The organism is Pseudomonas sp. L13 (genome assembly GCF_009935965.1).
Lineage (GTDB): Bacteria > Pseudomonadota > Gammaproteobacteria > Pseudomonadales > Pseudomonadaceae > Aquipseudomonas > Aquipseudomonas lactis.
On the sequence record NZ_QODJ01000040.1, the window covers coordinates 1 to 57235 of the forward strand.

Consider the following 57235-nt stretch of genomic DNA (forward strand, 5'->3'; position numbering starts at 1 on the left):
CACGCGTTCTTAAACCTTACGATGAACCAGTTTGATGCGCGACAGCGCTATGTCGGAGACTTAGTGGGGCCTCCCACCTTTGCACTGCCCGCATTCAAATAGAACTTCTAGACCCAGCCCCGCCTCATAACTGACAAGCCCACCGCCCCGGCCACTCCATGGACCTCGTCATCGCCCGCCCCGAAGGCCTCTACTGCCCTGCCGGTGATTTTTACATCGACCCCTGGCGCCCAGTGGAACGCGCAGTCATCACCCACGCCCACGGCGACCACGCCCGTACCGGCAATCAACACTACCTGGCCGCCGCCCCCGGCGAAGGTATCCTGCGCTGGCGCCTGGGCCAGGACATCAACCTGCAAACCCTGGCCTACGGCGAACGGCTGGTGCATCACGGCGTGACCTTGAGTTTTCATCCGGCCGGGCATGTACTGGGTTCGGCCCAGGTACGCCTGGAATACCAGGGCGAAGTCTGGGTGGCGTCCGGCGACTACAAGGTCGAACCCGATGGCACCTGCGCGCCCTTCGAACCGGTGCGCTGCCACACCTTTATCACCGAATCCACCTTCGGCCTGCCGATTTACCGCTGGCAGCCCCAGGCGCAGATTTTTGCCGGGATCAATGACTGGTGGCAGGCCAATATCGCCAGCAGCAAAGCCAGCGTGTTGTTCTGCTACTCCTTCGGCAAGGCTCAACGCATTCTCCATGGGCTGGACGCCAGCATCGGCCCGATCCTCAGCCACGGCGCCGTCGAGCCGTTGAACCGTGTGTACCGCGAAGCGGGTATCTACATCCCCGAGACCCTGTATGCCGGCGACTTCAAAAAAACCGACCCACTGCTGCGCCAAGCCCTGATCATCGCTCCACCCTCTGCCGGAGGCAGTACTTGGATGCGCCGTTTTGGCGACTACAGCGACGCCTTCGCCAGCGGCTGGATGCGCCTGCGCGGTGCACGGCGGCGGCGCGGTGTGGACCGTGGCTTCGTGCTCTCGGACCACGCCGACTGGCCTGGCTTGTTATGGGCCATCGAACAAACCGGCGCGCAACGGGTGATGGTCACCCATGGTTCGGTGGGCGTGTTGGTGCGTCACCTGCGGGAAAAGGGCTTGGATGCCCAAGGCTTCAGCACCGAATACGGCGATGACGAAGAAGAGGTCACGGCATGAAAGCCTTCGCCGAGCTGTATGCCGACCTCGACGCCACGACCTCCAGCAATGCCAAGCTCGCCGCCCTGCAAGCCTACTTCCTGCAGGCGCCGCCGGCCGATGCGGCCTGGGCCGTGTACTTTCTTAGTGGTGGGCGGCCACGCCAACTGGTGCCCACACGTCTGCTACGGGACATGGCCACCGAAGCGGCCGGGATCGAACCCTGGCTGTTCGAAGAGAGCTACCAGTCGGTGGGTGACCTGGCCGAAACCATCTCCCTGCTCCTGCCAGAATCCACCCACACCTCCGAAGACGGCCTGGCCGTATGGCTGGAAGAAAAACTCCTGCCCCTGCGCGGCCTGCCGCCCATGGACCTGGCAGACCGGCTGCCGGCGTTGTGGGCGCAACTGGACCAACCGAGCCTGATGGTGTGCATCAAATTGATCACCGGCAGCTTCCGGGTCGGCGTGTCCAAACTACTGGTGACCCGCGCCCTCGCTGCCATGGCCGACCTCGACAGCAAGCGCGTGGCGCAGCGGTTGGTGGGCTACACCGACCTGTCGAACCGTCCGACAGCCGAAGGGTACCTCAAGCTGATCGCCGCCGAATCATCCGACGAGCACGCGCAACGTGGCGGGCAACCCTATCCGTTTTTTCTGGCTCACGGGCTGGCGCAACCGGTGGAGCAATTCGACACCCTGCTCGGCCCGCCCACCGACTGGCAGGTGGAATGGAAGTTTGATGGCATTCGCGCACAACTGGTCAAGCGCGAGGGGCGCCTGTGGGTCTGGTCTCGCGGTGAAGAGTTGCTGACTGAACGTTTCCCCGAACTTCATAGCCTGGTCAGTGGCCTGCTCGACGGTACGGTGATCGATGGCGAAATCGTGGTGTGGAAAGACTCGGTGCAACCCTTCGCGCTGCTGCAACAGCGCATTGGCCGCAAGACCCTTAGTAAAAAAGTGCTAGAGGATGCGCCAGTGGCGGTGCTCGCCTACGACCTGCTGGAGTATCAGGGCGACGACTGGCGCAACCACACCCAGGCCGAACGTCGCACCCAATTGGAACAGGTGATCGCGGCGTGCAACCAACCGGTGTTATTGCCCTCGCCGTTGCTGGAGGGCCAAACCTGGGCAGCCTTGGCCGAGCAGCGCGAAGCCTCTCGCAGCCTGGGGGTGGAAGGCATGATGCTCAAGGATCGCAAGGGCCTCTACGGCGTGGGCCGCACCAAGGACATGGGCCTGTGGTGGAAGTGGAAGGTCGACCCCTTCAGCGTCGACGCCGTGTTGATCTACGCCCAGCGCGGCCATGGCCGGCGTGCCAGCCTCTACAGCGACTACACCTTCGCCGTATGGGACGGCCCGCCGGGCAGCGAGCGCACCCTGGTGCCATTCGCCAAGGCGTATTCCGGGCTGACCGACGAGGAAATGCGCAAGGTCGACGCCATTGTGCGTAAAACCACCGTGGAGAAATTTGGCCCAGTCAGCAGCGTGACACCGAGCATGGTGTTTGAGCTGGGTTTCGAAGGGATTGCCCTGTCCAAACGGCACAAGAGCGGAATTGCGGTGCGGTTTCCGCGGATGCTGCGCTGGCGCCAGGATAAGGCGGTGGAAGAAGCGGACAACCTGGCCACGCTACAAGACTTGCTAGCCTGATGTAGCCCCTTGTGGGAGCTGGCTTGCCTGCGATGACGGTGAGTCAGCACCCCATGTAACAACTGACCCACCGCTATCGCAGGCAAGCCAGCTCCCACCTTTTGATCAGCGACAGTTCCACAATGGTGCACTGGAAATTCCATGCCCATTTTTGGGCGCCGCCTACACTTGGAACTGCCTTATCCCACCTTTTAAAAAGCCAATCCGGAACTATGGTGCAGAAATTGCTACTTGTGATGGGTCTGACACCGTTCAGTAACAGTCCTAATCGCGCCACAAGCGCTTATCTTGGTTTTCAGGGATTACCTAATGAAAAAAGCATTGCTGACCCTTTCTGCACTGGCTCTGTGCATGGCTGCTGGTGTTGCTACGGCCAAGGAATACAAGGAATTGCGTTTTGGTGTCGACCCTTCCTACGCACCATTCGAATCCAAGGCCGCCGACGGCAGCCTGGTGGGCTTCGATATCGACCTGGGCAATGCGATCTGCGCGGAGCTGAAGGTCAAGTGCAAGTGGGTCGAAAGTGACTTCGACGGCATGATCCCGGGCCTGAAAGCCAATAAATTCGATGGCGTGATTTCGTCGATGACCGTGACCCCAGTGCGCGAGAAGGCCATCGACTTCTCCTCCGAGCTGTTCTCCGGCCCGACTTCGCTAGTGTTCAAAAAAGGCGCAGGCTATTCGACGCCAGAATCCCTCAAAGGTAAATCCGTGGGTTACGAGCAAGGCACCATCCAGGAAGCCTACGCCAAGGCCGTACTGGATAAAGCCGGGGTGACCACCAAGGCTTACGCCAACCAGGACCAGGTGTACGCCGACCTGACCTCCGGGCGCCTCGACGCTTCCGTGCAGGACATGCTGCAAGCCGAACTGGGCTTTCTCAAGTCGCCAGCCGGTGCCGGCTATGAAGTGAGCGCCGCGATCGACGACCCGCTGCTGCCGTCGAAAACCGCCGTCGGTATCAAAAAAGGTAACACTGAACTCAAGGCGCTTTTGGATAAAGGTATCAAAGCGTTACACGATGATGGCACCTACGCCACTATCCAGAAGAAACACTTTGGCGATCTGAACCTGTACAGCGGCAAATAATGCCCGGGGCGCCCTGCTTCGGGTGGGGCGCTTTTTTATCGCCATAGGTCCTGATTTATGTTCGAAGATCTGTTGCAAACCCTCGGGCTGAGCGCATTCAGCCTGAAGGGTTTCGGCCCGCTGTTGCTGCAAGGCACCTGGATGACCATCAAGTTGTCGGTGCTGTCCCTGGCCGTCAGCGTAGTGCTGGGCCTGCTTGGCGCCAGTGCCAAACTGTCCAGCCTGGCCATTGTGCGTATCCCCGCCCAGCTCTACACCACCCTGATTCGCGGGGTGCCGGACCTGGTGCTGATGCTGTTGATTTTCTACAGCCTGCAAACCTGGCTCAGCGGCTTTACCGACTTTATGGAATGGGAATACATCGAGATCGACCCATTCAGCGCCGGGGTGATCACCCTGGGCTTTATCTACGGGGCGTATTTCACCGAAACCTTTCGCGGCGCGATCCTCGCTGTGCCCCGCGGCCAACTCGAAGCCGCCACCGCCTACGGGCTCAAGCGCGGGCAGCGGTTTCGCTACGTGACCTTCCCGCAGATGATGCGCTTTGCACTGCCGGGCATCGGCAATAACTGGATGGTGATGCTCAAGGCCACCGCACTGGTGTCGCTCATCGGCCTGGCAGACTTGGTGAAAGCCGCTCAGGATGCCGGCAAGAGCACCTATCAACTGTTTTATTTCCTGGTGCTGGCGGCGCTGATCTACCTGTTGATCACCAGCGCCTCCAACTTTGTCTTGCGCCGACTTGAACGTCGCTATTCCGCAGGCGCCCGGGAGGCCGTGCGATGATCGAACTATTGCAAGAATACTGGCGCCCCTTTCTTTACAGCGACGGCCAGCACATCACCGGCCTGGCCATGACCTTGTGGTTGCTCAGTGGCTCACTGGTTATCGGCTTTCTGGTGTCGATCCCGCTGTCCATCGCCCGCGTATCGCGCAAGCGCCTGGTGCGTTGGCCCGTGCAGTTCTACACCTACCTGTTTCGCGGTACGCCGCTCTATATCCAATTGCTGATCTGCTACACCGGCATCTACAGCCTTGCCGCCGTGCGGGCACAACCGGTGCTGGATGCGTTCTTTCGCGATGCGATGAACTGCACCCTCCTGGCCTTCGCCCTCAACACCTGCGCCTACACCACGGAGATTTTCGCCGGGGCGATCCGCAGCATGGCCCACGGCGAAGTCGAGGCAGCCAAGGCTTACGGCCTCAGCGGCTGGAAGCTGTACGCCTATGTGATCATGCCTTCGGCGTTGCGACGCTCGTTGCCCTACTACAGCAACGAAGTGATCTTGATGCTGCACTCGACCACGGTGGCCTTTACCGCAACGATCCCGGATATCCTCAAGGTTGCGCGGGATGCCAACTCCGCCACCTTCATGACCTTCCAGTCATTCGGCATTGCCGCACTGATCTATCTGACGGTGACCTTCGCCCTGGTCGGCCTGTTTCGCCTGGCGGAGCGTCGTTGGCTGGCCTTTCTCGGGCCGAGCCACTAAGGAGTTTGCATGCGCCACCAGCTACATGACCTGATAGCGCCGGTGCCCGGCACAGCGCGGCAGGTCCACAGTTTTCACTTCGGCCCGCAGCAGCCCGAAGGCAAGGTGTACATCCAGTCCTCTCTGCATGCCGATGAATTGCCGGGCATGCTGGTGGCCTGGCATTTGAAGGCGCGCCTGGCAGAGCTTGAAGCGGCCGGGCGCTTGCGCAGCGAAATCGTGCTGGTGCCAGTCGCCAACCCGGTGGGCCTGGAACAGGTGTTGATGGACATCCCTTTGGGCCGCTACGAACTGGAAAGCGGGCAGAACTTCAATCGCCTGTTCGTCGATCTCAGCGAAGACGTCGGCAACCAGGTCGAAGACCTGCTGGGCGATGATCCCCAGCGCAATGCCCAATTGATCCGCAGCGCACTGTCCCACGCCCTGGCCGCGCACACCGCCCAGACCCAGTTGCACTCCCAACGCCTGGTGCTGCAACGCCTGGCCTGTGATGCCGACGTGGTGCTGGACCTGCATTGCGACTTCGAAGCCGTGGCGCACCTGTACACCACGCCCGACGCCTGGCCGCAGGTAGAACCCTTGGCGCGCTACCTGGGTTCGGAGGCCAACCTGCTGGCTACCGATTCCGGCGGGCAGTCTTTTGACGAATGTTTCACCTTGGTGTGGTGGCAGTTGCAGCAACGCTTCGGCGAACGCTACCCGATCCCCATGGGCAGCTTGTCGGTGACCATCGAATTGCGTGGCCAGGGCGATGTCAACCACGGCCTCGCCGCGCTGGACTGCCAGGCCATCATTGATTATTTGATCCACTTCGGCGCCATTCACGGCGATGCAGCTCCCTTGCCTGCCCTGGCCTACCCGGCTACGCCGCTGGCGGCGGTGGAGCCGGTGACCACCCCGGTGGGTGGCTTGCTGGTATTCAATGCCCTGCCAGGCGAATACCTGGAAGCCGGGCAATGGGTCGCCGACATCATCGACCCCATTACGGACCGCGTAACGCCTGTGCACTGCCAGCACGCCGGGCTGCTTTACGCCCGTTCGCTACGCCGCATGGCCACGGCTGGCATGGTGATCTGCCATGTCGCCGGCACACAGGCCTACCGCAGTGGTTATCTACTTTCGCCTTGAGGATGCACGCCCCATGTACAAACTGACCGTTGAAGGCCTGCACAAAAGCTATGGCGACAATCAAGTGCTCAAAGGTGTCTCGCTCAAGGCCAAGACCGGTGATGTGATCAGCCTGATCGGCGCCAGTGGCTCAGGCAAGAGTACTTTCCTGCGCTGTATCAACTTTTTGGAAACCCCCAACGATGGCGCCATGACCCTGGACGGCCAAGCGATCCGCATGGTCAGCGATCGCCATGGCATGCGCGTGGCCGACGACGCCGAGCTGCAACGCCTGCGCACACGGCTGGCGATGGTGTTCCAGCACTTCAACTTGTGGAGCCACATGAGCGTGCTGGAAAACATCACCATGGCCCCGCGCCGCGTGCTGGGTTGCAGCAAGAAGGACGCCGAAGACCGCGCCCGCCGCTACCTGGACAAAGTCGGGCTGCCAGCGCGAGTGGCTGATCAATACCCGGCGTTCCTCTCAGGTGGCCAGCAGCAGCGCGTCGCCATCGCCCGCGCCCTGGCGATGGAGCCGGAGGTGATGCTGTTCGATGAACCCACATCAGCCCTGGACCCGGAGCTGGTGGGCGAAGTGTTGAAGGTGATCCAAGGCCTGGCCGAAGAAGGCCGCACCATGATCATGGTGACCCACGAGATGAGCTTTGCGCGCAAGGTCTCAAGCCAGGTGCTGTTCCTGCACCAAGGCCTGGTGGAGGAGCAAGGCCTGCCAGAGGATGTGCTGGGCAATCCAAAGAGCGAACGCCTGCAACAATTTTTGAGCGGCAACTTGAAGTAGGAGCGAGCTTGCTCGCGAAAATCGTCAACGATAACGCCGGCAACCTGGAGAAACGCGGTGCCTGGGCCTTTTTCGCGGGCAAGCCCGCTCCTACAGTTGAACATCAGCGGTGCTTGAAGGGTCTTTGAACTAACCCCTCCAGAGCGTCCGCTGCCGCATGGCAAAAACCCCCGACTTCGCCAAGCAATGGTTTGCCACCCAAGGCTGGAAGCCATTCGCCTTTCAGAAAGAGGTATGGGCCGCGGTCAAGGCCGGCCAGTCGGGGTTACTGCATGCCAGCACCGGGGCGGGTAAAACCTATGCCCTGTGGTTTGCCGCCCTCAACCGTTTCGCCATCACCCGCCCGCCTGCCACAGGCAAACGCAAACCGCCTGCCGAGCCGCTGACCGTGCTGTGGATCACGCCGATGCGCGCCTTGGCCGCCGACTCCGCACGCGCCCTGCAAGCCCCACTGGAGGCGTTGCAGATTCCCTGGAGCGTGGGCCTGCGCACCGGTGACACCAGCAGCAGTGAACGCGCACGCCAGACCCGTCGCCAACCCACCGCCCTGGTCACCACCCCGGAAAGCCTGACGTTGATGCTGGCCCGTGCCGACAGTGAGACCAGCCTGGCGCACCTGCGCATGGTCATCGTGGATGAATGGCATGAACTGATCGGCAATAAGCGCGGTGTGCAGTTGCAACTGGCGCTGGCACGCTTGCGGCGCTGGCATCCGCAATTGATGGTGTGGGGCATTTCAGCGACCTTAGGTAATCAGGCCCACGCACTTGAGGTTCTGGTGCCACAGGGTGGCGGGGTCAATGTGCAGGGGCAAACGGCGAAAGCGCTGAAGGTCGACACCCTTTTGCCAGCGGTCACCGAGCGTTTCCCTTGGGCCGGGCATATCGGTTTGAAGATGTTGCCTCAGGTGGTCGCCGAGGTAGAGGCCAGCAGCAGTTGTCTGGTATTTACCAATACCCGTGCGCAATCGGAGATCTGGTACCAGGCGATTCTGGACGCGCGTCCGGACTGGGCCGGCTTGATTGCCCTGCACCACGGTTCGTTATCGCGCGAGACCCGGGACTGGGTGGAGCGGGCTTTGAAAGATGGGCAACTCAAGGCGGTGGTGTGCACCTCCAGCCTCGACCTGGGCGTGGACTTCCTGCCGGTGGAACGGGTGCTGCAAATCGGCTCCGCCAAGGGCGTAGCGCGGCTGATGCAACGCGCCGGGCGCTCCGGCCACGCGCCAGGGCGGCCCTCACGGGTAACCCTGGTGCCAACCCACAGCCTGGAACTGGTGGAAGCCGCGGCCGCCCAGGATGCAATCGCCCAACGGCGCATCGAAGCGCGGGAATCACCTTACAAGCCGTTGGATGTACTGGTACAACACCTGGTCAGCATGGCCCTTGGCGGCGGCTTTACCCCGGCAGCACTGTTGGACGAAGTGCGCGGCGCCTGGGCCTATCGCGACCTCACCGAAGCGGATTGGGCATGGGCCCTTGGGTTTGTGCGCCATGGTGGCCTGTCACTCACCGCTTATCCGGATTACCGCCGCGTGGAGCCCGATGAGCACGGCATCTGGCGTGTCCCGGATGCACGCCTTGCACGCCGCCATCGCATGAGTGTCGGCACCATCGTCAGTGATGCCAGTATCCAGCTCAAGTTCTGGAGCAAAGGCGGCGGCGGCAAGAACCTGGGCAGTGTCGAGGAAGGCTTTATTGCAAGGCTCAAGCCAGGGGATGGGTTTCTATTCGCCGGGCGCTTGCTGGAACTGGTGCGCGTGGAAAACATGACCGCCTATGTACGCCGCAGCACCGCGAAAAAAGCCGCCGTGCCACGCTGGAATGGCGGGCGCATGCCCCTTTCCAACGAACTGGCCCAGGCGGTGGTGGAGCGTTTTGATGCCGCCGCCCATGGGCACTTCGACGGCCCGGAGATGCAGGCGGTGCAACCGTTGCTGCACACCCAATTGCGCTGGTCCGGCCTGCCGACCCGCGAGCATTTGCTGGCTGAAACCCTGCGGTCGCGGGAGGGCTGGCACCTGTTTCTGTATCCCTTCGCTGGCCGCCAGGTACACCTGGGCTTGGCCAGTTTGCTGGCGTGGCGGGTCAGCCAACAGCAGCCGCTGACCTTCTCGATTGCGGTGAATGATTATGGCCTGGAGCTGTTGAGCGCCACCGAGGTGCAGTGGCCCCAGCTGTTGAACGCTACGTTGCTGAGCCCCCAAGACCTGCTGGCTGACGTGATCGCCAGCCTCAATGCCGGCGAACTGGCCCTGCGCCGCTTTCGCGAGATTGCGCGAATCGCCGGGCTGGTCTTTGCCGGGTATCCCGGCGCGCCGAAAAGCACGCGACAAGTGCAGGCTTCCAGCGGCTTGTTCTTTGAGGTGTTCAAGCAATATGACCCGCAGAACCTGCTGCTGGCCCAGGCCGGTGAAGAAGTTCTGCGTGATGAATTGGATATTCGCCGGCTGGAACACACGCTGCATCATCTGTCGACGCTGAAGCTGGACCTGCACACGGTCCAGCGGCCCACACCGCTGGCCTTTCCGCTGCTGGTAGAACGGATGCGCGAAAGCATGAGTTCGGAAAAACTCTCGGAGCGCATCGCGCGGATGGTCAAGGACCTGGAAAAAGTCGCCGACAAAGGGCAAGGCTGATGCATTACCCACTGATGCTGGAAGGCGAAGAACTGTGGCTATTGCCGGACAAGGCCATGTATTGGCCCGCACGTCGATGCCTGTTGATTGCCGATGCGCATTTTGGCAAGGCCTCGGCCTATCGCAGCCTGGGGCAACCGGTGCCACAGGGCACGACTACGGCTAACCTGGAACGCTTGGACAAGCTGTTAACGGCCCTGCCCTGCGCGCAGTTGATCTTTCTCGGCGATTTCCTGCACGGCCCTGGCTCTCACGCCAGCGGCACCCTGAACGCAATCCGGGCCTGGCGTGAGCGCAATGGCACGCTGGCCTTGACCTTGATTCGCGGCAATCACGACAAACGCGCCGGCGACCCGCCGCTGGATCTGGGCATCGAGGTGGTCCCCGAGCCCCTGCTGATGGGCCCTTTCGCTTTGCAACATGAGCCAGATGCCCATGCTAGCCACCATGTATTGGCAGGGCATGTGCACCCGGTGTACCACCTGCGCGGCAAAGGCCGCCAGCGGTTGCGCCTGCCGTGCTTCCAGATCGGTGCTCGGGTCAGCCTGCTGCCAGCATTTGGCGCGTTTACGGGGGGTTATGCCGTGGAGCAGGCCCAGGACCACCGAATCTTTGTGATCGGCGATCATAAGGTCTGGCCGATTCAATGAATCATTAAAGGCTCGCCCAAGTGTCAGGCAACAGGCGCCGGTGGCGGCTCGTCCGGTAAGGTCGGCTCACCCGGCTCGGTAGGCTGCGGGTAATCAGGTTCGGGTTGACCAGGGATGCCACCCGCATAGGCGGGGTCGGCCATCAAGGACCAGGCCAGAACGCCAATCTGGTTGGGTTCAAGCCGGGCGAGTTCTGCGCTGATTCGCGGGTCGATCTTCATAGGGTACTCCTCAAGTATGGCCCGGCGCGTTTCACACGCGCCGAAGCAGTACACCTAGATAGAGTCACTTTCTGCAGACAAATTCCCTTTGCCCGTAGGAGCTTTAGATCAAGCGCGTGGGAGAGTGACGCCACGTTGGCCCTGATACTTGCCCGCACGGTCTTTGTAGGACACTTCACAGGCCTCATCAGACTGCAGGAACAGCATCTGTGCCACGCCTTCGTTGGCGTAGATTTTCGCCGGCAAGGTGGTGGTGTTGGAGAATTCCAGGGTCACGTGGCCTTCCCACTCCGGCTCAAGCGGCGTGACGTTGACGATAATGCCGCAGCGGGCGTAGGTGCTTTTACCCAGGCAGATGGTCAACACGTCGCGAGGAATACGGAAGAATTCTACGGTGCGCGCCAGGGCGAAAGAGTTGGGCGGGATGATGCACACGTCGCTCTTGACGTCGACGAAGCTCTTTTCGTCGAAGTTTTTCGGATCAACGATCGCCGAATTGATGTTGGTGAACACCTTGAATTCATCGGCGCAACGCACGTCGTAGCCATAGCTGGAAACGCCGTACGAAATCACGCGCTCGTCGCCTTCGCCACGAATCTGGCGTTCGACGAACGGCTCGATCATGCCGTGTTCCTGCGCCATGCGGCGAATCCACTTGTCCGATTTGATGCTCATGGCGGTGTCCTGAATAGCGAGGCGAAAAAAATCTGTGGGCCATCTTACCGGGGCCGGCGTTGGGGTTCAAAGGCCGCACGGGTTTTCTTGATCAATGCACCGCCAGCTATAAGCCGCAGCCAGCGTGGCCGGGGCCCGGATGGCCGGCGCCAATGACTGTAAATACCACCGCCAGTCACGAAAATAGAGAAACCTTCGGAAATACCATTGGCACGTTCCGGAAAAAGGGTTAAGGTGGCGCCACTGTGCTGCTTGTGTCACTGAGAATCTCTACACGATATGTTGAATTTCGATCCAACCATCTCCAAGAATTTTTCCTGCTCTTTGCACTCAGTCTCGGCCAGGGCTTTTCCTGAGTCGCAGTTAACTTTGTCCAAGGAGATACACCATGTCTAATCGCCAAACTGGTACCGTTAAGTGGTTCAACGATGAAAAAGGCTTCGGCTTCATCACTCCACAATCCGGTGACGACCTGTTCGTTCACTTCAAAGCTATCCAATCCGACGGCTTCAAAAGCCTGAAAGAAGGCCAACAGGTTTCTTTCATCGCTACCCGCGGTCAGAAAGGCATGCAAGCTGAAGAAGTTCAAGTTATCTAACTTGTACTGACTTAGTCGAAAAAACCCCGCCCTTAAAAGCGGGGTTTTTTTATGCCTGGATTTTGGTGTGCTACACCGATGCAATGTCGGACACAAAAAAATGTGGGAGCGCAGCTGTATGTGGGAGCTGGCTTGCCTGCGATGCTATCGGCTCGGTGCACCAGCTATACCGAGTTGATGCCATCGCAGGCAAGCCAGCTCCCACACAAGCCGGCTCCCACATTTTGTCCTGCGTCGTTTATTGGAACAACGACTCACTCGACAAGCCATTCTTCTCCAGGATCTCGCGCAAGCGCTTGAGGCCCTCTACCTGGATCTGCCGCACCCGCTCACGGGTCAGGCCAATCTCCAGGCCCACATCCTCCAAGGTGCTGCTCTCATGGCCGCGCAGGCCGAAGCGGCGAATCACCACTTCACGCTGCTTGTCCGTGAGCTCTGACAGCCACTGGTCAATACTTTGGGAAAGATCATCGTCCTGCAACAGCTCGCATGGGTCTGTTGGGCGGTCATCGGTCAGGGTGTCCAGCAGGGTTTTATCCGAATCCGGCCCCAGCGAGACATCCACCGAAGACACACGCTCGTTAAGGCCTAGCATGCGCTTGACCTCCCCTACCGGTTTTTCCAGCAGGTTGGCGATTTCTTCAGGCGAGGGTTCATGATCGAGTTTTTGCGTCAGCTCACGCGCCGCCCGCAGGTAGACGTTGAGCTCCTTGACCACATGGATCGGCAACCGGATCGTGCGGGTCTGATTCATGATCGCCCGTTCGATGGTCTGGCGAATCCACCAGGTGGCGTAGGTGGAGAAACGGAAGCCCCGCTCAGGGTCGAACTTCTCCACAGCCCGGATCAAGCCCAGGTTGCCCTCCTCGATCAGGTCCAGCAGGGACAGCCCACGATTGACATAGCGTCGGGCGATTTTCACCACCAGGCGCAGGTTGCTTTCAATCATGCGCTTACGCCCAGCCGGATCGCCCTTTTGCGACAGACGCGCAAAATGGACTTCTTCTTCAGGGGTCAACAGAGGGGAAAAGCCGATTTCATTGAGGTACAGCTGGGTCGCGTCGAGCGCCCGGGTGTAGTCAATGTACTTGTGCTGCTTCAACGCGGCAGCATTTTTGGATTTGGTGCGAACTGAAGGTGGTGATACCCCTTCATTATCTGACATCGGATCCGAATCGATGCTGGCCTCCATAAGGAGAACCTCATCGTCGATGTCAAACTCCGGCACTTCTTTACTGAGAGCCATTGTTATAGTCCTTTGGTGAGTTCGACCTCAAGCTCAAGCGACGCCTCTATCCTTGGCAACGCTGGAGCCTGTTCCTTCTACGTGAGGGAACAGGCTGTGCAACACATCAACGACGGGGCAGGAATTGCAGCGGATCTACAGGCTTCCCTTGGCGGCGAATCTCAAAGTGCAGTTTCACCCGGTCTGTGCCCGTTGACCCCATTTCGGCAATCGTCTGTCCGACCTTGACCTGCTGCCCCTCCCGAACCAACAACCTGCGGTTATGACCGTAGGCACTGACGTAGGTATCGCTGTGTTTGATGATGACCAGCTCGCCGTAGCCCCGCAAACCACTCCCGGCGTACACCACTGTCCCATCAGACGCAGCTAAAACAGGCTGTCCCAAATCCCCGGCGATATCAATCCCTTTATTCAAACTACCGTTTGAAGAGAATTTTCCAATCAACACTCCGTTTGAAGGCCATCCCCAACCGGTCGGCGCAGGCCCGGCGGGTGGCAACGGCGCGGGTGCCGGCTTGCTCGCAACCGTAGGCGCGGCGCTGCCTGCAGGCCGAGTAATGATGGTGGTCTTGCTCGAGGATGATGGCGAAGATCCCGACTTTGTCACAACTGCCGTAGGTGCGGAGCCGGCGCGACCATCGAAACGAATGGTTTGCCCTGGATGTATCGTATACGGCACAGGAATGTTGTTACGGGCGGCCAGCGCCTTGTAGTCCCAGCCATAACGAAAGGCAATCGAGAACAGGGTATCGCCTTTGCGCACCACGTATTGACCGGTGGTCACCGTGGGCCTTTGGGGGGTTGCGTTGGTACGGTCAACGACCCGCGCACCGCCGGATGGCGTGCTCGAGCAGGCTGCCAATAAGGAACTCAAGACAAGGCCAAGCACCAGTCGCTGAAAGCTTGTTTTACTCATTCGCTGCGCAGGACCTGTGAGACTCACCCGCCGCTCCCTTTGTGGTGGCTGAACGTTAACGCCTGTATCAGGCTTGAAATATGACGCAAGTATAACTGGGCATTGGCTTTTTACTGGCACATGACTGAAAGGAAAAATTCATCATGTTTATATAGTGGCTGCCAGGCATGTTGATTCAATAGACCCCGCCGTAAGACACATCCCCGCTTACAGAATTCACTGCACGCGAATAAATGATCAGGCCAGCGGGCCGTTGAGCAAGGGTACGAAGCGCACGGCACCGAGTACATGCCGGGAAAAGCCTTCGTCCTCACGGATAATAAGCATCAACTGTTGCACTTCGCCGGAGCCCACCGGGATGACCAGCCGCCCGCCAGGTGCCAATTGATCCAGCAAGGCTTGCGGCACATCGGTGGCCACGGCGGTGACGATGATACCGTTGTAGGGCGCCAGCGCCGGCCAGCCCTCCCAGCCATCGCCCCAGCGAAATACCACGTTGCGCAGGTTCAGCTCCACCAGACGCTCCTTGGCCCGGTCCTGCAGCACCTTGATGCGCTCGACCGAAAACACCCGCTCTACCAATTGCGACAGCACGGCCGTCTGGTAGCCGGAGCCGGTGCCAATCTCCAGCACCTTGTCCAAAGGCCCCGCCGCCAGTAGCAGCTCGCTCATGCGCGCGACCATGTAAGGCTGGGAGATGGTCTGGTTGTGGCCGATGGGCAACGCCGTATCTTCATAGGCACGATGCGCCAGGGCTTCATCGACAAACAGGTGCCGCGGCGTGCGCCGGATCACTTCCAGCACCTGCGCGTTGGACAAGCCTTCTTCATACAGGCGCTGGATCAACCGCTCCCGGGTGCGCTGGGAGGTCATTCCGATGCCACGGCGCAACAAGTCGTCTTGTTCACGAGCCATCAACGCAGTCCCTCCAGCCAGCCATCAAGGCCACTGAAGGCATCACTGAAGGTGCGATCAAACAGCAACGGGGTAACGGAGACATAGCCTTGCATCACCGCATGAAAGTCCGTGCCCTCGCCGCCATCTTCGGCGTCGCCAGCGGCGGCGATCCAATAGCCTTCATTGCCGCGTGGGTCGACCACCTTCAAGGGCGCCGCCGCACGGGCGCGATGGCCCAGGCGCGTAAGTTGGATACCGCGAATATGGTCGAGGGGCAAGTTGGGGATATTGACGTTGAGCACCGTACGCGGCGGCAGGTCCAGGGAAGCATGGGCCTCCACCAACTTGCGCGCGTAGTAGGCCGCCGTCGCCAGGTTATCCAGTTGCCGCGAAGCAAAGGAAAAGGCAAAGCCGGTTCGGCCCAGGAAGCGCCCTTCGAGGGCCGCCGCCACGGTGCCGGAATACAGCACGTCATCACCCAGGTTGGCGCCCAGGTTGATTCCCGAGACCACCAGGTCTGGCTGGTGCTCCAGCAAACTGTTGATTGCCAGGTGCACGCAGTCGGTTGGGGTTCCGTTGACGCTGATAAAGCCATTGGCCAGGACCCGCGGGTGCAGCGGACGGTCGAGCGTCAGCGAACTGCTGGCGCCGCTCTTGTCCTGGTCGGGGGCAACCACCACGCACTCGGCGTAATCCTGCAGCGCAGCATGGAGCGCGGCAAGACCGGGTGCGGTGGCACCGTCATCGTTTGATATCAGAATACGCATGGGCTGTCCGTCTGCCCCACCGGCACCAGATCAACAAGCTCGCGCACCAAGACAGTGGCGAAGCATCCGGCCGGCAGGACGAATTCCAATTGCAGAATGTCAGGCCCGGGATAATGCCACGTCAACCCGCCAATGGGCAGTCGCAGAATGCGACGTTCCTGGCTCATTCCCGCCTTCACCAGCCAATCACGTAGGTCAGCTTCCCCAGCAGCGACAGATTGTTCCAGTTCGTATGTAAGACCTTTCGCCGGCGAATCGCCTTCGCCCCACTGCGGGCCGGTGGGATGCAGGTCCAGGATCGCCAGGCGCGGGTCACTGCATTCAGCTTCTCCGGCCGGAAAAAAACTGCGACTGTCGGTAAACGCCAGCAGATCGCCGACTTGGGCTCGCTGCCATGAACCGTCGGCGACGCGGGCCGCCAACACTTTGTTGAACAGGTAACTGCGAGCTGTGGACAGCAAGCGCGAGCGCACGTTGCGCTGCTCGGGCAGGGCTTTGCGGGCGGCCCACTCGCGAGCATCCACCACGTTGCCGCCGTTGTGGCCGAAACGCTGGGTGCCGAAGTAATTGGGGATGCCGTGCCGCGCAATCAACTGCAAACGTGCATCGATGGCAGCGGTGTCGCCGGCCAGTTGGGTCAGGCGCAGGGTGAAGCCGTTGGCCGAATGGGCACCACGCTGCAGCTTGCGCTTGTGGCGGGCAGTTTTCAGGATCTTGAGCGTATCGTTTTCTGCGCCGCTCATGTCCGGGTCGGCCTTGCCGGGCAATTGCACGCTGAACCACTGGCGGGTCAGGGCCTGACGATCCTTGAGCCCGGCATAGCTGACGGTGCGCAATGGCACACCAGCCGCCTTGGCGATACGCCGTGCGGCTTCCTCGGTGTTCAAGCCGCGCTTTTCCACCCACAGCCACAGGTGCTCGCCGTCGCCGGTCAGCGGGATGTCCAGCACCTCATCAACCTGGAAGTCTTCGGCCGTGGCCTTCAGTACCGCGCTGCCCAGGGCCTCGCCATAGGCCCGCGGGCCCAGCAGTTGCAGGTCGTTCATGCGCGCAGCAACAAGGCGACGGAGTGCACCGCGATGCCCTCTTCACGACCGGTAAACCCGAGCTTTTCGGTGGTGGTGGCTTTCACGTTGACTTGATCCAATTCAATTTGCAGGTCTGCGGCGATCGCTGCGCGCATCGCTTCGATATGGGGGGCCATTTTTGGCGCCTGGGCGACGATGGTGTTATCGACGTTGCCGACCTTCCAGCCCTTGGCGTGGATCAGGCCGACCACATGGCGCAGCAACACACGGCTGTCCGCGCCCTTGAAGGTGGGGTCGGTGTCCGGAAAGTGCTTGCCGATATCGCCCAATGCCGCCGCGCCGAGCAAAGCATCGCTCAAGGCGTGCAAGACCACGTCGCCGTCGGAATGAGCCAGCAACCCATGGTGGTGTGCAATGCGCACGCCGCCCAGGGTGATGAAATCGCCTTCAGCGAAACGGTGCACATCGTAGCCATGGCCAATACGCATAAAAAAACGCCCCGATTTAATTCAGGGCGTGATTCTACCTACTTTTGCCTCGGATTAACCGAGCAAAGCACGACCATGATGCCGCAAATGGTCTTCGATGAAGCTGGCGATAAAGAAGTAGCTGTGATCGTAGCCAGGCTGCAGGCGCAGTTCCAGCGGATGGTTGGCTGCCTTGGCCGCTTGCAGCAAGGCTTCAGGCTTGAGCTGAACCGCGAGGAAATCGTCGCGATCGCCCTGGTCTACCAAGAGCGGCAACTTTTCCGAGGCTTCGCTGATCAGCACGCAGGCATCCCATTCGCGCCATTTCGAACGCTCTTCCCCCAAATAACGGGAAAAGGCTTTCTGGCCCCACGGGCAGTCCATCGGGTTGTTGATCGGCGAAAACGCCGACACCGACAGGTAACGTCCAGGGTTGCGCAATGCACAGACCAGCGCACCGTGACCGCCCATGGAGTGGCCGCTGATGCCGCGTTTATCCGACGCAGGGAAATGCGCTTGCACCAGTGCCGGCAACTCCTGCACCACGTAGTCATGCATCCGATAGTGCTTGGCCCAGGGTTCCTGGGTGGCATTGAGGTAGAAGCCCGCGCCGAGGCCGAAGTCCCAGGCATTGTCCGGGTCGCCCGGCACGCCAGGGCCACGGGGGCTGGTATCTGGCGCGACGATGATCAAGCCCAGTTCGGCAGCCATGCGCTGGGCGCCGGCCTTCTGCATGAAGTTCTCGTCGGTACAGGTCAACCCGGACAGCCAATAGAGCACAGGCAGCTTGCCGCCCTGCTCCGCTTGCGGCGGCAGGTAGACGGCAAAGGTCATGTCGCAACCGAGCACGTGGGAGCTGTGTTTGTAACGTTTATGCCAGCCGCCAAAACTCTTTTGGCAGGAGATATTTTCCAGGGTCATGGGAATGCTCCCAGCTGCAAGTTGCAAGCCTCAAGCTCCAAGTTAAGGCGTACACCTACTTGCAGCTTGTCACTTGTAGCTTGCCGCTGCTTCAAAAATGAATGACGGTACGAATGCTCTTGCCTTCATGCATCAGGTCAAACGCTTTGTTGATATCTTCCAGGCCCATGGTGTGGGTGATGAAGGTATCCAGCGGGATTTCACCGGTCTGGGCCATTTCCACGTAGCTTGGCAATTCGGTACGACCGCGCACGCCACCAAACGCCGAACCACGCCAGACGCGCCCGGTGACAAGTTGGAACGGACGTGTAGCGATCTCCTGGCCAGCACCGGCCACACCGATGATCACCGATTCGCCCCAGCCTTTGTGGCAGCACTCAAGGGCCGCACGCATCAGTTGCACATTGCCGATGCACTCGAAGGAAAAGTCCACGCCGCCGTCAGTCAGGTCGACAATCACGTCCTGGATCGGGCGGTCGTAGTCTTTCGGGTTGATGCAATCGGTGGCGCCCAGTTGCTTGGCGATTTCGAACTTGGCCGGGTTGATATCGATGGCGATGATGCGCCCGGCCTTGGCCTTGACTGCACCGATAATCGCCGACAGGCCAATACCGCCCAGGCCGAAGACGGCCACGGTATCGCCCGGCTTGACCTTGGCGGTGTTGATCACCGCACCGATGCCGGTGGTGACACCGCAACCGAGCAGGCAGACTTTTTCCAACGGCGCTTCTTTAGGAATCTTGGCCACGGAGATTTCCGGCAGCACGGTGTACTCGGAGAACGTCGAGGTGCCCATGTAGTGGAAAATCGGCTGGCCCTTGTAGGAAAAACGCGTGGTGCCATCGGGCATCAAGCCCTTGCCCTGAGTCGCCCGAATGGCCTGGCACAGGTTGGTCTTGCCACTCAGGCAAAACTTGCACTTGCCGCATTCCGGGGTGTACAGCGGGATCACGTGATCGCCCACAGCCACCGAGGTCACGCCCTCGCCGATGGCTTCCACCACTGCACCGCCTTCATGGCCGAGGATCGACGGAAAAATGCCTTCCGGGTCTGCACCCGACAAGGTGTAGGCGTCGGTGTGGCACACGCCGGACGCGACCACCCGCAGCAGCACCTCACCAGCCTTGGGCATGGCGACATCCACTTCAACAATCTCAAGGGGCTTCTTGGCTTCGAAGGCTACGGCGGCACGGGACTTGATCATCCGGGTTTCTCCATCGGTTAAAAACTGAGACGACGAGTGTAAAACATCGCCGATTAATGAATAATCCAGGCAAAAGCAAAACATTATTGCCGTACAGGGATAATCAGCATGCTGGAGAACCGTTGGGAAGGCATTGACGAATTTGTCGCGGTGGCCGAATGCAGCCAGTTCACGGCGGCGGCCGAGCGCCTGGGCGTATCGTCCTCCCACGTCAGCCGGCAAGTGGCACGCCTGGAAGAACGCCTGCAAACCCGATTGCTGTACCGCAGCACACGCAAGGTGACGCTGACCGAAGCCGGCCAGACCTTCCTGCAACACTGCCAACGCCTGCAGGACGGTCGCGAGGAAGCGCTGCGGGCGGTGGGCGACTTGACCAGCGAACCCAAGGGCATGTTGCGCATGACCTGCGCCGTGGCCTATGGCGAGCGTTTTATCGTGCCGCTAGTGACACGCTTTATGGCGCACTATCCGCAACTGCGCGTGGACATCGAGTTGACCAATCGCTCACTGGACCTGGTCCACGAAGGCCTCGACCTGGCCATCCGCCTGGGACGTTTGCAGGACTCGCGCATGGTTGCCAGCCGCCTGGCACCTCGACGCATGTACCTGTGTGCGTCGCCCTCCTACCTCGAACGGTACGGTCGGCCACACAGCTTGTCAGAGTTGAGCCGGCACAACTGCCTGATTGGCAGCTCGGATATCTGGCAAATGGCCCAGGACGGGCGGGAATTTTCCCAGCGGGTGCAAGGCAATTGGCGCTGCAACAGTGGGCAAGCAGTGCTGGATGCGGCGTTGCAAGGCATGGGCTTGTGCCAGTTGCCGGATTACTACGTGCTGGAGCATCTGCACAGCGGGGCGTTGGTGTCGTTGCTTCAGACTCATCAACCGCCGAATACTGCGGTGTGGGCGTTGTATCCGCAGCAGCGGCATTTGTCGCCGAAGGTGAGGAAGCTGGTGGACTTTTTGAAGGTGGGGTTGGCGCAGAGGCCGGAGTACAAGCATTGAATTGAGGTGGTCTGCACCGGCCTCATCGCGGGCAAGCCCGGCTCCCACAGTTGGACGTGTTGTTTGATGTGGCAGCGATCAAATGTGGGAGCTGGCTTGCCTGCGATGCAGCCGACTCGGTCTGACAGGTTAACGCCGGTTAGCCCAGCGCAATTTCAACCACTCCAAGTCTTCCGGCCGAGTCACTTTAATATTGTCCGAACGCCCTTCCACCAGGCGCGGCGCCTGCCCAGACCACTCCATGGCCGAGGCTTCATCGGTGATCAGCGCATCGGCCACCAGGCTGTCGGCCAAAGCGCGATGCAAGGCGCCCAGGCGGAACATCTGTGGCGTGTACGCCTGCCAGATCAGGCTGCGATCAATGGTGTCCACCACACGGCCATGCTTGTCGACACGCTTGAGGGTGTCGCGCGCGGGCACTGCCAGCAGGCCGCCTACCGGATCATCAGCCAGTTCCGCCAGGAGCTTGTCGAGATCATCACGGCTCAGGTTAGGCCGCGCAGCGTCATGCACCAACACCCAGTCTTCATCACTGGCGCCCAGGGCATTGAGTTGCAGCAGCGCATTGAGAACCGAGCCGGAACGTTCCGAGCCGCCGTCGGCACGCTGGATACGGGGGTCGTTGGCGCACGCCAAGGTGGGCCAATAAGGATCATCAACTGCAAGACTGACCACCAAGCCCTTGAGGGAGGGATGGTCGAGAAAACAGCCGAGGCTGTGTTCGAGAATAGTGCGCCCGCCCAGTTGCAGGTATTGCTTGGGACGGTCCGCGGCCATACGGGCACCGACGCCCGCAGCAGGAATCACGGCCCAGAAGGCCGGTAAATCGTGGCTCATTGGGCCAACTGGTAGAGGGTTTCGCCCTCCTTGACCATGCCCAACTCATGACGAGCCCGCTCTTCAACGGTCTCCGTGCCTTTTTTCAGCTCAAGCACTTCAGCGTCGAGGACGCGGTTGCGCTCCAGCAGGCGTTCGTTTTCGGCACGCTGGTCGGCAATTTGCTGGGTCAACTCTTCCACCTGCGCAAAGCTGCCATTACCGACCCATAGGCGGTACTGCAGGCCAGCCAGCAACAAGAGCAAGACGAGGAACAACCAATTGGGACTGCGCATCGAAATCCGGGTATCCAGTGAAAAAAGACAGTCATGCAAACCTTTTGCAGCAACTGATAGCACAAAGCCTGGAAAAACCAGGCTTGCGCTTGTCAGTCAGCAGATTAACGCCGAAATTCACACTTTCGTGAGATTTCTGACGTAATCCGCCGACTTTTTACCATTTACTGCTTAGCCGCGAAACTCGCCACGACCGTTGTACTTGGCTTTACCTGCCAATTGCTCTTCGATGCGCAGCAATTGGTTGTACTTGGAGACGCGATCGGAACGGCACAGGGAACCGGTCTTGATCTGGCCCGCCGAAGTACCCACGGCCAGGTCGGCAATGGTGGAGTCTTCGGTTTCGCCGGAGCGATGGGAGATCACGGCGGTGTAGCCCGCAGCCTTGGCCATCTGGATGGCTTCCAGGGTTTCGGTCAGGGTGCCGATCTGGTTGAACTTGATCAGGATCGAGTTGGCGATCTTCTTGTCGATGCCTTCTTTCAGGATCTTGGTGTTGGTCACGAACAGGTCGTCGCCCACCAACTGGATTTTCTCGCCGATCTTGTCGGTGAGGATTTTCCAGCCATCCCAGTCGGACTCGTCCAGGCCGTCTTCGATCGAGATGATCGGGTAGCGCTGGGTCAGGCCCTTGAGGTATTCAGCAAAACCTTCGGAGTTGAACACCTGGCCTTCGCCGGACAAGTTGTACTTGCCGTCTTCATAGAATTCGCTGGCAGCGCAGTCCAGGGCCAGGGTCACGTCGGTGCCCAGCTTGTAGCCAGCGTTGGCGACGGCTTCGGAGATGACTTTGAGTGCATCTTCATTGGAGGCCAGGTTCGGCGCGAAACCACCTTCGTCACCCACGGCAGTGCTCAGGCCACGGGCCTTCAGTACAGCCTTGAGGTGATGGAAAATCTCGGTGCCCATGCGCAGGCCTTCGGAGAAGGACTTGGCGCCAACCGGCTGCACCATGAACTCCTGGATGTCGACGTTGTTATCCGCGTGCTCGCCACCGTTGATGATGTTCATCATCGGCACCGGCATCGAGTAGACGCCAGGGGTGCCGTTCAGGTTGGCAATGTGTGCGTACAACGGCAGGTCTTGGTCCTGCGCAGCCGCCTTGGCAGCTGCCAGGGACACCGCGAGGATGGCGTTGGCGCCGAGGCTGCCTTTGTTTTCAGTGCCGTCGAGCTTGATCATCGCGTGGTCCAGGGCTTTCTGGTCCAGCGGGTCCTTGCCCAGCAACAGGTCACGAATCGGACCGTTGATGTTGGCTACAGCCTTGAGTACACCCTTGCCCAGGTAACGGCTCTTGTCGCCATCACGCAGTTCCAGCGCTTCGCGCGAACCGGTGGAAGCACCGGACGGCGCGCAGGCGCTGCCGATGATGCCGTTATCGAGAAGCACGTCGGCTTCGACGGTGGGGTTGCCACGGGAGTCGAGAACTTCACGACCTTTGATGTCGACGATTTTTGCCATTGTTGTAAACACTCCAAAGTTGACGAAAACGACGCAGCTGAAGGAAATCTTTTGACCGACCGCAAGGGTGGAACAACGGGGCAGGCTTGCAGACGACAAGGCTCAGGCCCGGGGGCCTGAGCGTAAAGCGTGGGAAATTCTACCGGAGAAATGCCAGTTACGCGGTCTCTACCGTCGGAAAACTCTTGACCAGCTCATCCAACTGCTTGAGCTGGGCCAGGAATGGCTCCAGCTTGTCCAGGCGCAGGGCGCATGGGCCATCACATTTGGCGTTGTCCGGGTCTGGGTGAGCTTCAAGGAACAGGCCCGCCAGCGACTGGCTCATGCCCGCCTTGGCCAGGTCCGTCACCTGGGCACGTCGCCCGCCAGCGGAGTCCGAACGACCACCGGGCATTTGCAGCGCGTGGGTCACGTCGAAGAACACGGGGTATTCGAACTGTTTCATGATGCCGAAACCAAGCATATCCACCACGAGATTGTTGTAGCCGAAGCTCGAACCCCGCTCGCAGAGGATCAACTGGTCGTTACCCGCTTCCACGCACTTGCTCAGGATGTGTTTCATCTCCTGGGGGGCGAGGAACTGGGCTTTCTTGATATTGATCACAGCGCCGGTCTTGGCCATGGCGACCACGAGGTCGGTCTGGCGCGAAAGAAAGGCCGGCAACTGGATGATGTCGCACACCTCGGCGACCACGGCAGCCTGCTCAGGCTCGTGGACGTCGGTGATGATCGGCACGCCGAAGGCTTGCTTGATGTCCTGGAAGATCCGCATGCCTTCTTCAAGGCCCGGGCCGCGATAGGAGGTGACGGACGAACGGTTGGCCTTGTCGAAGCTGGCCTTGAAGACATAAGGGATACCCAGTTTCTGGGTGACCCGAACGTACTCCTCACACACCTGCATCGCCATGTCGCGGCTTTCCAGGACGTTCATGCCGCCGAACAGCACCATGGGCTTGTCGTTGGCAATCTCGATGTCGCCTACGCGAATGATCTTCTGGGCCATCTGGTTTACGCCTTCTTCTGGTGTTGCGTCAGTGCTGCTTTGACGAAACCACTGAACAACGGGTGACCGTCGCGCGGCGTCGAGGTGAACTCCGGGTGGAACTGGCAGGCCACGAACCACGGATGATCCGGTGCCTCGACCACTTCAACCAGCTTGCCATCATCGGAGCGACCGGAAATCTTCAGGCCGGCTTCCTTGATCTGCGGCAGCAGGTTGTTGTTCACTTCATAACGGTGGCGGTGGCGCTCGACGATCACGTCCTTGCCGTAGCAGTCATGAACCAACGAACCCGGTTCCAGCAAGCAGTTTTGTGCGCCAAGGCGCATAGTGCCACCCAGGTCGGAGCTTTCGGTACGGGTTTCAACGGCGCCAGTGGCGTCTTCCCACTCGGTGATCAGGCCCACGACCGGGTGGCCGCTGCTGTGATCGAACTCGGTAGAGTTAGCGTCTTTCCAGCCCAGCACGTTACGGGCGAACTCGATAACGGCCACTTGCATGCCCAGGCAGATACCCAGGTACGGCACCTTGTTTTCGCGGGCGTACTGCACCGCAGTGATCTTGCCTTCCACGCCACGCAGGCCGAAACCGCCGGGAACGAGGATAGCGTCGACACCTTCGAGCAGCGCGGTGCCCTGGTTCTCGATGTCTTCGGAGTCGATGTAGCGCAGGTTGACCTTGGTACGGTTGCTGATACCGGCGTGGCTCATGGCTTCGATCAGCGACTTGTACGCGTCCAGCAGCTCCATGTACTTACCGACCATGGCGATGGTGACTTCATGCTCAGGGTTGAGCTTGGCGTCGACAACCGCTTCCCACTCGGACAGGTCGGCGCCGCCGCACTGCAGGCCGAAACGCTCGACCACAAAATCATCCAGCCCTTGCGAATGCAGGATGCCCGGGATCTTGTAGATGGTGTCGGCGTCTTCCAGGGCAATTACCGCACGTTCTTCAACGTTGGTGAACTGCGCGATCTTGCGGCGCGAGGAAATGTCGATCGGGTGATCGGAGCGGCATACCAGCACATCCGGCTGCAGGCCGATGGAACGCAGTTCCTTGACCGAGTGCTGGGTAGGCTTGGTTTTGGTTTCGCCGGCAGTGGCAATGTAGGGCACCAGTGTCAGGTGCATCAGCATCGCGCGCTTGGCGCCAACTTCGAAACGCAACTGGCGGATGGCTTCGAGGAACGGTTGGGACTCGATGTCACCCACGGTGCCACCGATCTCGACCATCGCCACGTCGGCATCGCCTGCACCCTTGATGATGCGGCGCTTGATTTCGTCGGTGATGTGCGGGATCACCTGGATGGTTGCACCCAGGTAGTCACCACGGCGCTCTTTGCGCAGCACGTGCTCGTAGACACGGCCGGTGGTGAAGTTGTTGTTCTGGGTCATGGTCGTGCGGATGAACCGCTCGTAGTGGCCCAGGTCCAGGTCGGTCTCGGCGCCGTCGTGGGTGACGAACACTTCACCGTGCTGGAACGGGCTCATGGTGCCCGGGTCAACGTTGATGTACGGGTCCAGCTTGAGCATGGTGACCTTAAGTCCCCGCGCCTCCAGGATGGCCGCCAATGAAGCGGAGGCAATGCCTTTCCCCAATGAAGAAACAACACCGCCCGTGACGAATATGTAGCGCGTCATGAAAAACCCTAGAAGTCTGCGTTAAAGCGGTCCGAGCCGCCGGGGAAAGCGAAGGAAGGCCGAAGCCCCCGATCACCTGCATTAATCACAGTGCACCTTTCAAAAAAACCGCCGCGTTGTGACAGACCAGCAATGAAACACCGGTACGTTGATCGCTACACATTTTTTGGAATCGCCCAGCAAAGACTGCTTGGTAATCGGCAACGACTGCGATTCAGGCGAATCCACAGAAGTTGTATCAAGAAGGGAGCGTAGTCTACCGGAAAGGCGCTATCAGCTCAAACCTTGATCGCAGGTCTGTGGCAACCAATCCAATTGCACCTCACCCATCGACCGGGCCCATGCCCCCGCAACGCTTGGCACAGCCAGCAATTGCTCGCCCCGATAGACCAGCGGCAATCTGCCACGGACAAAGCCCGGCATGCCGCTTTCATTCAGCAGGCGCTTGAGATCACGCCGCCCTCGGCCCGGTACGTCGATGATTTCGCCGCCCTGGCGATAACGGATCACCAGCGGGTCTAAGGGGGCCTTGCCGATAAATCTCAGTAGGCCATTGCCTGGTAACTCTAGTGGATTTTGCGGATCGGGCCAGCTCACCGATGCGTCGGAAAACTCCGACCATGTTGAGGGCAACCACCAGATGCGTTCACCGCTACGCTGCATTTGGCCGTCGGCCAGGCGCCACAGAGGCTGTGCGTCGCTCTTGGCATCGCGCAGGGCATGCCAACTGACCCAGTGGTCGCTGTCGGGCAAACGGGTCAGTGGCGTCAGCCAATGCCGCAGGACGTTGCGCTGACGGGCATCGGATAGTTCGCGCAATGGCTCAAGCGCCAGGGACGGCAGAGGCAACCAGGGAAATGTAGAAGGCTGGTCGGCGCGCTGCAGGTCCATCAGCGCCAACTCGTCGAGCAGCCCTTGAGCCTCAGCCATGTGTTCAGCCGTGCGGGCCAGGTGGGTGATCGCCTGGGGCCAGCGCTCCGTCACGGCAGGGAGTACACGGTGACGCAAGTAATTGCGGGAAAACCGGGAATCAACGTTGGAGGGGTCTTCGATCCACTGCAACTGATGCTGATGGGCGTAGGCTTCCAGCTCGCTACGGGAGCACGCCAGCAACGGCCGCACCAAGCGGCCTTGGGCCAACGGGCGATGCTCAGGCATAGCCGCCAACCCTCGCACACCGGCGCCACGCAGCAGGCGAAACAGCAGGGTTTCGGCCTGATCGTCGCGGTGTTGGCCGGTGAGCATCACCTCCCCGACATTGGTCACCTCGGCAAACGCCGTATAGCGTGCATCACGGGCAGCCCGTTCAAGACTGGCGCCAGGCTGCACCTGCACGCGCATGGTCCGCAGGGGCACGCCCAGGCTGTCGCAGACCGCTTGGCAATGAGCAGGCCATACCTCTGCGGCAGCTTGCAGACCATGGTGGACATGGACGGCGCTGAGAGGAGGCAGATTTTCAATTTTGGCCAGCGAGGCCAGGAGGTGCAGCAGGACGGTGGAGTCGAGACCGCCGGAGAATGCAATATGCCAGGCCGGCGCGTTGCGCCAGGGGGCCAGGGTGTGCAGGAGTGCGGCCGGCAGGGTTGGTTTCATCACACGTCACCGCCGCAAAGCTGGAATACGTTCGTCAGCATACACAAAGCAAATGTGGGAGCCGGGCTTGCCCGCGATGCAGGCACCTCGGTGTATCAGTGATACCAAGGTGATGCTATCGCAGGCAAGCCAGCTCCCACACAAGCCGGCTACTACATTGGGTACAGCGTCGGCTTAGAGGCCGTAGCTCATCAGGCGCTCGTAACGACGAGCCAGCAGCGCTTCGTTATCCAGCTTCTTGAGCATCGCCAGTTGCGACCCCAACTCGGCACGGATGGTCGCAGCGGCGGCAGCCGGGTCACGGTGGGCGCCGCCCAGTGGCTCGGCGATGACCTTGTCCACGATACCCAGGCCCTTGAGGCGATCAGCGGTGATGCCCATGGCTTCGGCAGCGTCCGGTGCCTTTTCGGCGGTTTTCCACAGGATCGAGGCGCAACCTTCCGGCGAGATCACCGCGTAGGTGGAATATTGCAACATGTTCAACTGGTCGCAGACACCAATAGCCAGCGCACCGCCAGAACCACCTTCACCGATCACGGTGGCGATGATCGGGGTTTTCAGGCGCGCCATGACGCGCAGGTTCCAGGCAATCGCTTCGCTCTGGTTGCGCTCTTCGGCGTCGATACCCGGGTAGGCACCCGGCGTGTCGATGAAGGTCAGGATCGGCATCTTGAAACGCTCGGCCATTTCCATCAGGCGGCACGCCTTGCGGTAGCCTTCCGGACGCGGCATGCCGAAGTTGCGGCGTACTTTCTCGCGCACTTCACGGCCTTTCTGGTGACCGATCACCATCACCGGCTGGTCGTCCAGGCGAGCGATACCGCCCACGATGGCCGCGTCGTCGGAGAAGTGGCGGTCGCCGTGCAACTCGTCGAACTCGGTGAAGATGTGCTCGATGTAGTCCAGGGTGTAAGGACGGCGCGGGTGGCGAGCCAGGCGCGCGATCTGCCAGCTGGTCAGCTTGCCGAAGATGTCTTCGGTGAGCGTGCTGCTCTTGTCTTGCAGGCGAGCGATCTCATCGCCGATGTTCAGCGAATTGTCATTGCCGACCAGGCGCAGCTCTTCGATCTTGGCTTGCAGGTCAGCGATCGGCTGTTCGAAATCAAGAAAATTCGGGTTCATAAGCGTCCGTCTTGGGTCGACGGCCAAGGGGTGCCTGGCCAGCCGGTTGTCTATTCGCGCCCTACCTTAAGGGAGAGGCGCGTTTAGGTCGAGATTAAATGTTTAGTCGAGATCAGACTCATCTGACCGTCAACGGTATTGGAGGAAGACGTTGTCTCGCCCGAACTGGTCACGCAAAGCTTGAATCAAGCCATCAGCGGGATCAATTCGCCACGTCTCACCAAACTGCAACATGGCCTTGGCATCGCTACCGGTGTACTCCATGGTCACCGGGCATGCGCCACGGTGGCGTTTGAGCAAGTCCCCCAACCAGCGTAGCTGATCGCCTTTAAGCGCTTCGGTCTTGACCTTCAGGCGCAGGCTCTCGGCCAGGTTGGTGCGGGCATCTTCCATGCTCATCACCCGCTTGATACGCAGGCGCAGACCACCGGAGAAGTCATCATTGCTGACCTCCCCTTCCACCACCACCATGGCGTCGGTCTGCAGCAGCGACTGGGCGGAGTGGAACGCGTCGGCAAACAATGACGCTTCGATGCGGCCCGAGCGGTCATCGAGGGTGATGAAGCCCATCTTGTCGCCCTTCTTATTTTTCATCACCCGCAGGGCGATGATCATGCCGGCGACGGTCTGGGTATCCCGCGCCGGTTTCAGGTCGATGATGCGCTGACGGGCGAAACGGCGGATTTCGCCTTCGTACTCGTCAATCGGGTGACCGGTAAGGTAAAGGCCCAAGGTGTCTTTCTCACCTTTCAGGCGCTCCTTGAGCGTCAGCTCCTTGGCCTTGCGGTGGTTGGCGTAGACATCCGCATCTTCTTCGACGAACAGCCCGCCAAACAGGTCGGCGTGGCCGCTGTCATGGGTACGGGCAGTCTGTTCGGCAGCCTTGATCGCCTCTTCCATGGCGGTCAGCAGCACCGCACGGTTGCGGTCGATATTGGCCTGGTAAGCCTTCGGCTCATCATGGAAGTACGGGCCAAGACGGTCGAGTGCGCCGCTGCGGATCAGGCCATCGAGGGTACGCTTGTTGATGCGCTTGAGGTCCACCCGCGCGCAGAAATCGAACAGGTCTTTGAACGGCCCGTCCTGACGCGCCTCGGTAATGGCCTCCACCGGGCCTTCGCCCACGCCCTTGATCGCGCCGAGGCCATAGATGATGCGGCCTTCGTCGTTCACCGTGAACTTGAACTCCGAAGCGTTCACGTCCGGCGCGTCGAGGCGCAGCTTCATGGTGCGCACTTCCTCGATCAAGGTCACGACCTTGTCGGTGTTGTGCATATCCGCCGAGAGTACCGCCGCCATGAACGGCGCCGGGTAATGGGCTTTCAGCCAGGCGGTCTGGTACGACACCAGGCCGTAGGCGGCGGAGTGGGATTTGTTGAAACCATAACCGGCGAATTTTTCTACCAGGTCGAAGATGTTACCGGCCAGGTCGGCATCGATGTTGTTAGTCGCGCAGCCTTCAATGAAACCGCCGCGCTGCTTGGCCATTTCCTCGGGCTTTTTCTTACCCATGGCGCGACGCAGCATGTCCGCACCGCCGAGGGTGTAGCCGGCCATCACCTGGGCGATCTGCATCACCTGTTCCTGGTACAGGATGATGCCGTAGGTCGGCGCCAGTACGGGCTTGAGACCCTCATACTGGTAGTCGGAGTGCGGGTAAGCCAGTTCGGCCCGGCCGTGTTTACGGTTGATGAAGTCATCCACCATGCCCGATTGCAGCGGGCCGGGACGGAACAGGGCCACCAGTGCGATCAAGTCTTCCAGGCAGTCGGGCTTGAGCTTTTTGATCAGCTCTTTCATGCCCCGGGATTCAAGCTGGAACACCGCGGTGGTTTCGGCTTTTTGCAGCAGGCTGTAGGTCGGTTTGTCGTCCAGCGGGATAAACGCGATATCCAGCGGTTCTTCGCCGACCTTGGCACGGTCGCGGTTGATGGTCTTGAGCGCCCAGTCGATGATCGTCAGGGTGCGCAGGCCGAGGAAGTCGAACTTCACCAGGCCGGCCGCCTCCACGTCGTCCTTGTCGAACTGGGTGACCAGGCCGTCGCCTTCTTCATCGCAATAGATCGGCGAAAAGTCGGTGAGCTTGGTCGGCGCGATAACCACACCGCCGGCGTGTTTACCGACGTTACGCACCACGCCTTCGAGCTTGCGCGCCATGTCCCAGATTTCGGCGGCTTCTTCATCGACCTTGATAAAGTCGCGCAGGATTTCTTCCTGCTCGTAGGCTTTTTCCAGGGTCATGCCGACTTCGAACGGGATCATCTTAGACAGGCGGTCGGCCAAACCATAGGACTTGCCCTGCACCCGCGCTACGTCGCGGATTACCGCTTTGGCGGCCATGGAACCGAAGGTGATGATCTGGCTTACCGCGTTGCGGCCATATTTTTCGGCCACGTATTCAATCACGCGGTCACGGCCATCCATGCAGAAGTCGACGTCGAAGTCGGGCATGGAAACCCGTTCCGGGTTCAGGAACCGCTCGAACAGCAGGTCATATTCCAGCGGGTCAAGGTCGGTGATCTTCTGTACATAGGCCACCAGCGAGCCAGCACCTGACCCCCGGCCCGGACCTACCGGTACGCCGTTGTTTTTAGCCCACTGGATAAAGTCCATTACGATCAGGAAGTAGCCGGGGAACCCCATCTGGATAATGATATCCAGCTCGAAATTCAACCGATCGACATACACCTGGCGCTTGGCTTCGTAGTCTTCGGTGGTGTCCTTGGGCAGCAGGACGCTGAGGCGTTCTTCCAGGCCATCGAACGACACTTTGCGAAAATATTCGTCGATGGTCATGCCATCGGGAATCGGGAAGTTGGGCAGGAAGTGCTTGCCCAGCTTTACTTCAATGTTGCAGCGCTTGGCGATCTCGACGGAGTTCTCAAGGGCCTCGGGCAAATCGCTGAACAGCTCCGCCATTTCATCGGCGCTTTTGAGGTACTGCTCTTCGCTGTAGTTCTTCGAACGGCGCGGGTCATCCAGGGCCCGGCCTTCGCCGATGCACACGCGGGTTTCGTGAGCTTCGAAATCTTCTTTCTTGATAAAGCGCACATCGTTGGTCGCCACCAGCGGCGCACCCAGCTTGTCAGCCAAGGCTACGGCAGCGTGCAGATGCTCTTCATCGTTAGGGCGATTGGTGCGCTGCACTTCCAGGTAGAAACGGCCCGGGAATACCTGCATCCACTCGCGCGCCAGCACCTCGGCTTCCTGGGGGTTGCCGCCCAGCAGCGCGATACCGATTTCACCCTCTTTGGCCGCCGAGAGCATGATCAGGCCTTCGCTGGCTTCGGCCACCCACTCGCGCTCAATGATGATCGAGCCGTTGCGCTGGCCGTCGATAAAGCCACGGGAAATCAGTTCGGTAAGGTTGCGATAACCCACGCCGTTCATCGCCAGCAGGCTGATGCGGCTCAGGGGGTTATCCGGGTCTTTGTTGGACAGCCACAGGTCGGCGCCGCAGATCGGCTTGATGCCGGCGCCCATGGCGTTCTTGTAGAACTTGACCAGGGAACACATGTTGTTCTGGTCGGTAACCGCGACCGCAGGCATGTTCATGCCCACCAGGGTTTTGACCAGCGGTTTGATCCGTACCAGGCCGTCGACCAGGGAGTATTCAGTGTGCAGGCGCAGATGAACGAATGAAGCCGGCATAGTGATCCTGTCTTGATACATGAAAACAACAAGGCCCGGATTGTACCGGGCCTGGGTAAAAACATCAGCCTTGCTGCTAAACCTCGATCAGACTCTCACGGGCCTCATAAGCCTGGCGTACCGGGGCAAACGAGCGGCGATGGATCGGGGTGGGGCCGAGCCGAGCCAGGGCTTCCAGATGAACGGGCGTCGGGTAGCCTTTATGGCCGCCAATCCCGTAGCCGGGATAGATCAATTCGAACGCAGCCATTTCACGGTCGCGGCTGACCTTGGCCAGGATCGAGGCGGCGGCAATGGCGGGAACCTTGCTATCGCCCTTGACCACCGCTTCGGACGGCATCGTCAGCTTGGGGCAGCGGTTGCCGTCGATCATCGCCATTTTCGGGGTGATGTGCAGCCCTTCCACAGCGCGCTGCATCGCCAGCATCGTGGCGTGCAGGATATTCAGCTCGTCGATTTCTTCGACTTCAGCCCGGGCGATATGCCAGCTCAGGGCTTTTTCACAGATCTCGTCATAGAGCTTTTCACGACGGGCTTCGGTGAGCTTCTTCGAATCGTTGAGTCCCAGGATCGGGCGGTTCGGATCGAGGATCACCGCCGCCGTGACCACCGCACCACACAGCGGGCCGCGCCCGACTTCGTCAACACCCGCCACCAGTTCGTGGGCTTGGGCAACGAGGCTGAAATCCAGGCCCATTTGGATGGTCATAAGGCGTCCTGTTTATGGCCGATCAAGGTCAACACGGCGTCGGCCGCCTGGTTCGAGGCATCACGGCGTAACGTGCGGTGAATGTCATCGAAACCACGGGTCTGCTCTTCGCCGCCGTCAATCAAGGGTAGTAGGGTTTGCGCAAGCGCTTCGGGCGTTGCATCGTCCTGCAACAACTCCGGCACCAGCAGGCGCTGGGCCAGCAGGTTGGGCAAGGAAATATAAGGGCTCTTGACCATGCGCTTGAGGATCCAGAAGGTCAGCGGCGCCAGGCGATAGGCGACGACCATTGGCCGCTTGTACAGCAGGGCCTCCAGCGTGGCAGTACCCGAGGCGATCAGTACCGCATCGCAGGCTGCCAGGGCCAGGTGGGACTGGCCATCGAGCAGGGTCAACGGCAGGTTGCGACCTTCCAGCAGGGTTTCGATCTGGGCACGGCGTTGCGGACTGGCGCAGGGCAGCACAAAGCGGATCCCCGGCTTTTGCGCTTGAAGACGTTCGGCAGCATCAAAAAACAACGCGCCCAAGCGCCCCACCTCGCCGCCACGGCTCCCTGGCATCAACGCAACCAAGGGGCCATCGGGCAAGCCCAGCTCGGCGCGCGCAGCCGCACGATCAGCTTGCAAGGGAATAGCGTCAGCCAGGGTGTGGCCGACAAACCGCACCGGCACGCCCTTCTCTTCGTAGAACCGGGCTTCGAATGGCAGCAACGTCAACATGAGGTCGCAGCCTTCGCGGATTTTCAACACGCGCTTCTGGCGCCACGCCCATACGGATGGGCTGACGTAGTGCACGGTCTTGATCCCGGCCTGACGCAACTTGAGTTCGATATTGAGCGTGAAATCCGGCGCATCGATGCCGATAAAGACGTCAGGCTTTTCTTCGATCAGCGTCTTGATCAGCAGCTTGCGGCGAGCCAGCAACTCACGCAGGCGCCCCAAGACTTCCACCAGCCCCATGACCGACAGGCGCTCCATGGGGAAGTAGGAGGTCAGGCCTTCGGCCTGCATCAACGGGCCGCCGACCCCGATAAATTCCACCGCCGGATGCTGGGCCTTGAGCGCCCGCATCAAGCCAGCCCCCAGGATATCGCCGGAAGCTTCACCGGCCACGAGCGCAATACGCAAAGTGGCCATGATCAGCGGGTAATGCCGCGAGTCGAGGTCTGGATAGAGTCACGGAACACCGCGACTTCCGGGAACTGCGTGGCAGGCTCGGCCAGCTCGGCCAGGGCCTGCTCCACGGTCAACCCTTGGCGATAAACCGTCTTGTAGGCACGGCGCAGGGCGTGAATGGCTTCTTCGCTGAAACCGCGACGACGCATGCCTTCAAAATTCATGCTACGGGCTTCGGCAGGGTTGCCAAATACCGTCACGAACGCCGGGACATCCTTGCCGATAGCGGTGCCCATGCCGGAAAAGCTGTGGGCGCCGATATGGCAGTACTGATGCACCAGGGTGAAACCGGAGAGGATCGCCCAGTCATCAACGTGCACATGGCCCGCCAAGGCTGTGTTGTTAACCAGGATGCAATGGTTGCCGATCACGCTGTCATGGCCGATGTGCGCATAGGCCATGACCAGGTTGTGATCACCCAGGGTGGTTTCGGCGCGATCCTGCACGGTGCCGCGGTGAATGGTGACGCCTTCACGAATGATGTTGTGGTCACCGATGACCAGGCGTGTTTCTTCACCCTTGTACTTCATGTCCGGGGTGTCTTCGCCTACCGAGGAGAACTGGTAGATACGATTGTGTTTGCCAATACGGGTCGGACCTTTAAGGATCACGTGTGGCCCGATGACAGTCCCCTCGCCGATTTCCACACCTGCGCCGACGATCGACCAAGGGCCGACCTCAACGTCGGCGGCCAGTACGGCCGACGGATCGATGATTGCGCGAGGGTCAATCAAACTCATAGTTTGCGTTCCGCACAGATGATCTCGGCAGAGCACACCGGCTTGCCATCCACCGAGGCCTGGCATTCGAACTTCCAGATCTGGCGCTTGCAACTGATGAACCTGGCTTCCAGGATCAACTGGTCACCCGGGGTGACCGGGTTGCGAAAGCGCAGCTTGTCGGAGCCCACGAAATAGTAAAGCGTGCCATCGGCAGGCTTGAGGTCGAGCATTTTGAAACCAAGGATACCGGCAGCCTGGGCCATGGCTTCGATGATCAACACGCCCGGCATGATTGGATGCTCAGGAAAGTGACCGTTGAAGAATGGTTCGTTGATGCTGACATTCTTGTAGGCACGAATGCGCTTTTCCTCGACGTTGAGGTCCACTACGCGATCCACCAGCAGGAACGGGTAACGGTGGGGCAGGTATTCGCGAATCTCTTTGATGTCCATCATTTCGGGGGGGAAGCCTGTAATAAAGATTGGGGGCGGGCGCACCAGGCGCACGCCCCGCTAGCAAATCAAGGAGGCCGTCTAGCGGCTGTGCACACTTGATATGGAAATGGTATCAGTCTTCAGATGAAGCATTAGCGCCAGGGGTCACGTCCCCGACACGCTTTTCAAGCTGTTTGATACGTCGTGCCATGTCGTCGATCTTCCTCAAACGCGCGGCACTCTTGCGCCATTCGGCCGCAGGTTGCATCGCGGTACCGGACGAATAGGCCCCTGGCTCTGTGATCGAGTGGGTCACCATGGTCATGCCGGTGATGAAGACGTTGTCGCAAATATCGATATGCCCCACCAGCCCTACGCCACCGGCGAGCATGCAATGCTTGCCGATCTTGGTGCTGCCGGAAATACCCACGCAGGCGGCCATGGCGGTGTGATCGCCAATCTGCACGTTGTGGGCGATCTGGATCTGGTTATCGAGCTTTACACCGTTACCGATCACGGTATCGGCCAGGGCCCCGCGATCCACAGCAGTGTTCACGCCGATCTCCACATCGTCGCCGATCAATACGCCACCGACCTGGGCGATCTTGTGCCAGATGCCCTTGGCATTGGCAAAGCCGAAGCCTTCACCGCCGATCACGGCGCCCGACTGGATGACCACACGCTGACCGATACGCACATCGTGGTACAGGGTCACACGAGGAGCCAGCCAGCCATCGGCACCAATTTCGCAGCGCGCGCCAATGAAACAGTGGGCACCCACGGTGACGCCTGCACCAATACGCGCCCCGCTCTCGATCACGGCAAACGCGCCGATGCTGGCCGCAGGGTCAACCTGGGCATCATCGGCGATCACGGCAGACGGGTGAATACCGCCGGCCGCTTTCGGCTTGGGATCGAACAGGTGGGACGCCTTGGCGTACGACAGGTACGGGTCGGCCACCACCAGCGCATCCCCGGCAAACCCTTCGGCGTCAGCGGCCTTCAGCAACACAGCTGCGGCCTGGCAGTCGACCAGGTATTTACGGTATTGAGGATTTGCGAGGAAGCTCAACTGAGCTGGGCCAGCCTCCTGCAAGGTGGCTAGCCCAGTGATTTCTTTCTCCTTGGAGCCACGCAAGGTGGCCCCCAGGAACTCGGCCAACTCGCCGAGTTTGATAGTCGCTGTCATGGTTTACTTCAGCTGGTTCATGCGCTCGATCACCTGGCGGGTGATGTCGTATTGAGGCTTGACGTCGATCACGGCGCCACGCTCGAACACCAGGTCAAAGGCACCCTTCTTGATGACTTCTTCCACAGCGCTGTCCAATTTCGGCTTGAGCTGCTTGAGCATTTCGCGGTCGGCCACAGCCTTGGCTTCGTTCAGCTCCTTGGATTGGAACTGGTAGTCACGGGCCTTTTGCTTGAATTCAAGCTCCAGACGCTCGCGCTCGCCTTGCTGCATCTTGTCGCCACCGGCTACCAGGCGATCCTGGATGCCCTTGGCGCTGCTTTCCAACGTCTTGAGCTTGGTCAGTTGCGGACCGAATTTCTTCTCGGCGTCCACGGCGTATCGCTTGGCCGCATCGGATTCCAGCAGGGCCATCTGATAGTTCAGAACGGCGATTTTCATTTCGGCGAAGGCCGGGGTGGTGACCAGCACAGTGGCCAGCAAGACCAATTGAGTCAACTTACGCACGATGTACTCCTACAGAATCCGTTGTCGTTATCTTAGGTCAGACGCTTAGAACGTCTGGCCGAGGGAGAATTGGAAAATCTGGGTTTCAGCGTTATCCGGTTTCTTGATCGGCATGGCCAGAGCAAAGCTCAACGGGCCCAGCGCAGTCACCCAGGTCACACCCACACCCACGGAGCTTGCCAGATTGCTGAGGCTCACGTCGTTGCATTGGGTGTTGGACTTCACGCCACTTGGGTTGGTGATCTGATCGCACTTGGAGTCGAACACGTTACCCACATCCCAGAAGACCGACGTACGCAGCGACCGCTGGTCTTTCACGAATGGCAGCGGGAATAGAATTTCCGCACCACCCTGGATCAGCACGTTACCACCGAATGGCAGCGGGTCGTTGTCCGAGTCAGCGACAGTGCCTTGGTTACCGGTCTGGGCAAAACCGCGGCTCGGTGTACCGCGCGGACCCAAGGTGCTGTCCTTGAAGCCACGTACCGAGTTGAAACCACCTGCATAGTAGTTTTCATAGAACGGCAAGCCATTGGTCGAACCATAACCGTCGCCATAGCCCAACTCTGTGTGCAGGCGCATGGTGTAGTTATCGCTCAACGGCTGGAACAACTGGCCACGGTAGTCGAGCTTGAAGAACGACAGGTCGCTGCCCGGCGTGGTGACTTCCGCAGTCAGGCTCTGGGAGTGGCCGCGGGTTGCCAGTACGCCTTTGTTCAGGGTCGACTCGGACCAACCGGCAGACGCCTTGAAGTTCAGGAACTTGTCGCCTTCACGACGGGTGAAGTCGAAGATTTCGTCCACGGTATAAATACCGGTCTTGATCTCATCCTGCTGGGCGGTAAGGCCGAAGGTCAGGCGCGAGGTCTCGCTGATCGGGTAACCCACATTGACACCGGCACCCAGGCTGTCGATCGCATAGCTTGCAACGTCAACATCGAGGTCTTTGTAGTCGGTGGTGCGGTAGAAGGCGTTGTAGCCCAGGCTCACACCGTCTGCAGTCCAGTAGGGGTCGGTGTAGCCGAAGTTGTATCGGCTCTGGTATTCGCTGCGGGTCAGGCCGATGGACACACGGTTACCGGTACCCAGGAAGTTGTTCTGCGTGATGGAACCACCCAGGATCAAACCGGCGCTCTGAGCGAAACCGACGCTGGCGGTAATCGAACCCGAGGCTTGCTCTTCAACGGCGTAGTTCACGTCAACCTGGTCATCCACACCCGGTACGGCCGGGGTTTCGACGTTGACTTCCTTGAAGAAGCCCAGGCGCTCAAGACGGGTCTTGGACTGGTCGATCAGGTAGGTCGAAGCCCAGCCACCTTCCATCTGACGCATTTCACGACGCAACACTTCGTCCGCGGACTTGGTGTTGCCACGGAAGTTGATGCGGTTGACGTAGGCACGCTTGCCTGGATCGACGACGAAAGTGATGTCCACGGTGTGGTCTTCATCATTCGGGGTCGGCACGCCGTTGACGTTGGCGAAGGTATAGCCTTCGTTACCCAGGCGACGGGTGATCAGTTCAGAGGTGGTGGTCATCAGCTTGCGCGAGAACACCTGGTCCTTCTGCACGAGCAGCAGGGACTTGACCTGGTCTTCAGGCACTTTCAAGTCGCCGCTGAGCTTGACGTCACGAACCTTGTACTTCTCGCCTTCGTTGACGTTGACGGTGATGTAGACGTGCTTCTTGTCCGGGGTGATGGACACCTGGGTCGAAGCGATGTCCATGTTGATGTAGCCACGGTCCAGGTAGTAGGAGCGCAGGCGTTCCAGGTCACCGGAGAGTTTTTCACGGGCGTACTTGTCATCGTTCTTGAAGAACGACAACCAGTTGGTGGTCTTGAGTTCGAACAGGTCGACCAGGTCTTCATCAGGGAACTTGGTGTTGCCCACGACGTTGATGTGCTGGATGGCAGCCACGGTGCCTTCGTTGATGTTGACCTTCAGGCCCACACGGTTACGAGGCTGGGGGATCACTTCGGTTTCCACGGTCGCGGAGTAGCGGCCCTGGGCAACGTACTGGCGTTGCAGCTCGTTACGCACACCCTCAAGGGTCGCGCGCTGGAAGATCTCGCCCTCGGCCAGGCCCGATTGCTTCAGACCCTTCATCAGGTCTTCAGTGGAGATGGCCTTGTTACCTTCGATCGCGATACTGGCGACGGAAGGTCGCTCGACGACCGTGATGACCAGGACGTTGCCTTCGCGACCCAGTTGGATATCTTGAAAGAACCCGGTTTTGAACAGCGCACGAGTGGATTCCACCAGGCGACGATCATCCGCCTGTTCCCCGACGTTCAACGGCAAGGCACCAAAGACGCTACCCGCGGAAACCCGCTGGAGGCCGTTGACGCGAATATCGGAGATGGTGAAGGACTCGGCGTGAACTTCGGCGATCATCAATACGGTGAGAACCGCAGTTAGCAGCAGACGTTTCATGAAGTCCTTTCTTATTCCAACTGGCAATAAACAAACTGCCGCAAAATGCGGCAGATTCGCAATTCAGCGAAGCGTTACAGACGTCCCAGATCGTTGACCAGGGCTAACAACATCACCCCGACCACCAAACTGATACCGATCTGTATCCCCCAACCCTGCACCCGATCCGACAAGGGGCGACCACGCACCCACTCGACCAGATAAAACAGCAGATGCCCCCCATCCAATACTGGAATGGGCAGCAAATTCAGAACCCCAAGGCTAATACTCAGATAAGCCAGGAAATTCAGGAAATCCGCGACACCCGACTGGGCAGAAGCGCCCGCCACTTTAGCAATGGTTATCGGTCCACTCAAGTTTTTTACCGAGAGCTCACCGAACAACATTTTCTTGAGGGATTCGAGGGTCAGCACGCTCATGGTCCAGGTGCGTTTCGCACCCTCGCCAATCGCGGCCAAAGGCCCGTAGCTGACCTCTCGCACCATCGATGGCGGCCACTCGACACCTTTGACCCCGGCCCCCAGGTAGCCCCCGGCCGCCTTGGCTTCGCCTCGCACCGACAAGGTCACGGGGACATCGATTTGAGCACCCTCGCGCTCAACTTTCAGCACAATTTTGGTATCAGGGCGTACACGCACCAGGTCGACCACCTGCTGCCAGTCACCCAGCGCCTGGCCATCGAGGGCCAGCAAGCGATCACCGGTTTTCAGGCCTGCAGCCTGGGCCGGGCCTTTCGGATCAAGCTCGGCCAGCACCGGCGGCAAGGCCGGACGCCAAGGGCGAATCCCCAGGGATTTGATCGGGTCGGGCTCATCAGCGCCCTTGAGCCAATGGTCCAGCGCCAACGCCCGCGGGGTTTCGGCGCTGGAATCCTGGTCACGCACCACCACATTGACGGTGCCGCTTTCGCCCAGGCGACGCACCAACTGCAAGTTGACCGCGCCCCAGCCCGTGGTGGGTTCGCCATCAATGGATACAATTTCCTGCCCAGCCGTCAGGCCAGCCTTGGCCGCGATGCTGTCGGCTTCGACCGCGCCAATGACCGGGCGCACCTGCTGGCTGCCCAGCATGGCCAAGACCCAGAAGAACACAATCGCCAACAGGAAGTTGGCAATCGGCCCCGCCGCAACAATCGCAATACGCTGACGAACGGTCTTGCGATTGAAGGATTGGTCCACCTGGTCTGCAGGCACTTCGCCTTCGCGCTCATCGAGCATCTTGACGTAGCCGCCCAACGGGATAGCCGCAATGACAAATTCAGTGCCGCGGCGATCATGCCAACGCAACAACGGCATGCCGAAACCGACGGAAAAGCGCAATACCTTGACGCCGCAACGACGCGCGACCCAGAAGTGGCCGAATTCGTGGAAGGTCACCAACACACCCAGAGCAACCAGGGTGCCGACAATCATGTAGAGCGCACTCATCTAATTTCTCCGCATCTCAATCCAATGCCTGAAGACTCAAACCTTAACGCGCATTGCGTTCCAACCATTGCCCAGCCAGGGCTCGGGCCTTGGTGTCGGCCTCGAACACCGCCTCCAGGTCATTTACCGCTACCACTGGCTCAAGGGCCAGGACGTCCTCGATGATACTCGCGATCTGCGGAAAGCGGATGCGCCGTTCAAGAAACGCCGCCACGGCCACTTCATTGGCCGCGTTAAGCATCGCCGGGGCACTGTTACCCGCCTCGGCCGCTTGCCGCGCCAGGCGCAAACACGGGAAACGCTGCTCGTCCGGGGCTTCGAAGTCCAGGCGCGCGATTGCAAACAAGTCCAACGGTGCTACGCCGGAATCAATGCGCTCCGGCCACGCCAAGGCGTTGGCGATCGGTGTGCGCATGTCCGGGTTACCCAACTGCGCCAACACCGAACCATCCACGTAATCGACCAGGGAATGGATCACACTTTGTGGGTGAATCACCACCTCAACCTGGTCAGGCCGCGCATCGAACAACCAGCATGCCTCGATCAACTCCAGGCCCTTGTTCATCATGCTCGCCGAATCCACCGAGATTTTGCGCCCCATGGACCAGTTCGGGTGGGCGCACGCCTGATCGGGAGACACATGCTCCAGCTCGGCCGAAGGAGTCTGGCGGAATGGGCCACCCGATGCCGTCAGCAGAATCCGGCGCACGCCGACCTGGCTCAAGCCGCGGGCAAAATCACCGGGCATGCACTGGAAGATTGCGTTGTGCTCGCTGTCCAGAGGCAGCAGCACCGCGCCGCTCTTGCGCACCGCTTGCATAAAGAGTGCGCCGGACATGACCAAGGCTTCTTTATTGGCCAGCAGGATTTTCTTGCCAGCATCGACTGCCGCCAAGGTCGGGCGCAAACCTGCTGCGCCGACAATCGCCGCCACCACGGTATCCACGTCCGCATCGGCCGAGACCTGGCACAACCCTGCCTCGCCGACCAGTACCTGAGTGGCCAGCCCGGCAGCCCGCAGATCGTCCTGCAGAGTGCGAGCCGCAGCCGCCTCTGGCACCACGGCAAAGCGCGGCGAGTGACGCACGCACAAGGCCAGCAACTCGCGCAAACGCGTGAAGCCAGTCAGGGCGAAAACCTGATAGCGATCAGGGTGACGCGCAATGACGTCCAGGGTACTGAGCCCGACCGAGCCGGTCGCGCCCAGCACCGTAACCTGCTGCAGGCGGCTCACGAAGCGATCATCCACAACAGCACGGCAAAGATCGGTAGCGCAGCGGTAAGGCTGTCGATACGGTCAAGCACACCACCATGACCTGGCAGCAGGTTACTGCTGTCCTTGATACCAGCCTGGCGCTTGAACATGCTCTCGGTCAGGTCACCCACCACCGAGATGAAAACGACGATAGCCGTGCCCAGCAAGGCCAGGAGCACTTCCTTTACCGACCAGTCGCGCACCACACCGACCACCAGGCTGATCAGCAGCGTCAAGGCCAGGCCGCCGTATACGCCTTCCCAGCTCTTGCCTGGGCTGACGGCCGGGGCCAGCTTGCGCTTGCCAAAGGCTCGGCCCGAAAAGTAGGCACCAATGTCAGCGCCCCATACCAACACCATCACCGCCAGGATCAACTCGTTGCCAAGCGGGTAACGCTTGATCTCCACCAACCCTTGCCAGGCCGGCAACAGGATCGCCAGGCCAATCACCAGCTTGCAGGCCACGCTGGACCATTGGCCACTGGTGCGCGGATAGGTGAGCACCAGGAAAGTCGCCAGCGCCCACCACAACACGGCAGCACCCAGGACCCAGGGCGCGATGTCCGGCAGGATGTACATGAAGAACAACAACAGCGCGACCACAGCGGCGTAGACCACACGCGGCAATTGGTTGACGAAGCCTGCCAGTCGCGCCCACTCCCAGGCCCCAAGGGTCACGACCAGGCCGATGAACAGCGCAAAGCCGGACCCGTCGAGCAGGAAAAAACCGCACAAGGCAATCGGCAGCAGGATCAGCGCCGTGATGATTCGTTGTTTAAGCATTTAAACCCGGGCTCCAGCTTCGATCTGCTCGCTCGTTTTACCGAAGCGACGCTGACGGGAAGCGAAATCGGCCAGTGCATTACGCATGGCATCGTGTTTGAAGTCCGGCCAGAACAGGTCGGAGAAGTACAGTTCGGTGTAGGCCAGCTGCCACAGCAGGAAATTGCTGATGCGATGCTCGCCACCGGTACGAATACACAAGTCCGGCAACGGCAGGTCGCCGGTCACCAGGCAGGTTTGTAACAGTTCGGGCGTGATGTCGTCCGGGCGCAGATGGCCGGCCTGCACTTCGCGGGCAAGCCGCTGCGCAGCCTGGGCGATATCCCACTGGCCGCCGTAGTTGGCTGCGATCTGCAACACAAAACGGTTACTGCCGGCAGTGATGGCCTCGGCTTCGCGCATGGCCGTTTGCAGTTCCGGATGGAACCGCGAGCGATCACCGATGATGCGCAGACTGATGTTGTTGTCGTTGAGGCGCTTGGCCTCACGACGCAGAGCCTTGAAGAACAGGTCCATCAAGGCACTGACCTCATCGGCGGGCCGCTGCCAGTTCTCACTGGAGAAGGCGAACAAGGTCAGCACTTCGACCTTGGCCTCGGCGCACACCTCAATCACCGCCCTTACCGCGTCAACACCCGCTTTATGCCCGGCAACACCCGGCATAAAGCGTTTTTTCGCCCAGCGATTATTCCCATCCATGATGATCGCGACATGGCGCGGCACCACGGAGGGCACAGTCTGCTTGGTCTTTTCCATGAAGGCGTCCTGACCCCTTATACGGCCATCAGGTCCTTTTCTTTTTCTTCGGTCGCCTTGGTGATCTGGGCTTCGGCGTCCTTGGTCAGCTTGTCGATATCAGCGACGGCACGGCGCTCTTCGTCTTCGCTGATTTCCTTGTCTTTGACCAGCTTCTTCAGGTCGCCCAACGCATCGCGGCGGATATTACGCACGGCAACACGGGCATCTTCAGCGGCACTGCGCGCCTGCTTGGTGAAGCCCTTGCGGGTTTCTTCGGTCAGGGCAGGCATGGAGATCAGCAGCAACTCGCCCAGGTTGGTCGGGTTGAGGTTCAGACCAGCGCTCTGGATCGCCTTGTCGACGGCGGCGAGCATGTTGCGCTCGAAGGCAACAACTTGCAGGGTACGCGAATCCTTCACGGTCACGTTGGCCACACCGCTCAGCGGGGTGTCGGAACCGTAGTAAGGCACCATCACGCTGCCCAGGATGCTTGGGTGCGCCTTGCCAGTACGGATCTGGCCAAAAGCGTGGCTCAAGGATTCCAGGGATTTCTGCATACGCGCCTGGGCGTCTTTCTTGATTTCGTTGATCATTGTTGGCCTTCCTCGATCAGAGTCCCTTCTGCGCCGCCGTGTACGATATTCAGCAGGGCGCCGGGCTTGTTCATGTTAAATACGCGCAGCGGCATCTTGTGGTCGCGGCACAGACAGATAGCGGTCAGGTCCATGACACCCAGCTTGCGATCCAGTACTTCATCGTAGGTCAGATGATCGAACTTCTCGGCATGCGGGTCTTTGAATGGGTCTGCAGTGTATACGCCATCCACCTTGGTCGCCTTCAACACCACGTCGGCATCGATTTCGATAGCACGCAGGCATGCGGCCGAGTCGGTGGTGAAGAACGGGTTACCGGTGCCGGCGGCAAAGATCACTACTTCCTTGGCGTTCAGGTGGCGCATGGCTTTGCGGCGATCATAGTGATCGGTCACGCCAACCATGGAAATAGCCGACATCACGATGGCCGAGATGTTGGCGCGCTCCAGGGCGTCGCGCATGGCCAGGGCGTTCATCACAGTGGCCAGCATGCCCATGTGGTCGCCGGTAACCCGATCCATACCGGCAGCACTCAGTGCCGCACCGCGGAACAGGTTGCCACCACCAATCACCAGGCCGACCTGCACGCCGATACCGACCAACTGGCCGACTTCCAGCGCCATGCGGTCAAGCACCTTGGGGTCGATCCCGAACTCTTCCGAGCCCATCAGGGCCTCGCCGCTGAGCTTGAGTAGAATGCGTTTATAGCGAGCCTGATAACCACTGCCCTGCTGAGCCATTGCGAATCTCTCCTGCGGCGTATTTTTTAAAAATTCTTGGCGAGCCGTTTTACGGCTTGCGTTCACTCTAGCTGGACGCTGTCACAGCGCCATCGGAACACGGCTTTGTAAGCCAGTTCCGAGAGGAAACCAAATAAAATTGGCCTTCCCATTTGAAAAGAGGCTGCGCGCGTGAGCGGGCAGCCTCTTTCGGCGACAGTTTGGAACTGTCTTACTGCTTGGCGGCAGCCAGCTGGGCAGCAACTTCTTCAGCGAAGTTGTCGACCGGCTTCTCGATGCCTTCGCCTACTTTGAAGTAAGTGAAGGAAACGATTTCAGCACCGGCTTTCTTGGCCAGTTCGCCAACCTTGATTTCAGGGTTCTTGACGAACGCCTGCTCAACCAGGCTCGCTTCGGCCAGGAACTTGCTGATGCGGCCCTTGATCATGTTTTCAACGATGTTCTCTGGCTTGCCGGCGATCTTGTCGGCGTTGAGGCTCAGGAACACGGCTTTTTCACGTTCGATTGCGTCGGCAGACACTTCCGAAGGCAGCAGGAACTCAGGGTTGCTTGCAGCAACGTGCATTGCGATGTCTTTAGCCAGCTCAACGTCGCCGCCTTTCAGAACAACGGCAACACCGATCTTGTTGCCGTGCAGGTAGCCACCCACCACATCACCTTCAACGCGAACCAGGCGACGGATGTTGACGTTTTCGCCAACCTTGCCGACCAGTACCAGGCGATCAGCTTCTTGAGCTTCGATCAGCGGAGCGGCGTCAGTCATTTTCTCGGCGAACGCTTTTTCAACGCTGGCAGCAACGAATGCCTTGAAGTCGTCCTGCAGAGCCAGGAAGTCGGTCTGGGAGTTCACTTCCAGCAGAACGGCGGATTTGCCGTCTTCTTTCAGAGCGATAGCGCCCTCAGCAGCTACGTTGCCTGCTTTCTTGGCAGCCTTGATGGCGCCGGAAGCACGCATGTCATCAATGGCTTTTTCGATGTCGCCGCCGGCCTTGGTCAAGGCCTTTTTGCAATCCATCATGCCTTCGCCGGTACGCTCACGCAGTTCTTTAACCAACGCTGCAGTAATCTCTGCCATTTCAAAATCCTCTTGGATAGGTTTTCAACCATTCCACCCGATCAAACGGGCGATCAATTCTTCCCGAATCTCCGTTGTAGGCCGCTGCACGTTACAAATGATGTAGCTGCGCTGCCGACAAATGGTTTTCGAGGTGGCAAAAAGGGGGCCAAGCCCCCTTTTTGCTTACTGAGTCAACGCCAGGGCGTCAATTACTCAGCGGCAGCTACCGGAGCTTCTTCAACGAACTGCTCGGTACCACCAGCAACGTGGTTGCGACCACGGATTACAGCGTCAGCCATCGAACCCATGTACAGCTGGATAGCGCGGATTGCGTCATCGTTGCCTGGGATGATGTAGTCAACGCCTTCCGGGCTGCTGTTGGTATCGACTACGCCGATAACCGGGATGCCCAGCTTGTTGGCTTCGGTGATCGCGATGCGCTCGTGGTCAACGTCGATCACGAACAGTGCGTCAGGCAGACCGCCCATGTCCTTGATACCACCCAGGGAACGATCGAGCTTTTCCAGGTCACGGGAGCGCATCAGCGCTTCTTTCTTGGTCAGCTTGGCGAAAGTACCGTCTTCGGCTTGCACTTCAAGGTCACGCAGACGCTTGATGGAAGCACGGATGGTTTTGAAGTTGGTCAGCATGCCGCCCAACCAGCGGTGGTCGACATACGGCGAACCGCAACGTGCTGCTTCTTCAGCAACGATCTTGCCAGCGGAACGCTTGGTGCCGACGAACAGGATCTTGTTTTTGCCCTGGGCCAGACGCTCTACGAAAGTCAGCGCTTCGTTGAACATTGGCAGGGTTTTTTCAAGGTTGATAATGTGAATCTTGTTACGCGCGCCGAAAATGTACTTACCCATTTTCGGGTTCCAGTAACGGGTCTGGTGACCGAAGTGCACACCGGCCTTCAGCATATCGCGCATGTTGACTTGGGACATGATAGTTCCTTAATAAGTCGGGTTTGGCCTCCACGTATCCCAATGACCAACCAGCGGCATCAAGGCCTCCGGCACCCAGGTCATCGTGTCGACACGTGTGTGGATTTAAGCTTTGCGGGGTATCCCCGGAAAGCGGCGCATTTTATACCACAGCATCGGCAAAAACGAAACCCGCAATCACACTTGCCGGTCGTCGTCTTTGCGTAAGCCCTTGAATACAGCCAACATGCCTCTACCTCATAGAGAGAAGCGATCACCACATGCGCATGATTTGCCAGCATCGTCTGTTAGAATCGCGTTTTTTGGGACTTGCGCGAATGCTGTAACCCTTTGTCGCGCCCCCCGTGAACCGTATTGATTTCAGCGCGTCGCGCTAGAGAGAGCCTGTATGACCGTTACCTTGAAAACCGCCGAAGACATCGCAGGCATGCGCGTTGCCGGCAAACTGGCTGCCGACGTGCTGGAAATGATCGCCGAACACGTCAAGCCCGGCGTCACCACCGAAGCGCTGGACCGTATCTGCCACGACTATATAGTCGACGTGCAAAAAGCCATCCCTGCCCCGCTGAATTACAAAGGCTTTCCCAAGTCGATCTGCACCTCGATCAACCACGTGGTGTGCCACGGCATTCCCGGTGACAAGCCACTGAAGGACGGCGACACCCTGAACATCGACGTCACAGTGATCAAGGACGGCTACCACGGCGACACCAGCCGCATGTTCCACGTCGGCAATGTGCCAGTGTGGGCTGAGCGCCTGTCCCAGGTCACCCAGGAATGCATGTACAAGGCCATCGAAATCGTCAAGCCCGGCTGCCGCCTGGGTGACATCGGTGAAGTGATCCAGAAGCACGCGGAAAAGAATGGCTTCTCGGTGGTACGCGAATTCTGCGGCCACGGTATCGGCAAGGTATTCCACGAAGAGCCGCAGATCCTGCACTACGGCCGCGCCGGCACCGGCATGGAGCTCAAGGCCGGCATGACCTTCACCATCGAGCCGATGATCAACCAGGGCAAGGCCGACACCAAGGTGCTGGGCGACGGCTGGACTGCGATCACCAAGGACCGCAAGCTCTCGGCCCAGTGGGAACACACCCTGCTGGTCACCGACACCGGCTATGAGATCTTCACCCTGCGCGCCGACGACACCATCCCACGCGTTTCGGCCTGAAGGTTGCCCAGGTTTTCCCACAGCGTGTTGTGACTGACTGATAGATAGAAAGGAAAGCCGATCGATGCCCCAGGTGGATCCCGAACTCTTCGACCGTGGCCAGTTCCAGGCCGAGCTGGCATTGAAGGCAAGCCCTATCGCCGCTTTCAAGAAGGCCATCCGCCAAGCCCGCGAGGTGCTGGATGCGCGCTTTCGCAGCGGCCGGGATATTCGCCGCCTGATCGAAGACCGCGCCTGGTTCGTCGATAACATCCTGCAAAAGGCCTGGGAGCAGTTCAACTGGAGTTTCGACGCCGATATCGCCCTGGTGGCGGTCGGTGGCTACGGCCGCGGCGAACTGCATCCCTACTCCGACATCGACCTGCTGATCCTGCTGGACAAGGCCGATCATGAGACCTTTCGTGATTCCATCGAGCGCTTTCTGACGTTGCTGTGGGACATCGGCCTGGAAGTCGGCCAGAGCGTACGCTCGGTGGACGAATGCGCCGAAGAGGCCCGTGCCGATCTGACGGTGGTCACCAACCTGATGGAAAGCCGCACCATCTGCGGCCCCGAGCGCCTGCGCCAGCGCATGCTCGAAGTCACCAGCACCGCACACATGTGGCCGAGCAAAGACTTTTTCCTGGCCAAGCGCGCCGAGCAGAAAGCGCGGCACCACAAGTACAACGACACCGAATACAACCTGGAACCCAACGTCAAAGGCTCACCGGGCGGGCTGCGGGATATCCAGACGATTTTGTGGGTGGCGCGCCGCCAATACGGCACGCTGAACCTGCGTGCCCTGGCCGGCGAAGGTTTTCTGGTGGAGAGCGAAAACACCCTGCTGGCCTCGTCCCAGGAATTTTTGTGGAAGGTGCGCTACGCCCTGCACATGCTGGCCGGGCGCTCCGAGGACCGCCTGCTGTTCGATCACCAGCGCTCTATCGCCACCTTGCTGGGCTTTGAGGGCGAGGACGCGAAGACCAGCATTGAGAGCTTCATGCAGCAGTACTACCGGGTGGTCATGAGCATTGCCCAGCTCAGCGACTTGATCATCCAGCATTTCGAAGAAGTGATCCTGGCCCCCGAAGACGAAGCGCCACCCCAGCCGATCAATGCGCGTTTCCAGCTGCACGACGGCTATATCGAAGCACGCAACGACAATGTGTTCCGCCGCACGCCGTTCGCCATGCTGGAAATCTTCGTGTTGATGGCCCAGCAGCCAGAGATCAAAGGCGTGCGCGCCGACACCATCCGTTTGCTGCGGGAAAACCGTCACCTGATCGACGACGACTTTCGCAACGACATCCGCAATACCAGCCTGTTTATCGAGCTGTTCAAGTGCCGCATCGGCATCCACCGCAACCTGCGGCGCATGAACCGTTACGGCATTCTCGGGCGTTACCTGCCGGAGTTCGGCTTTATCGTCGGGCAGATGCAGCACGACCTGTTCCACATCTACACCGTCGATGCCCACACCCTGAACCTGATCAAGCATCTGCGTAAGTTGCAGTACACCCAGGTGTCAGAGAAATTCCCGCTGGCCAGTAAGCTGATGGCCAAGCTGCCCAAGCCCGAACTGATTTACCTGGCCGGCCTGTACCACGACATCGGCAAAGGCCGGCATGGCGACCACTCGGAGATCGGCGCGGTGGATGCCGAAGCCTTCTGCCAGCGCCACCAGCTGCCGTTGTGGGACAGCCGCCTGATTGTCTGGCTGGTGCAGAACCACCTGGTGATGTCGACCACGGCCCAGCGCAAGGACTTGTCCGACCCACAGGTGATTCACGACTTTGCCGGCATCGTCGGCGATGAAACCCGCCTGGATTACCTGTATGTGCTGACCGTCTCCGACATCAACGCCACCAACCCCACGCTGTGGAATTCCTGGCGCGCCAGCCTGTTGCGCCAGCTGTACACCGAGACCAAGCGCGCCCTGCGCCGTGGCCTGGAGAACCCGGTGGACCGCGAAGAACAGATCCGCCGCACCCAAAGCGCAGCCCTGGATATCCTGGTGCGTGGCGGTAACGACCCGGACGACGTCGAGCAACTCTGGTCGCAACTGGGTGACGATTATTTCCTGCGCCACACCGCCGGCGACGTGGCCTGGCACAGTGACGCGATCCTGCAGCAGCCCGCCGATGGCGGCCCGTTGGTCTTGATCAAGGAAACCACCCAGCGCGAATTCGAAGGCGGCACGCAGATCTTCATCTACGCGCCCGACCAGCACGACTTCTTCGCCGTGACCGTGGCGGCCATGGACCAGCTCAACCTGAACATCCATGACGCCCGGGTCATCACCTCCAGCAGCCAGTTCACCCTCGACACCTACATCGTGCTCGACACCGACGGCGACTCGATTGGCGACAACCCGGCGCGCGTGAAAAAGATCCGCGAGGGCCTCACCGAAGCCCTGCGCAACCCCGACGACTACCCCACCATCATCCAGCGCCGGGTGCCGCGCCAGCTCAAGCACTTTGCCTTTGCGCCCCAGGTGACCATATCCAACGACGCCCAGCGACCGGTGACGGTGCTGGAGCTCAGCGCCCCGGATCGCCCGGGCCTGCTGGCGCGTATCGGTGGGATCTTCCTGGAGTTCGACCTGTCGTTGCAGAACGCCAAGATCGCGACCCTGGGCGAGCGCGTGGAAGACGTGTTCTTTATCACCGACGCCGACAACCAGCCACTGTCCGACCCGGAGTTGTGCCTGCGTTTACAGGCGGCAATCGTGGAGCAATTGAGCGTTAGCCAGGAGCCCGGCGTCGAGCTGACCCGACTGACCATTTGAATTCTTAACTTTGTGAACAGGAGCCCTGTGGGAGCTGGCTTGCCTGCGATGCAGACACCTCGGTCCGTCAGGTTGACCGCAGTGATGCCATCGCAGGCAAGCCAGCTCCCACAGGGTCCGCGCTCACCGTGATAGAGGCTTATATGAACAACGCCCTTAACCAGTTGCAGCCCTACCCCTTCGAGAAACTGCGCGCCCTGCTCGGCAGCGTGACGCCGAACCCGGACAAGCGCCCGATCGCCCTGTCCATCGGCGAGCCCAAGCACACCTCACCGGCCTTCGTTGCCGAGGCCTTGAGCAATAACCTTGATCAAATGGCGGTGTACCCGACCACCTTGGGTATCCCGGCACTGCGCGAAGCCATCGGCGCTTGGTGCGAACGCCGCTTCAACGTGCCCAAGGGCTGGCTGGACCCGGCGCGCAACATCTTGCCGGTCAACGGTACGCGCGAGGCGCTGTTTGCCTTCACCCAGACCGTGGTCAACCGTGGCGACGACGCGCTGGTGGTGAGCCCCAACCCGTTCTACCAGATCTACGAAGGCGCCGCGTTCCTGGCCGGGGCCAAGCCGCACTACCTGCCATGCCTGGACAGTAATGGCTTCAACCCGGACTTCAATGCCGTCTCCCCCGACATCTGGAAACGTTGCCAGATCCTGTTCCTGTGCTCGCCAGGCAACCCGACCGGCGCGCTGATCCCCGTCGATACGCTGAAAAAACTCATCGCCCTGGCCGACGAGTATGACTTCGTCATCGCCGCCGACGAGTGCTACAGCGAGCTGTACTTCGACGAGCAAACCCCACCGCCGGGCCTGCTCAGCGCCTGCGTCGAGCTGGGCCGCTCGGATTTCAAGCGTTGCGTGGTGTTCCACAGCCTGTCCAAGCGCTCCAACTTGCCAGGCCTGCGCTCAGGCTTTGTGGCCGGTGACGCCGAGATCCTCAAGGCCTTCCTGCTGTACCGCACCTACCACGGCTGCGCGATGCCGGTGCAAACCCAGCTTGCAAGCATTGCGGCCTGGCAGGACGAGGCCCATGTACTGGCCAACCGTGATCTGTACCGCGAGAAGTTCGACGCTGTGCTGGCGATCCTCAAGCCGGTGCTGGATGTACAAAGCCCCGACGGCGGCTTTTACCTGTGGCCGAATGTAGAAGGTGACGACGCCGCTTTCTGCCGCGATTTGTTCGTGGAAGAACATGTAACGGTGGTGCCAGGCTCTTACCTGTCGCGTGAAGTAGACGGTTTCAACCCTGGCGCTGGGCGTGTGCGCCTGGCGTTGGTGGCGCCGTTGGCGGAATGTGTGGAAGCGGCTGAGCGGATTCGCGACTTTATCCAGCGTCGCGGTTAAGGGCCTACGGGTCACTTCATGTAACCCAAATTCGCCTCGCTCATATCCAACTCCGCCAACACCTCCCTCAACACGTCATCACCAATCTGGTGATGACGGCTCAAGCTATATAACTCCAACCGCTGAGCACGCAGGGCCTTGAGCCGCAACTTGCGCTCCAATTGGTCCATCTGCAGCGCCAGCGCCTGGGCTTCGGCCGAGTCATTGAAGACGTCCAACTGATGACGATACTCCGCCATCAGCCGCGCCTTGAGCTCCGTGGCCAATGCCGCTTGAGCGGCATCCGGGGTTTCGGCTTCGGCGGGCTCCTGAGCCTCCAGCGCATGGATCGCCGCCACGGCGGTCTTTTTCCAGGCCTCGCGCACTTCGTTGTGGCGTTTTTCATCCGGGCCTTTTTCGACGCCACGCAGCAGTAACGGCAGCGCGATGCAGGCAGCGACCAGCGACAGCAGGATCACCCCGGCAGCGATAAAGATCAGCAGGTCACGCTCAGGAAAATCCTGGCCCGGCGCCAGCAGCAAGGGCACCGACATGACGCCCGCCAACGTCACCGCACCGCGCACACCGCCGACGGTCAACAGCCAGCAGGAACGGGCCGTCGGCACCAGGGTCAGCGCGCTTTTGCCCCGCAGCCGGCGCAGCAACCCCGACAGCCGCCAGATGCTCTGCACCCAGATAAAACGCAATACCACCAGCACCAGGAAGATCGCCACCACGTCCAGGCAGCGATACATCAGGGTGGGCCACAGCGTGGTTTCATGGCTGACCACGGCCTTGATGATGTCTGGCAGTTGCAGGCCCAGCAGCAGGAAGATCAAGCCGTTGAAGGCAAATTCCAGCAACGACCACACGCTGCGGTTGAGCAGGCGCGTGCTGGTCTGGCGCGGCAGCAGGTCGAGCCAGCTTTGCATCATGCCCGCCGCCACCGCCGAGAGAATGCCGGACGCGCCCAGGCGTTCAGCCAGTACGTACGCCGCAAAGGGCAGCAGCAACATGAACACCACATGGGTCGCCGGGTCATCCCAACCCCGCGCGATCATCCAGGCGCGCAGGCGGCCGACCAGCCAGCTCAACGCCACCCCGATCGCCAGCCCGCCCACCGCCACCAGTACAAACGTCAGGCTGGCATCTGCCAGGGAAAAGACCCCGGTCAACGCTGCAGCCAGGGCGAATTTGAAGGTCACCAGGCCAGATGCGTCATTCATCAAGGCTTCGCCTTGGAGCATGTGCATCAGCGGCTTGGGCAAACGGTTCTGGGAAATGGCCGACACCGCCACGGCGTCCGTCGGTGACAAAACCGCGGCCAGGGCGAAAGCCACCGGTAACGGGATGGTTGGCAATAACCAATTGATGAAATAGCCAGCGCCCACCACGGTAAACAGCACCAGCCCCACCGCCAATGTCAGGATCGGGCCACGCAGGCGCCACAACTCGCGCTTGGGCATGCGCCAACCATCGGAAAACAGCAGCGGCGGCAGGAACAGAAACAGGAACAGCTCCGGGTCCAGCGCCACGTGCAGCCCCAACGTGGGCCAGGCCAGCAAGGCGCCGGCGGCGATCTGCACCAGGGGCAACGGCAGTGGGATGACGCGCCCGACGAGGCGCGAAAGGCTGACCAGCATCAGCAGGATAAGGACGGTGTAGGCGGTTTGCATAACGCGGGTTTCCCGGACAATCGACTTGCAACGACACATCAGGCAACAACTGGCCGTTGAAGTGCCATATTACCTGGCTATGTTACTCGCCTAGGCTGCGCACCGGCTTTTGCACAAAAGTCGCACGCTGTTGACGAGCGGCGCCGAAACCCGCTGGTCGTGGCATAATCCGTGATCTTTCATTTTCATAGGTCCAAAGGGGGGCAATTCCTTGAGTGCTTCAAGCAAAACCTTGCACCTTTTCGGCATAAAAGCCTGCGACACCATGAAAAAGGCGCGCACCTGGCTCGATGAGCACGGGGTGAGTTATGAGTTCCATGACTACAAAACGGCCGGTATCGACCGCGAACACTTGACCCAATGGTGCAACGAGCACGGTTGGCAGGTGGTTTTGAACCGTGCGGGCACCACCTTTCGCAAACTCGAAGACGAACGCAAAGCCGATCTCGATCAGTCGAAAGCCATTGAATTGATGCTCGCACAACCCTCGATGATCAAGCGCCCGGTGCTCGATCTCGGTGACAGAACCCTGATTGGCTTCAAGCCAGATAGTTATTCGGCGGCCCTCAAGTAGGCCAGCCTTCCATTTTTGTAGAGGTAACAGCATGTCCAATTCCCTGTTCAGCCTGGGCTTCGGCGTCGGCACTCAGAACCGCCAAGGTGCTTGGCTGGAAGTGTTTTACGCACAACCCTTGCTCAACCCGTCGGCTGAAATCGTAGCCGCCATCGCACCGATCCTCGGCTACACCGAAGGCAACCAGGCGATCACCTTCACCGTGAGCCAGGCCCTGCAACTGGCCGACGCGCTCAAAGGCGTCGATGCTGCCCAGGCCGCTCTGCTCAGCCGCCTGGCTGAAAGCCACACACCGCTGGTCGCGACCCTGCTGGCCGAAGACGCAGCACTGACCTCCACGCCTGAGGCTTACCTCAAGCTGCACCTGCTGTCCCATCGCCTGGTCAAGCCCCACGGCCTGAGCCTGGCCGGTGTGTTCCCGCAGTTGCCGAACGTGGCCTGGACCAGCCAGGGCGCCATCGACATCAACGAGCTGGCCGAGCGCCAACTGGAAGCGCGCCTGCGTGGCGACCTGCTGGAAGTGTTCTCGGTGGACAAGTTCCCGAAAATGACCGACTACGTCGTACCGGCCGGTGTGCGTATTGCGGACGCCGCACGTATCCGCCTGGGCGCGTACGTGGGCGAAGGCACCACCGTGATGCACGAAGGCTTCGTCAACTTCAATGCGGGCACCGAAGGCCCGGGCATGATCGAAGGCCGCGTCTCGGCGGGCGTATTTGTCGGCAAGGGCTCGGACCTGGGCGGCGGTTGCTCCACCATGGGCACCTTGTCGGGCGGCGGCAATATCGTGATCAAAGTCGGCGAAGGCTGCCTGATCGGCGCCAACGCCGGTACCGGTATCCCATTGGGCGACCGCAACACCGTGGAGTCGGGCCTGTACATTACCGCCGGCACCAAGGTTGCCCTGCTGGACGAGCAGAACCAACTGGTCAAGGTGGTCAAGGCACGCGAATTGGCTGGCCAGCCGGACCTGCTGTTCCGTCGTAACTCCGAGACCGGTGCCGTGGAGTGCAAAACCCACAAATCGGCCATCGAACTGAACGAAGCGCTGCACGCTCACAACTAAGCAGCCACTCGATGCCACTAGCGGGCCGCACCTTCGGGAGCGGCTCGCTTATACGAGTCTTGATCACCATGCTTGTGCCCTCCCCCTGGCGCGCCGACTTCCCGGCCATCGCCACCCTGCAACGGCAAGACCAGACCTACCTGGACAGCGCCGCCACCACGCAAAAACCCCAAGCCCTGCTGGATGCCATCAGTCATTACTACGCCAATGGCGCAGCCAATGTGCACCGTGCCCAGCATTTGCCCGGGGCCCATGCGACCCAGGCCTTTGAAGACAGCCGCAGCAAGGTCGCGCAATGGTTGAACGCAGGTGACAGTGGGCAGGTTGTGTTCAGCCACGGCGCCACCTCTGCGCTGAACCTCCTGGCCTATGGCCTGGAGCACTTATTCAATGCGGGCGATGAGATTGCCATCAGCGCCCTGGAACACCACGCCAACCTGTTGCCCTGGCAGCAATTGGCCAAACGCCGCGCACTCACGCTGGTGGTCTTGCCTCTGGACGCTGACGGCGTGATCGACCTGGACGCCGCCGCCAGCTTGATTGGCCCACGCACGCGCCTGCTGGCGGTGAGCCAGTTGTCTAACGTGCTCGGTGCCTGGCAGCCGCTGCAAGCCTTGCTGAAGCTGGCCCAGGCACACGGCGCCCTCACGGTGGTGGACGGCGCCCAAGGCATTGTCCATGGCCGCCACGACGTGCAGGCCCTGGGTTGCGACTTCTACGTGTTTTCCAGCCACAAACTCTACGGCCCGGACGGCGTCGGCGTGCTTTATGGCCGTAATGAAGCCCTGCATCACCTGCGCCACTGGCAGTTCGGCGGCGAGATGGTGCAACAGGCCGACTATCACAGCGCCAGCTTTCGCCCCGCGCCGCTGGGCTTTGAAGCCGGCACTCCACCGATTGCCAGCGTGATCGGCCTGGGCGCGAGCCTGGATTACCTGGGTTCGCTGGATGCTTCGGCGGTGACCGCCCACGAAGCCGCCCTGCATGACTATTTGCTGCGTGGGCTTAAGGCACGCAATGGCGTGCGCGTGCTGGGCTCACCGCAGGTGGCGCTGGTGAGTTTTGTGGTGGAGGGCGTGCACAACGCCGACCTCGCCCACCTGCTGACCGAGCAAGGCATTGCCGTACGTGCCGGTCATCACTGCGCGATGCCGCTGTTGAAGGCGATGAATCTGTCAGGTGCAATCCGCGTTTCCCTGGCGCTCTACAACGATTCCGACGACCTGGAGCGCTTTTTTGAAGCGCTGGACCAGGCGCTGGACATGCTGCGATGAGCTTGCCGCTGGAGGCACACGCCGCACTGGAAGCTTTCCAGGCCGTTGGCAGTTGGGAACAGCGCGCGCGGATGCTGATGCAATGGGGTGAGCGCTTGCCCGCCCTGGCTGATGACGAAAAGGTCGACGCTAATCTGGTGCAGGGTTGCGAGAGCCTGGTGTGGCTGGTGGGGCGTCTGCAGGAAGGCCATTGGCAGTTTGCTGCGAGCAGTGAGGCGCGGATGATTCGTGGGTTGGTGGCGTTGCTGCTGGCGCGGGTCAATGGGCTGTCGGCTGATGAATTGCAAGCAGTTGACCTGCCTGACTGGTTCAATCAACTGGGCTTGTCGCGCCAGCTATCGCCGTCGCGCAGCAATGGTTTGAATGCCGTACTGCAACGCATGCGAGACCTGACGCGTATATAGAAATAATGTGGAAGCTGGCTTACCTGGGATGGCCATAGGTAACCGACGGTAACCACGATGCGAAGCGAGTCGCTCTTGATCTGCTTTTGATTTTGATCTTAAGCGCCCCGTCAAACCACGCTGGCCGGAATTCGACAGTGATTTGGGGGGTAAACCGGCAGGGATGCCGGTTTAGCCGC

52 protein-coding genes are annotated in these 57235 nt (G+C 60.2%); 18 read left to right on the forward strand and 34 right to left on the reverse strand.

The window, feature by feature from the left end:
• Nucleotides 1-158 precede the first annotated feature (158 nt).
• From DK871_RS19030 to pdeM, 9 genes are all read left to right on the forward strand, one after another.
• Complete coding sequence (locus DK871_RS19030) at nucleotides 159-1163, forward strand: ligase-associated DNA damage response exonuclease (protein ID WP_161906279.1); 1005 nt, start codon at nucleotides 159-161, stop codon at nucleotides 1161-1163.
• Complete coding sequence (locus DK871_RS19035; protein WP_161906280.1) at nucleotides 1160-2794, forward strand: ATP-dependent DNA ligase; 1635 nt, start codon at nucleotides 1160-1162, stop codon at nucleotides 2792-2794. Before DK871_RS19030 ends, DK871_RS19035 begins: the two co-directional genes overlap by 4 nt.
• Before the next feature lie 309 nt (nucleotides 2795-3103).
• Nucleotides 3104-3883 carry a transporter substrate-binding domain-containing protein gene (locus DK871_RS19040; protein WP_033902768.1) on the forward strand — a complete coding sequence of 260 codons (780 nt, stop codon included), beginning with the start codon at nucleotides 3104-3106 and terminating at the stop codon, nucleotides 3881-3883.
• A 57-nt stretch (nucleotides 3884-3940) separates the two neighbouring features.
• A complete protein-coding gene (locus DK871_RS19045) occupies nucleotides 3941-4669 on the forward strand; it encodes an ABC transporter permease (protein WP_161906281.1) in 729 nt (242 codons plus the stop codon).
• Entirely contained in the window at nucleotides 4666-5376 is a 711-nt protein-coding gene (locus tag DK871_RS19050; protein WP_044272623.1) for an ABC transporter permease, read from the forward strand. The genes DK871_RS19045 and DK871_RS19050 overlap by 4 nt, the downstream gene beginning before the upstream one ends.
• Nucleotides 5377-5385: 9 nt before the next feature.
• The gene (locus tag DK871_RS19055; RefSeq protein ID WP_161906282.1) at nucleotides 5386-6504 is read left to right on the forward strand and encodes a succinylglutamate desuccinylase/aspartoacylase family protein; all 1119 of its coding nucleotides are present in this window, start codon (nucleotides 5386-5388) and stop codon (nucleotides 6502-6504) included.
• 13 nt (nucleotides 6505-6517) lie between these two features.
• The gene (locus DK871_RS19060) at nucleotides 6518-7282 is read left to right on the forward strand and encodes an ABC transporter ATP-binding protein (RefSeq protein WP_034126849.1); all 765 of its coding nucleotides are present in this window, start codon (nucleotides 6518-6520) and stop codon (nucleotides 7280-7282) included.
• Nucleotides 7283-7439: 157 nt separating this feature from the next.
• Nucleotides 7440-9920, forward strand: a complete 2481-nt coding sequence (locus DK871_RS19065; protein WP_161906283.1) for a ligase-associated DNA damage response DEXH box helicase — start codon at nucleotides 7440-7442, stop codon at nucleotides 9918-9920.
• On the forward strand, nucleotides 9920-10570 hold the full coding sequence (gene pdeM, locus DK871_RS19070; protein ID WP_161906284.1) for a ligase-associated DNA damage response endonuclease PdeM: 651 nt from the start codon (nucleotides 9920-9922) through the stop codon (nucleotides 10568-10570). Before DK871_RS19065 ends, pdeM begins: the two co-directional genes overlap by 1 nt.
• 23 nt (nucleotides 10571-10593) lie before the next feature.
• Here the strand turns inward: pdeM and DK871_RS19075 are convergent, their stop codons facing one another.
• Together DK871_RS19075 and dcd are read right to left on the reverse strand one after the other, a co-directional pair.
• Nucleotides 10594-10791 (reverse strand): hypothetical protein, encoded by a 198-nt coding sequence (locus DK871_RS19075; RefSeq protein WP_010212420.1) that lies wholly within the window; start codon nucleotides 10789-10791, stop codon nucleotides 10594-10596.
• A 108-nt stretch (nucleotides 10792-10899) separates the two neighbouring features.
• Nucleotides 10900-11466: a dCTP deaminase gene (gene dcd / locus DK871_RS19080; RefSeq protein ID WP_003189215.1), complete on the reverse strand. Its 567-nt coding sequence runs from the start codon at nucleotides 11464-11466 to the stop codon at nucleotides 10900-10902.
• A 388-nt stretch (nucleotides 11467-11854) separates the two neighbouring features.
• Between dcd and DK871_RS19085 the strand changes: the two genes are divergently transcribed.
• Nucleotides 11855-12064, forward strand: a complete 210-nt coding sequence (locus DK871_RS19085; RefSeq protein WP_002554837.1) for a cold-shock protein — start codon at nucleotides 11855-11857, stop codon at nucleotides 12062-12064.
• A 238-nt stretch (nucleotides 12065-12302) separates the two neighbouring features.
• On the opposite strand, the gene rpoS is transcribed toward DK871_RS19085, so the two are convergent.
• The 8 genes from rpoS to DK871_RS19125 form a co-directional block, all read right to left on the reverse strand.
• Nucleotides 12303-13229, reverse strand: coding sequence for an RNA polymerase sigma factor RpoS (gene rpoS, locus DK871_RS19090; protein ID WP_375139747.1), 927 nt, complete (start codon nucleotides 13227-13229; stop codon nucleotides 12303-12305).
• A 187-nt stretch (nucleotides 13230-13416) separates the two neighbouring features.
• A complete protein-coding gene (locus DK871_RS19095; RefSeq protein ID WP_161906286.1) occupies nucleotides 13417-14253 on the reverse strand; it encodes a peptidoglycan DD-metalloendopeptidase family protein in 837 nt (278 codons plus the stop codon).
• Nucleotides 14254-14463: 210 nt separating this feature from the next.
• Nucleotides 14464-15099, reverse strand: a complete 636-nt coding sequence (locus DK871_RS19100) for a protein-L-isoaspartate(D-aspartate) O-methyltransferase (protein WP_169850588.1) — start codon at nucleotides 15097-15099, stop codon at nucleotides 14464-14466.
• 41 nt (nucleotides 15100-15140) lie between these two features.
• Entirely contained in the window at nucleotides 15141-15890 is a 750-nt protein-coding gene (gene surE / locus DK871_RS19105) for a 5'/3'-nucleotidase SurE (RefSeq protein WP_161906287.1), read from the reverse strand.
• Nucleotides 15878-16936 carry a tRNA pseudouridine(13) synthase TruD gene (gene truD, locus DK871_RS19110; protein ID WP_032893171.1) on the reverse strand — a complete coding sequence of 353 codons (1059 nt, stop codon included), beginning with the start codon at nucleotides 16934-16936 and terminating at the stop codon, nucleotides 15878-15880. The genes surE and truD overlap by 13 nt, the downstream gene beginning before the upstream one ends.
• Complete coding sequence (ispF, locus tag DK871_RS19115; protein ID WP_032893173.1) at nucleotides 16933-17406, reverse strand: 2-C-methyl-D-erythritol 2,4-cyclodiphosphate synthase; 474 nt, start codon at nucleotides 17404-17406, stop codon at nucleotides 16933-16935. Before ispF ends, truD begins: the two co-directional genes overlap by 4 nt.
• 54 nt (nucleotides 17407-17460) lie before the next feature.
• Nucleotides 17461-18306, reverse strand: coding sequence for an S-formylglutathione hydrolase (fghA, locus tag DK871_RS19120; RefSeq protein WP_161906288.1), 846 nt, complete (start codon nucleotides 18304-18306; stop codon nucleotides 17461-17463).
• Nucleotides 18307-18397: 91 nt separating this feature from the next.
• Nucleotides 18398-19510 (reverse strand): S-(hydroxymethyl)glutathione dehydrogenase/class III alcohol dehydrogenase, encoded by a 1113-nt coding sequence (locus tag DK871_RS19125; protein ID WP_003189203.1) that lies wholly within the window; start codon nucleotides 19508-19510, stop codon nucleotides 18398-18400.
• 108 nt (nucleotides 19511-19618) lie between these two features.
• On the opposite strand from DK871_RS19125, the gene DK871_RS19130 reads away from it, so the two are divergent.
• Entirely contained in the window at nucleotides 19619-20515 is an 897-nt protein-coding gene (locus DK871_RS19130) for a LysR substrate-binding domain-containing protein (RefSeq protein ID WP_161906289.1), read from the forward strand.
• A gap of 129 nt (nucleotides 20516-20644) precedes the next feature.
• Here the strand turns inward: DK871_RS19130 and ispD are convergent, their stop codons facing one another.
• From ispD to rpsB, 23 genes are all read right to left on the reverse strand, one after another.
• Nucleotides 20645-21352, reverse strand: a complete 708-nt coding sequence (gene ispD / locus DK871_RS19135) for a 2-C-methyl-D-erythritol 4-phosphate cytidylyltransferase (RefSeq protein WP_161906290.1) — start codon at nucleotides 21350-21352, stop codon at nucleotides 20645-20647.
• Complete coding sequence (ftsB, locus tag DK871_RS19140) at nucleotides 21349-21627, reverse strand: cell division protein FtsB (RefSeq protein WP_003189195.1); 279 nt, start codon at nucleotides 21625-21627, stop codon at nucleotides 21349-21351. The genes ispD and ftsB overlap by 4 nt, the downstream gene beginning before the upstream one ends.
• Nucleotides 21628-21798: 171 nt before the next feature.
• The gene (eno, locus tag DK871_RS19145) at nucleotides 21799-23088 is read right to left on the reverse strand and encodes a phosphopyruvate hydratase (protein ID WP_003189193.1); all 1290 of its coding nucleotides are present in this window, start codon (nucleotides 23086-23088) and stop codon (nucleotides 21799-21801) included.
• Between the two features lie 157 nt (nucleotides 23089-23245).
• Complete coding sequence (gene kdsA / locus DK871_RS19150; protein ID WP_003189190.1) at nucleotides 23246-24091, reverse strand: 3-deoxy-8-phosphooctulonate synthase; 846 nt, start codon at nucleotides 24089-24091, stop codon at nucleotides 23246-23248.
• Nucleotides 24092-24096: 5 nt separating this feature from the next.
• Complete coding sequence (locus DK871_RS19155; RefSeq protein WP_032893177.1) at nucleotides 24097-25728, reverse strand: CTP synthase; 1632 nt, start codon at nucleotides 25726-25728, stop codon at nucleotides 24097-24099.
• A gap of 273 nt (nucleotides 25729-26001) precedes the next feature.
• Nucleotides 26002-27321, reverse strand: a complete 1320-nt coding sequence (gene tilS / locus DK871_RS19160; RefSeq protein ID WP_161906291.1) for a tRNA lysidine(34) synthetase TilS — start codon at nucleotides 27319-27321, stop codon at nucleotides 26002-26004.
• 174 nt (nucleotides 27322-27495) lie between these two features.
• A complete protein-coding gene (locus tag DK871_RS19165; RefSeq protein WP_003189182.1) occupies nucleotides 27496-28443 on the reverse strand; it encodes an acetyl-CoA carboxylase carboxyltransferase subunit alpha in 948 nt (315 codons plus the stop codon).
• Between the two features lie 129 nt (nucleotides 28444-28572).
• Nucleotides 28573-32094 (reverse strand): DNA polymerase III subunit alpha, encoded by a 3522-nt coding sequence (dnaE, locus tag DK871_RS19170; protein WP_032893179.1) that lies wholly within the window; start codon nucleotides 32092-32094, stop codon nucleotides 28573-28575.
• 76 nt (nucleotides 32095-32170) lie between these two features.
• Nucleotides 32171-32797, reverse strand: a complete 627-nt coding sequence (gene rnhB, locus DK871_RS19175) for a ribonuclease HII (protein WP_161793220.1) — start codon at nucleotides 32795-32797, stop codon at nucleotides 32171-32173.
• Nucleotides 32798-32799: 2 nt separating this feature from the next.
• Nucleotides 32800-33939 (reverse strand): lipid-A-disaccharide synthase, encoded by a 1140-nt coding sequence (gene lpxB, locus DK871_RS19180; RefSeq protein ID WP_161906292.1) that lies wholly within the window; start codon nucleotides 33937-33939, stop codon nucleotides 32800-32802.
• A gap of 2 nt (nucleotides 33940-33941) precedes the next feature.
• A complete protein-coding gene (gene lpxA / locus DK871_RS19185) occupies nucleotides 33942-34718 on the reverse strand; it encodes an acyl-ACP--UDP-N-acetylglucosamine O-acyltransferase (protein ID WP_032893181.1) in 777 nt (258 codons plus the stop codon).
• Nucleotides 34715-35155 (reverse strand): 3-hydroxyacyl-ACP dehydratase FabZ, encoded by a 441-nt coding sequence (gene fabZ / locus DK871_RS19190; RefSeq protein ID WP_161906293.1) that lies wholly within the window; start codon nucleotides 35153-35155, stop codon nucleotides 34715-34717. The genes lpxA and fabZ overlap by 4 nt, the downstream gene beginning before the upstream one ends.
• Nucleotides 35156-35267: 112 nt before the next feature.
• Nucleotides 35268-36323, reverse strand: a complete 1056-nt coding sequence (gene lpxD / locus DK871_RS19195) for a UDP-3-O-(3-hydroxymyristoyl)glucosamine N-acyltransferase (protein WP_161906294.1) — start codon at nucleotides 36321-36323, stop codon at nucleotides 35268-35270.
• A 3-nt stretch (nucleotides 36324-36326) separates the two neighbouring features.
• Nucleotides 36327-36830 (reverse strand): OmpH family outer membrane protein, encoded by a 504-nt coding sequence (locus DK871_RS19200; protein ID WP_003189173.1) that lies wholly within the window; start codon nucleotides 36828-36830, stop codon nucleotides 36327-36329.
• A 45-nt stretch (nucleotides 36831-36875) separates the two neighbouring features.
• Nucleotides 36876-39263: an outer membrane protein assembly factor BamA gene (gene bamA / locus DK871_RS19205; protein WP_161906295.1), complete on the reverse strand. Its 2388-nt coding sequence runs from the start codon at nucleotides 39261-39263 to the stop codon at nucleotides 36876-36878.
• 74 nt (nucleotides 39264-39337) lie between these two features.
• Nucleotides 39338-40690: a sigma E protease regulator RseP gene (rseP, locus tag DK871_RS19210; RefSeq protein ID WP_161906296.1), complete on the reverse strand. Its 1353-nt coding sequence runs from the start codon at nucleotides 40688-40690 to the stop codon at nucleotides 39338-39340.
• Between the two features lie 43 nt (nucleotides 40691-40733).
• A complete protein-coding gene (gene ispC / locus DK871_RS19215) occupies nucleotides 40734-41924 on the reverse strand; it encodes a 1-deoxy-D-xylulose-5-phosphate reductoisomerase (RefSeq protein WP_161906297.1) in 1191 nt (396 codons plus the stop codon).
• Nucleotides 41921-42727: a phosphatidate cytidylyltransferase gene (locus DK871_RS19220; protein ID WP_034134915.1), complete on the reverse strand. Its 807-nt coding sequence runs from the start codon at nucleotides 42725-42727 to the stop codon at nucleotides 41921-41923. The genes ispC and DK871_RS19220 overlap by 4 nt, the downstream gene beginning before the upstream one ends.
• A complete protein-coding gene (uppS, locus tag DK871_RS19225; protein ID WP_003189167.1) occupies nucleotides 42728-43483 on the reverse strand; it encodes a polyprenyl diphosphate synthase in 756 nt (251 codons plus the stop codon).
• A gap of 17 nt (nucleotides 43484-43500) precedes the next feature.
• Nucleotides 43501-44058, reverse strand: a complete 558-nt coding sequence (gene frr, locus DK871_RS19230; RefSeq protein WP_003189163.1) for a ribosome recycling factor — start codon at nucleotides 44056-44058, stop codon at nucleotides 43501-43503.
• Entirely contained in the window at nucleotides 44055-44798 is a 744-nt protein-coding gene (gene pyrH / locus DK871_RS19235; protein ID WP_003172271.1) for a UMP kinase, read from the reverse strand. The genes frr and pyrH overlap by 4 nt, the downstream gene beginning before the upstream one ends.
• A gap of 211 nt (nucleotides 44799-45009) precedes the next feature.
• Nucleotides 45010-45873, reverse strand: coding sequence for a translation elongation factor Ts (tsf, locus tag DK871_RS19240; protein ID WP_003189160.1), 864 nt, complete (start codon nucleotides 45871-45873; stop codon nucleotides 45010-45012).
• Between the two features lie 191 nt (nucleotides 45874-46064).
• The gene (rpsB, locus tag DK871_RS19245; RefSeq protein WP_003189158.1) at nucleotides 46065-46802 is read right to left on the reverse strand and encodes a 30S ribosomal protein S2; all 738 of its coding nucleotides are present in this window, start codon (nucleotides 46800-46802) and stop codon (nucleotides 46065-46067) included.
• 388 nt (nucleotides 46803-47190) lie between these two features.
• Between rpsB and map the strand changes: the two genes are divergently transcribed.
• From map to dapC, 3 genes are all read left to right on the forward strand, one after another.
• The gene (map, locus tag DK871_RS19250) at nucleotides 47191-47973 is read left to right on the forward strand and encodes a type I methionyl aminopeptidase (RefSeq protein ID WP_003189156.1); all 783 of its coding nucleotides are present in this window, start codon (nucleotides 47191-47193) and stop codon (nucleotides 47971-47973) included.
• A gap of 64 nt (nucleotides 47974-48037) precedes the next feature.
• Nucleotides 48038-50740, forward strand: coding sequence for a [protein-PII] uridylyltransferase (locus DK871_RS19255; RefSeq protein WP_161906298.1), 2703 nt, complete (start codon nucleotides 48038-48040; stop codon nucleotides 50738-50740).
• A gap of 143 nt (nucleotides 50741-50883) precedes the next feature.
• Entirely contained in the window at nucleotides 50884-52083 is a 1200-nt protein-coding gene (dapC, locus tag DK871_RS19260; RefSeq protein ID WP_161906299.1) for a succinyldiaminopimelate transaminase, read from the forward strand.
• Nucleotides 52084-52094: 11 nt separating this feature from the next.
• Here the strand turns inward: dapC and DK871_RS19265 are convergent, their stop codons facing one another.
• The gene (locus DK871_RS19265) at nucleotides 52095-53738 is read right to left on the reverse strand and encodes a Na+/H+ antiporter (RefSeq protein ID WP_161906300.1); all 1644 of its coding nucleotides are present in this window, start codon (nucleotides 53736-53738) and stop codon (nucleotides 52095-52097) included.
• A 265-nt stretch (nucleotides 53739-54003) separates the two neighbouring features.
• Between DK871_RS19265 and DK871_RS19270 the strand changes: the two genes are divergently transcribed.
• From DK871_RS19270 to DK871_RS19285, 4 genes are all read left to right on the forward strand, one after another.
• Entirely contained in the window at nucleotides 54004-54312 is a 309-nt protein-coding gene (locus tag DK871_RS19270) for an arsenate reductase (protein ID WP_229999207.1), read from the forward strand.
• Between the two features lie 31 nt (nucleotides 54313-54343).
• Nucleotides 54344-55378 carry a 2,3,4,5-tetrahydropyridine-2,6-dicarboxylate N-succinyltransferase gene (gene dapD, locus DK871_RS19275; RefSeq protein ID WP_034126827.1) on the forward strand — a complete coding sequence of 345 codons (1035 nt, stop codon included), beginning with the start codon at nucleotides 54344-54346 and terminating at the stop codon, nucleotides 55376-55378.
• 68 nt (nucleotides 55379-55446) lie between these two features.
• The gene (locus DK871_RS19280) at nucleotides 55447-56652 is read left to right on the forward strand and encodes an aminotransferase class V-fold PLP-dependent enzyme (protein ID WP_161906301.1); all 1206 of its coding nucleotides are present in this window, start codon (nucleotides 55447-55449) and stop codon (nucleotides 56650-56652) included.
• Nucleotides 56649-57056 carry a SufE family protein gene (locus DK871_RS19285; RefSeq protein WP_161906302.1) on the forward strand — a complete coding sequence of 136 codons (408 nt, stop codon included), beginning with the start codon at nucleotides 56649-56651 and terminating at the stop codon, nucleotides 57054-57056. The genes DK871_RS19280 and DK871_RS19285 overlap by 4 nt, the downstream gene beginning before the upstream one ends.
• The last annotated feature ends 179 nt before the right edge of the window (nucleotides 57057-57235 follow it).

What these genes read in the sequence shown, in the direction of transcription:
- DK871_RS19030 (WP_161906279.1), top strand. Translation starts at nt 159, where the DNA reads ATGGACCTCGTCATCGCCCGCCCCGAAGGCCTCTACTGCCCTGCCGGT.
- DK871_RS19035 (WP_161906280.1), top strand. Translation starts at nt 1,160, where the DNA reads ATGAAAGCCTTCGCCGAGCTGTATGCCGACCTCGACGCCACGACCTCC.
- DK871_RS19040 (WP_033902768.1), top strand. Translation starts at nt 3,104, where the DNA reads ATGAAAAAAGCATTGCTGACCCTTTCTGCACTGGCTCTGTGCATGGCT.
- DK871_RS19045 (WP_161906281.1), top strand. Translation starts at nt 3,941, where the DNA reads ATGTTCGAAGATCTGTTGCAAACCCTCGGGCTGAGCGCATTCAGCCTG.
- DK871_RS19050 (WP_044272623.1), top strand. Translation starts at nt 4,666, where the DNA reads ATGATCGAACTATTGCAAGAATACTGGCGCCCCTTTCTTTACAGCGAC.
- DK871_RS19055 (WP_161906282.1), top strand. Translation starts at nt 5,386, where the DNA reads ATGCGCCACCAGCTACATGACCTGATAGCGCCGGTGCCCGGCACAGCG.
- DK871_RS19060 (WP_034126849.1), top strand. Translation starts at nt 6,518, where the DNA reads ATGTACAAACTGACCGTTGAAGGCCTGCACAAAAGCTATGGCGACAAT.
- DK871_RS19065 (WP_161906283.1), top strand. Translation starts at nt 7,440, where the DNA reads ATGGCAAAAACCCCCGACTTCGCCAAGCAATGGTTTGCCACCCAAGGC.
- pdeM (WP_161906284.1), top strand. Translation starts at nt 9,920, where the DNA reads ATGCATTACCCACTGATGCTGGAAGGCGAAGAACTGTGGCTATTGCCG.
- DK871_RS19075 (WP_010212420.1), bottom strand. Translation starts at nt 10,791, where the DNA reads ATGAAGATCGACCCGCGAATCAGCGCAGAACTCGCCCGGCTTGAACCC.
- dcd (WP_003189215.1), bottom strand. Translation starts at nt 11,466, where the DNA reads ATGAGCATCAAATCGGACAAGTGGATTCGCCGCATGGCGCAGGAACAC.
- DK871_RS19085 (WP_002554837.1), top strand. Translation starts at nt 11,855, where the DNA reads ATGTCTAATCGCCAAACTGGTACCGTTAAGTGGTTCAACGATGAAAAA.
- rpoS (WP_375139747.1), bottom strand. Translation starts at nt 13,229, where the DNA reads ATGTCAGATAATGAAGGGGTATCACCACCTTCAGTTCGCACCAAATCC.
- DK871_RS19100 (WP_169850588.1), bottom strand. Translation starts at nt 15,099, where the DNA reads ATGACCTCCCAGCGCACCCGGGAGCGGTTGATCCAGCGCCTGTATGAA.
- surE (WP_161906287.1), bottom strand. Translation starts at nt 15,890, where the DNA reads ATGCGTATTCTGATATCAAACGATGACGGTGCCACCGCACCCGGTCTT.
- truD (WP_032893171.1), bottom strand. Translation starts at nt 16,936, where the DNA reads ATGAACGACCTGCAACTGCTGGGCCCGCGGGCCTATGGCGAGGCCCTG.
- ispF (WP_032893173.1), bottom strand. Translation starts at nt 17,406, where the DNA reads ATGCGTATTGGCCATGGCTACGATGTGCACCGTTTCGCTGAAGGCGAT.
- fghA (WP_161906288.1), bottom strand. Translation starts at nt 18,306, where the DNA reads ATGACCCTGGAAAATATCTCCTGCCAAAAGAGTTTTGGCGGCTGGCAT.
- DK871_RS19125 (WP_003189203.1), bottom strand. Translation starts at nt 19,510, where the DNA reads ATGATCAAGTCCCGTGCCGCCGTAGCCTTCGAAGCCAAGAAGCCCCTT.
- DK871_RS19130 (WP_161906289.1), top strand. Translation starts at nt 19,619, where the DNA reads ATGCTGGAGAACCGTTGGGAAGGCATTGACGAATTTGTCGCGGTGGCC.
- ispD (WP_161906290.1), bottom strand. Translation starts at nt 21,352, where the DNA reads ATGAGCCACGATTTACCGGCCTTCTGGGCCGTGATTCCTGCTGCGGGC.
- ftsB (WP_003189195.1), bottom strand. Translation starts at nt 21,627, where the DNA reads ATGCGCAGTCCCAATTGGTTGTTCCTCGTCTTGCTCTTGTTGCTGGCT.
- eno (WP_003189193.1), bottom strand. Translation starts at nt 23,088, where the DNA reads ATGGCAAAAATCGTCGACATCAAAGGTCGTGAAGTTCTCGACTCCCGT.
- kdsA (WP_003189190.1), bottom strand. Translation starts at nt 24,091, where the DNA reads ATGGCCCAGAAGATCATTCGCGTAGGCGACATCGAGATTGCCAACGAC.
- DK871_RS19155 (WP_032893177.1), bottom strand. Translation starts at nt 25,728, where the DNA reads ATGACGCGCTACATATTCGTCACGGGCGGTGTTGTTTCTTCATTGGGG.
- tilS (WP_161906291.1), bottom strand. Translation starts at nt 27,321, where the DNA reads ATGAAACCAACCCTGCCGGCCGCACTCCTGCACACCCTGGCCCCCTGG.
- DK871_RS19165 (WP_003189182.1), bottom strand. Translation starts at nt 28,443, where the DNA reads ATGAACCCGAATTTTCTTGATTTCGAACAGCCGATCGCTGACCTGCAA.
- dnaE (WP_032893179.1), bottom strand. Translation starts at nt 32,094, where the DNA reads ATGCCGGCTTCATTCGTTCATCTGCGCCTGCACACTGAATACTCCCTG.
- lpxB (WP_161906292.1), bottom strand. Translation starts at nt 33,939, where the DNA reads ATGGCCACTTTGCGTATTGCGCTCGTGGCCGGTGAAGCTTCCGGCGAT.
- lpxA (WP_032893181.1), bottom strand. Translation starts at nt 34,718, where the DNA reads ATGAGTTTGATTGACCCTCGCGCAATCATCGATCCGTCGGCCGTACTG.
- fabZ (WP_161906293.1), bottom strand. Translation starts at nt 35,155, where the DNA reads ATGATGGACATCAAAGAGATTCGCGAATACCTGCCCCACCGTTACCCG.
- lpxD (WP_161906294.1), bottom strand. Translation starts at nt 36,323, where the DNA reads ATGACAGCGACTATCAAACTCGGCGAGTTGGCCGAGTTCCTGGGGGCC.
- bamA (WP_161906295.1), bottom strand. Translation starts at nt 39,263, where the DNA reads ATGAAACGTCTGCTGCTAACTGCGGTTCTCACCGTATTGATGATCGCC.
- rseP (WP_161906296.1), bottom strand. Translation starts at nt 40,690, where the DNA reads ATGAGTGCGCTCTACATGATTGTCGGCACCCTGGTTGCTCTGGGTGTG.
- DK871_RS19220 (WP_034134915.1), bottom strand. Translation starts at nt 42,727, where the DNA reads ATGCTTAAACAACGAATCATCACGGCGCTGATCCTGCTGCCGATTGCC.
- uppS (WP_003189167.1), bottom strand. Translation starts at nt 43,483, where the DNA reads ATGGAAAAGACCAAGCAGACTGTGCCCTCCGTGGTGCCGCGCCATGTC.
- frr (WP_003189163.1), bottom strand. Translation starts at nt 44,058, where the DNA reads ATGATCAACGAAATCAAGAAAGACGCCCAGGCGCGTATGCAGAAATCC.
- pyrH (WP_003172271.1), bottom strand. Translation starts at nt 44,798, where the DNA reads ATGGCTCAGCAGGGCAGTGGTTATCAGGCTCGCTATAAACGCATTCTA.
- tsf (WP_003189160.1), bottom strand. Translation starts at nt 45,873, where the DNA reads ATGGCAGAGATTACTGCAGCGTTGGTTAAAGAACTGCGTGAGCGTACC.
- rpsB (WP_003189158.1), bottom strand. Translation starts at nt 46,802, where the DNA reads ATGTCCCAAGTCAACATGCGCGATATGCTGAAGGCCGGTGTGCACTTC.
- map (WP_003189156.1), top strand. Translation starts at nt 47,191, where the DNA reads ATGACCGTTACCTTGAAAACCGCCGAAGACATCGCAGGCATGCGCGTT.
- DK871_RS19255 (WP_161906298.1), top strand. Translation starts at nt 48,038, where the DNA reads ATGCCCCAGGTGGATCCCGAACTCTTCGACCGTGGCCAGTTCCAGGCC.
- dapC (WP_161906299.1), top strand. Translation starts at nt 50,884, where the DNA reads ATGAACAACGCCCTTAACCAGTTGCAGCCCTACCCCTTCGAGAAACTG.
- DK871_RS19265 (WP_161906300.1), bottom strand. Translation starts at nt 53,738, where the DNA reads ATGCAAACCGCCTACACCGTCCTTATCCTGCTGATGCTGGTCAGCCTT.
- DK871_RS19270 (WP_229999207.1), top strand. Translation starts at nt 54,004, where the DNA reads ATGAAAAAGGCGCGCACCTGGCTCGATGAGCACGGGGTGAGTTATGAG.
- dapD (WP_034126827.1), top strand. Translation starts at nt 54,344, where the DNA reads ATGTCCAATTCCCTGTTCAGCCTGGGCTTCGGCGTCGGCACTCAGAAC.
- DK871_RS19280 (WP_161906301.1), top strand. Translation starts at nt 55,447, where the DNA reads ATGCTTGTGCCCTCCCCCTGGCGCGCCGACTTCCCGGCCATCGCCACC.
- DK871_RS19285 (WP_161906302.1), top strand. Translation starts at nt 56,649, where the DNA reads ATGAGCTTGCCGCTGGAGGCACACGCCGCACTGGAAGCTTTCCAGGCC.